Annotated in this window: 55 protein-coding genes and 1 riboswitch (1 of these 56 only partly in view); of the genes, 23 read left to right on the plus strand and 32 right to left on the minus strand. The window is 71.0% G+C overall.

Annotated elements, in window-relative coordinates:
• Positions 1-92: 92 nt before the first annotated feature.
• Both ftsL and rsmH read right to left on the minus strand, forming a co-directional pair.
• Entirely contained in the window at positions 93-614 is a 522-nt protein-coding gene (gene ftsL / locus ABD355_RS35810) for a cell division protein FtsL (RefSeq protein ID WP_344405147.1), read from the minus strand.
• A gap of 55 nt (positions 615-669) precedes the next feature.
• Entirely contained in the window at positions 670-1,671 is a 1,002-nt protein-coding gene (gene rsmH / locus ABD355_RS35815) for a 16S rRNA (cytosine(1402)-N(4))-methyltransferase RsmH (RefSeq protein ID WP_344405149.1), read from the minus strand.
• A gap of 364 nt (positions 1,672-2,035) precedes the next feature.
• On the opposite strand from rsmH, the gene ABD355_RS35820 reads away from it, so the two are divergent.
• The 4 genes from ABD355_RS35820 to ABD355_RS35835 all read left to right on the plus strand — a co-directional run bounded on the left by ABD355_RS35820 (position 2,036) and on the right by ABD355_RS35835 (position 7,792).
• Entirely contained in the window at positions 2,036-2,644 is a 609-nt protein-coding gene (locus ABD355_RS35820) for a beta-class carbonic anhydrase (protein ID WP_425585823.1), read from the plus strand.
• 236 nt (positions 2,645-2,880) lie between these two features.
• Entirely contained in the window at positions 2,881-3,918 is a 1,038-nt protein-coding gene (locus ABD355_RS35825; protein ID WP_344405152.1) for an AAA family ATPase, read from the plus strand.
• Positions 3,918-5,291, plus strand: a complete 1,374-nt coding sequence (locus ABD355_RS35830) for a DUF58 domain-containing protein (protein ID WP_344405153.1) — start codon at positions 3,918-3,920, stop codon at positions 5,289-5,291. Before ABD355_RS35825 ends, ABD355_RS35830 begins: the two co-directional genes overlap by 1 nt.
• Positions 5,288-7,792 (plus strand): transglutaminase TgpA family protein, encoded by a 2,505-nt coding sequence (locus ABD355_RS35835; protein ID WP_344405154.1) that lies wholly within the window; start codon positions 5,288-5,290, stop codon positions 7,790-7,792. The genes ABD355_RS35830 and ABD355_RS35835 overlap by 4 nt, the downstream gene beginning before the upstream one ends.
• 288 nt (positions 7,793-8,080) lie before the next feature.
• On the opposite strand, the gene ABD355_RS35840 is transcribed toward ABD355_RS35835, so the two are convergent.
• The 3 genes from ABD355_RS35840 to ABD355_RS35850 form a co-directional block, all read right to left on the minus strand.
• Positions 8,081-8,473, minus strand: coding sequence for a DUF3040 domain-containing protein (locus tag ABD355_RS35840; protein ID WP_344405155.1), 393 nt, complete (start codon positions 8,471-8,473; stop codon positions 8,081-8,083).
• Between the two features lie 277 nt (positions 8,474-8,750).
• Entirely contained in the window at positions 8,751-9,521 is a 771-nt protein-coding gene (locus tag ABD355_RS35845) for a class I SAM-dependent methyltransferase (RefSeq protein WP_344405156.1), read from the minus strand.
• Positions 9,522-9,701: 180 nt separating this feature from the next.
• Positions 9,702-10,268 (minus strand): SAV_6107 family HEPN domain-containing protein, encoded by a 567-nt coding sequence (locus ABD355_RS35850; RefSeq protein ID WP_344405157.1) that lies wholly within the window; start codon positions 10,266-10,268, stop codon positions 9,702-9,704.
• Between the two features lie 161 nt (positions 10,269-10,429).
• Between ABD355_RS35850 and ABD355_RS35855 the strand changes: the two genes are divergently transcribed.
• From ABD355_RS35855 to ABD355_RS35870, 4 genes are all read left to right on the plus strand, one after another.
• Positions 10,430-11,182 carry an ATP-binding cassette domain-containing protein gene (locus ABD355_RS35855; protein ID WP_344405158.1) on the plus strand — a complete coding sequence of 251 codons (753 nt, stop codon included), beginning with the start codon at positions 10,430-10,432 and terminating at the stop codon, positions 11,180-11,182.
• Positions 11,154-13,238, plus strand: a complete 2,085-nt coding sequence (locus ABD355_RS35860; protein ID WP_344405159.1) for a YhgE/Pip family protein — start codon at positions 11,154-11,156, stop codon at positions 13,236-13,238. The genes ABD355_RS35855 and ABD355_RS35860 overlap by 29 nt, the downstream gene beginning before the upstream one ends.
• Before the next feature lie 47 nt (positions 13,239-13,285).
• Entirely contained in the window at positions 13,286-13,921 is a 636-nt protein-coding gene (locus tag ABD355_RS35865; protein ID WP_344405160.1) for a TetR/AcrR family transcriptional regulator, read from the plus strand.
• Positions 13,922-14,389: 468 nt separating this feature from the next.
• A complete protein-coding gene (locus ABD355_RS35870) occupies positions 14,390-15,898 on the plus strand; it encodes a phytoene desaturase family protein (protein WP_344405161.1) in 1,509 nt (502 codons plus the stop codon).
• Positions 15,899-15,959: 61 nt separating this feature from the next.
• Here the strand turns inward: ABD355_RS35870 and ABD355_RS35875 are convergent, their stop codons facing one another.
• The 6 genes from ABD355_RS35875 to ABD355_RS35900 form a co-directional block, all read right to left on the minus strand.
• On the minus strand, positions 15,960-16,928 hold the full coding sequence (locus ABD355_RS35875) for an SCO2102 family sporulation regulator (RefSeq protein ID WP_344405162.1): 969 nt from the start codon (positions 16,926-16,928) through the stop codon (positions 15,960-15,962).
• 56 nt (positions 16,929-16,984) lie between these two features.
• Positions 16,985-17,908, minus strand: coding sequence for a methylenetetrahydrofolate reductase [NAD(P)H] (gene metF, locus ABD355_RS35880; protein WP_344405163.1), 924 nt, complete (start codon positions 17,906-17,908; stop codon positions 16,985-16,987).
• Positions 17,909-18,148: 240 nt separating this feature from the next.
• On the minus strand, positions 18,149-18,805 hold the full coding sequence (thiE, locus tag ABD355_RS35885) for a thiamine phosphate synthase (RefSeq protein WP_344405164.1): 657 nt from the start codon (positions 18,803-18,805) through the stop codon (positions 18,149-18,151).
• 176 nt (positions 18,806-18,981) lie between these two features.
• Positions 18,982-19,353 carry an Rv2175c family DNA-binding protein gene (locus ABD355_RS35890; protein ID WP_115908649.1) on the minus strand — a complete coding sequence of 124 codons (372 nt, stop codon included), beginning with the start codon at positions 19,351-19,353 and terminating at the stop codon, positions 18,982-18,984.
• 91 nt (positions 19,354-19,444) lie between these two features.
• On the minus strand, positions 19,445-20,686 hold the full coding sequence (locus ABD355_RS35895; protein ID WP_344405166.1) for an NAD(P)/FAD-dependent oxidoreductase: 1,242 nt from the start codon (positions 20,684-20,686) through the stop codon (positions 19,445-19,447).
• A gap of 32 nt (positions 20,687-20,718) precedes the next feature.
• The gene (locus ABD355_RS35900) at positions 20,719-21,069 is read right to left on the minus strand and encodes an avidin-fold protein (protein WP_344405168.1); all 351 of its coding nucleotides are present in this window, start codon (positions 21,067-21,069) and stop codon (positions 20,719-20,721) included.
• 53 nt (positions 21,070-21,122) lie between these two features.
• A riboswitch (TPP riboswitch) is annotated at positions 21,123-21,234 on the plus strand.
• Here ABD355_RS35900 and thiO point away from each other — a divergent pair.
• The 6 genes from thiO to ABD355_RS35930 all read left to right on the plus strand — a co-directional run bounded on the left by thiO (position 21,232) and on the right by ABD355_RS35930 (position 26,885).
• Complete coding sequence (gene thiO / locus ABD355_RS35905; protein WP_344405169.1) at positions 21,232-22,386, plus strand: glycine oxidase ThiO; 1,155 nt, start codon at positions 21,232-21,234, stop codon at positions 22,384-22,386. (Overlaps the previous riboswitch by 3 nt.)
• Positions 22,383-22,583, plus strand: a complete 201-nt coding sequence (gene thiS, locus ABD355_RS35910; RefSeq protein ID WP_344405171.1) for a sulfur carrier protein ThiS — start codon at positions 22,383-22,385, stop codon at positions 22,581-22,583. Before thiO ends, thiS begins: the two co-directional genes overlap by 4 nt.
• 3 nt (positions 22,584-22,586) lie before the next feature.
• Positions 22,587-23,381 carry a thiazole synthase gene (locus ABD355_RS35915; RefSeq protein WP_344405173.1) on the plus strand — a complete coding sequence of 265 codons (795 nt, stop codon included), beginning with the start codon at positions 22,587-22,589 and terminating at the stop codon, positions 23,379-23,381.
• A gap of 118 nt (positions 23,382-23,499) precedes the next feature.
• Positions 23,500-25,425 carry a Stk1 family PASTA domain-containing Ser/Thr kinase gene (pknB, locus tag ABD355_RS35920; RefSeq protein WP_344405174.1) on the plus strand — a complete coding sequence of 642 codons (1,926 nt, stop codon included), beginning with the start codon at positions 23,500-23,502 and terminating at the stop codon, positions 25,423-25,425.
• Positions 25,426-25,459: 34 nt separating this feature from the next.
• Positions 25,460-26,329, plus strand: coding sequence for a deoxyribonuclease IV (locus ABD355_RS35925; RefSeq protein ID WP_344405175.1), 870 nt, complete (start codon positions 25,460-25,462; stop codon positions 26,327-26,329).
• 76 nt (positions 26,330-26,405) lie between these two features.
• Entirely contained in the window at positions 26,406-26,885 is a 480-nt protein-coding gene (locus ABD355_RS35930) for a DUF4396 domain-containing protein (protein WP_344405176.1), read from the plus strand.
• A 16-nt stretch (positions 26,886-26,901) separates the two neighbouring features.
• Here ABD355_RS35930 and ABD355_RS35935 read toward each other — a convergent pair whose 3' ends face one another.
• A complete protein-coding gene (locus ABD355_RS35935; protein WP_344405177.1) occupies positions 26,902-27,549 on the minus strand; it encodes a sulfite oxidase-like oxidoreductase in 648 nt (215 codons plus the stop codon).
• A gap of 174 nt (positions 27,550-27,723) precedes the next feature.
• On the opposite strand from ABD355_RS35935, the gene bfr reads away from it, so the two are divergent.
• A complete protein-coding gene (gene bfr, locus ABD355_RS35940; protein ID WP_115908641.1) occupies positions 27,724-28,203 on the plus strand; it encodes a bacterioferritin in 480 nt (159 codons plus the stop codon).
• Here the strand turns inward: bfr and ABD355_RS35945 are convergent.
• Positions 28,200-28,433 (minus strand): (2Fe-2S)-binding protein, encoded by a 234-nt coding sequence (locus tag ABD355_RS35945; RefSeq protein WP_344405178.1) that lies wholly within the window; start codon positions 28,431-28,433, stop codon positions 28,200-28,202. The genes bfr and ABD355_RS35945 overlap by 4 nt on opposite strands.
• 136 nt (positions 28,434-28,569) lie before the next feature.
• Entirely contained in the window at positions 28,570-29,922 is a 1,353-nt protein-coding gene (locus tag ABD355_RS35950; RefSeq protein ID WP_099928210.1) for a class II 3-deoxy-7-phosphoheptulonate synthase, read from the minus strand.
• 105 nt (positions 29,923-30,027) lie between these two features.
• On the opposite strand from ABD355_RS35950, the gene ABD355_RS44770 reads away from it, so the two are divergent.
• Positions 30,028-30,084 carry a trp operon leader peptide gene (locus ABD355_RS44770; RefSeq protein ID WP_115913573.1) on the plus strand — a complete coding sequence of 19 codons (57 nt, stop codon included), beginning with the start codon at positions 30,028-30,030 and terminating at the stop codon, positions 30,082-30,084.
• Between the two features lie 129 nt (positions 30,085-30,213).
• Positions 30,214-32,079 carry an anthranilate synthase family protein gene (locus ABD355_RS35955; RefSeq protein ID WP_344405180.1) on the plus strand — a complete coding sequence of 622 codons (1,866 nt, stop codon included), beginning with the start codon at positions 30,214-30,216 and terminating at the stop codon, positions 32,077-32,079.
• A gap of 17 nt (positions 32,080-32,096) precedes the next feature.
• On the opposite strand, the gene ABD355_RS35960 is transcribed toward ABD355_RS35955, so the two are convergent.
• From ABD355_RS35960 to ABD355_RS35975, 4 genes are all read right to left on the minus strand, one after another.
• Positions 32,097-33,125 (minus strand): 6-phosphofructokinase, encoded by a 1,029-nt coding sequence (locus ABD355_RS35960; RefSeq protein WP_344405181.1) that lies wholly within the window; start codon positions 33,123-33,125, stop codon positions 32,097-32,099.
• 138 nt (positions 33,126-33,263) lie between these two features.
• The gene (locus tag ABD355_RS35965; protein WP_344405182.1) at positions 33,264-33,953 is read right to left on the minus strand and encodes a response regulator; all 690 of its coding nucleotides are present in this window, start codon (positions 33,951-33,953) and stop codon (positions 33,264-33,266) included.
• Positions 33,950-35,179, minus strand: a complete 1,230-nt coding sequence (macS, locus tag ABD355_RS35970) for a MacS family sensor histidine kinase (protein ID WP_344405183.1) — start codon at positions 35,177-35,179, stop codon at positions 33,950-33,952. Before macS ends, ABD355_RS35965 begins: the two co-directional genes overlap by 4 nt.
• 26 nt (positions 35,180-35,205) lie before the next feature.
• Positions 35,206-35,934, minus strand: coding sequence for a lysophospholipid acyltransferase family protein (locus tag ABD355_RS35975; protein ID WP_344405253.1), 729 nt, complete (start codon positions 35,932-35,934; stop codon positions 35,206-35,208).
• A 155-nt stretch (positions 35,935-36,089) separates the two neighbouring features.
• Between ABD355_RS35975 and ABD355_RS35980 the strand changes: the two genes are divergently transcribed.
• Positions 36,090-36,869, plus strand: coding sequence for an alpha/beta hydrolase (locus ABD355_RS35980; RefSeq protein ID WP_344405254.1), 780 nt, complete (start codon positions 36,090-36,092; stop codon positions 36,867-36,869).
• Positions 36,862-37,428, plus strand: coding sequence for a hypothetical protein (locus tag ABD355_RS35985; RefSeq protein ID WP_344405185.1), 567 nt, complete (start codon positions 36,862-36,864; stop codon positions 37,426-37,428). The genes ABD355_RS35980 and ABD355_RS35985 overlap by 8 nt, the downstream gene beginning before the upstream one ends.
• On the opposite strand, the gene ABD355_RS35990 is transcribed toward ABD355_RS35985, so the two are convergent.
• The 6 genes from ABD355_RS35990 to ABD355_RS36015 form a co-directional block, all read right to left on the minus strand.
• Complete coding sequence (locus ABD355_RS35990; RefSeq protein WP_344405186.1) at positions 37,425-38,171, minus strand: endonuclease/exonuclease/phosphatase family protein; 747 nt, start codon at positions 38,169-38,171, stop codon at positions 37,425-37,427. The genes ABD355_RS35985 and ABD355_RS35990 overlap by 4 nt on opposite strands.
• A gap of 128 nt (positions 38,172-38,299) precedes the next feature.
• Positions 38,300-39,253 (minus strand): ROK family glucokinase, encoded by a 954-nt coding sequence (locus tag ABD355_RS35995; RefSeq protein WP_344405187.1) that lies wholly within the window; start codon positions 39,251-39,253, stop codon positions 38,300-38,302.
• 132 nt (positions 39,254-39,385) lie between these two features.
• Positions 39,386-39,886: a DUF5304 domain-containing protein gene (locus tag ABD355_RS36000; RefSeq protein WP_344405189.1), complete on the minus strand. Its 501-nt coding sequence runs from the start codon at positions 39,884-39,886 to the stop codon at positions 39,386-39,388.
• 57 nt (positions 39,887-39,943) lie between these two features.
• Positions 39,944-41,116, minus strand: a complete 1,173-nt coding sequence (locus ABD355_RS36005; protein ID WP_344405190.1) for an ArsA family ATPase — start codon at positions 41,114-41,116, stop codon at positions 39,944-39,946.
• 128 nt (positions 41,117-41,244) lie between these two features.
• Positions 41,245-41,688 (minus strand): SRPBCC family protein, encoded by a 444-nt coding sequence (locus ABD355_RS36010; RefSeq protein ID WP_344405191.1) that lies wholly within the window; start codon positions 41,686-41,688, stop codon positions 41,245-41,247.
• 125 nt (positions 41,689-41,813) lie between these two features.
• Complete coding sequence (locus tag ABD355_RS36015; RefSeq protein WP_180292491.1) at positions 41,814-42,569, minus strand: metallophosphoesterase; 756 nt, start codon at positions 42,567-42,569, stop codon at positions 41,814-41,816.
• 337 nt (positions 42,570-42,906) lie between these two features.
• Between ABD355_RS36015 and ABD355_RS36020 the strand changes: the two genes are divergently transcribed.
• Positions 42,907-44,703 carry an AMP-dependent synthetase/ligase gene (locus ABD355_RS36020; protein WP_344405192.1) on the plus strand — a complete coding sequence of 599 codons (1,797 nt, stop codon included), beginning with the start codon at positions 42,907-42,909 and terminating at the stop codon, positions 44,701-44,703.
• 22 nt (positions 44,704-44,725) lie between these two features.
• On the opposite strand, the gene ABD355_RS36025 is transcribed toward ABD355_RS36020, so the two are convergent.
• Together ABD355_RS36025 and ABD355_RS36030 are read right to left on the minus strand one after the other, a co-directional pair.
• Entirely contained in the window at positions 44,726-46,363 is a 1,638-nt protein-coding gene (locus ABD355_RS36025; RefSeq protein ID WP_486388681.1) for a GMC oxidoreductase, read from the minus strand.
• Between the two features lie 145 nt (positions 46,364-46,508).
• On the minus strand, positions 46,509-47,651 hold the full coding sequence (locus tag ABD355_RS36030) for a glycosyltransferase family 4 protein (RefSeq protein WP_344405195.1): 1,143 nt from the start codon (positions 47,649-47,651) through the stop codon (positions 46,509-46,511).
• A 128-nt stretch (positions 47,652-47,779) separates the two neighbouring features.
• Here ABD355_RS36030 and ABD355_RS36035 point away from each other — a divergent pair, with 128 nt between their 5' ends.
• A complete protein-coding gene (locus ABD355_RS36035) occupies positions 47,780-49,015 on the plus strand; it encodes a glycosyltransferase 87 family protein (RefSeq protein ID WP_344405196.1) in 1,236 nt (411 codons plus the stop codon).
• A 24-nt stretch (positions 49,016-49,039) separates the two neighbouring features.
• Here ABD355_RS36035 and ABD355_RS36040 read toward each other — a convergent pair whose 3' ends face one another.
• From ABD355_RS36040 to ABD355_RS36060, 5 genes are all read right to left on the minus strand, one after another.
• Complete coding sequence (locus ABD355_RS36040; RefSeq protein ID WP_344405197.1) at positions 49,040-50,230, minus strand: hypothetical protein; 1,191 nt, start codon at positions 50,228-50,230, stop codon at positions 49,040-49,042.
• A gap of 32 nt (positions 50,231-50,262) precedes the next feature.
• Positions 50,263-51,282 (minus strand): C40 family peptidase, encoded by a 1,020-nt coding sequence (locus ABD355_RS36045; protein ID WP_344405199.1) that lies wholly within the window; start codon positions 51,280-51,282, stop codon positions 50,263-50,265.
• Positions 51,283-51,520: 238 nt separating this feature from the next.
• A complete protein-coding gene (locus tag ABD355_RS36050; RefSeq protein WP_344405200.1) occupies positions 51,521-52,555 on the minus strand; it encodes a C40 family peptidase in 1,035 nt (344 codons plus the stop codon).
• Positions 52,556-52,791: 236 nt separating this feature from the next.
• Complete coding sequence (locus ABD355_RS36055; protein WP_344405201.1) at positions 52,792-54,135, minus strand: NYN domain-containing protein; 1,344 nt, start codon at positions 54,133-54,135, stop codon at positions 52,792-52,794.
• 34 nt (positions 54,136-54,169) lie between these two features.
• Positions 54,170-54,409, minus strand: a complete 240-nt coding sequence (locus ABD355_RS36060) for a hypothetical protein (RefSeq protein WP_009309707.1) — start codon at positions 54,407-54,409, stop codon at positions 54,170-54,172.
• A gap of 165 nt (positions 54,410-54,574) precedes the next feature.
• Between ABD355_RS36060 and ABD355_RS36065 the strand changes: the two genes are divergently transcribed.
• Both ABD355_RS36065 and ABD355_RS36070 read left to right on the plus strand, forming a co-directional pair.
• On the plus strand, positions 54,575-55,309 hold the full coding sequence (locus tag ABD355_RS36065; RefSeq protein ID WP_344405203.1) for a rhomboid family intramembrane serine protease: 735 nt from the start codon (positions 54,575-54,577) through the stop codon (positions 55,307-55,309).
• Positions 55,306-55,587 (plus strand): Lrp/AsnC family transcriptional regulator, encoded by a 282-nt coding sequence (locus ABD355_RS36070; protein ID WP_099928230.1) that lies wholly within the window; start codon positions 55,306-55,308, stop codon positions 55,585-55,587. The genes ABD355_RS36065 and ABD355_RS36070 overlap by 4 nt, the downstream gene beginning before the upstream one ends.
• Positions 55,588-55,626: 39 nt before the next feature.
• On the opposite strand, the gene ABD355_RS36075 is transcribed toward ABD355_RS36070, so the two are convergent.
• Positions 55,627-56,454, minus strand: partial view of an aminotransferase class V-fold PLP-dependent enzyme gene (locus tag ABD355_RS36075; protein ID WP_344405204.1) — the 3' portion only. The gene runs 549 nt beyond the window's last position; the window shows 828 of its 1,377 coding nt (coding positions 550-1,377); its start codon lies off the right edge, out of view — the gene reads right to left on this strand; its stop codon occupies positions 55,627-55,629.

Raw genomic sequence — 56,454 nt, forward strand, 5'->3', positions numbered from 1 at the left:
CCGGGCGCCGGCGGCGGGGCGGTCGGGGCGCGCGGGGCCGGGCACGCGGCGGCGCGGCGGTTGCCTTTCTCCAGAAGTGTCTGACACTTCCGTCACCTGCCGGGGGTCGTGGTCGTCTGGGCGGGATCGGCTTGTGGGGTGGGGGGCGTACCGGCGGCCGGCGGGGCCGCGGCGGGCTGCGGCGGGAGCAAAACGAGCGGCATTTGCACCGCGGACTGCTCGGCGGCCCGGCTGACGGCCTGCTGGCCGGCGACCGAGGGGACGCCCTTGACGGTGCCGTCGGGGTTCAGGAACACGGGGTCCCCGCCGGGGATCATGCCGAGCTCGCGGGCCCGCTGCTGGAGGGCTTCGGGGGCGGAGTAGGAGTCGATGTCCCGCTGGAGCCCCTGTTCCTCGTCGGTGAGGCTCTTGGTGTCCCTCTGGAGGTCGTCGAGCTTGAACGAGCCTTCGCTGAGCGCGGAGTTCAGCACCAGGAGCGCGATCAGGCCGCCGCCCAGGAGGAGCACGACGAGCAGGACGAAGGGGGTGCGGGCCGCCTGTGCACGGCTTCCCGCTCCGGGGATGAGCCGTGCGAGACGAGCGGCCCGCCCCCTCAGTTCGGGTTTCCTGCTCACTCGGCCTCCAGTGAGTCCGGTCGCCAGGCCCACTCGCTCGCCAACTCGTTCACCCTCATTCGATGGACTCCCTGATGCGCTGGGCTCCGCGCAGTCGCGCCGGAGCCGCCCGCCGGTTCTCGGCGACCTCTTCCTCGGTGGGAAGTTCGGCACCGCGGGTGAGCAGCTTGAGCCGGGGCTGGTACTGCTCGGGCACGACCGGCAGCCCGGGGGGCGCGGTGGTGGCGGCTCCGGCCGCGAACACCTGCTTGACCAGGCGGTCCTCCAGCGAGTGGTACGACAGCACGGCGATCCGTCCGCCCACGTCGAGCGCCTGCACGGCGGCCGGGATCGCCCGCTCCAGGACGGAGAGCTCGCCGTTGACCTCGATGCGCAGGGCCTGGAAGGTGCGCTTGGCCGGGTTGCCGCCGGTGCGCTTGGCGGCCTGCGGCAGCGCGTCCCGGATCAGCTCGACGAGCCGTGCGCTGTTGCTGAACGGCTCCTTCTCGCGCTCGCGCACGATGGCGGCCACGATCCGCTTGGCCTGCTTCTCCTCGCCGTAGGCCCGCAGGATCCGGACGAGTTCACCCGCCGGGTAGGTGTTGAGGACCTCGGCGGCGCTCATGCCGGTCGTCTGGTCCATGCGCATGTCGAGGGGGGCGTCCTGGGCGTAGGCGAAGCCGCGGTCGGCCTCGTCGAGCTGCATGGAGGAGACGCCGAGGTCGAACAGGACGCCCTGCACGCGCGCGATGCCGAGCCGCTGAAGTACGTCCGGGAGCTCGTCGTAGACCGCGTGCACCAGGGTGGCCCGCTCGCCGAAGGGCGCGAGCCGCTCGCCGGACAGGCGCAGCGCCTCCTTGTCGCGGTCCAGGGCGACCAGCCGGGCGTCGGGGAACCGGGTCAGCAGGGCCTCGCTGTGGCCGCCGAGACCGAGGGTGCAGTCGACGACCACCGCTCCCGGCCGCTGCAGGGCGGGGGCCAACAGGTCCAGGCACCGCTGGAGCATCACCGGGACATGTCGACTCTGTCCCTCCCGTCGCCCACCACCGCCCTCATTCGAATGCGCTTCGCGCCCCATTTGATCCTGGGCCCTCTCAGATCCGGCGCGGGTGGTACGCACCGCCGGGTCCCCGCCCGCTCGTGAAGGGGCGGTCTGCCGGCGCCAGGAGCGTCAGCCGACCGGGAGCGGGAGGAGGCCGAGCCGTACGTACGCGCCGCGCACGTGGGGAGACGTCCGTGCGAGCCGGGGTCTCCGGGGATTTCAGTCCAGCAGGGAGAGCCTCGCCTCCCGCTTCGCGTCACTTTAGTCCACGGTGTCTCGCGGTCAATCAACTGGCCTGCGCGTCGCGCCCCGGCGTGAGTGCGAAGCCGCAAATCCGGGAAATTCACCCGTACGGCTTCACCTCCGCCACCCATGTGGGTTACCTCACAAGAGGACTGTGATGACGCTCTTCTCCCGCTCTCACACCGCGACCGAATCGCCTGTGACCAGTACCGTCATAGGTATGACGACTTCTGCATCTGTTCCCACCGAGTCCGAAGGCGCCATACGCGGCGGCACCGTCACCGACCGTCTGGTCGAGGCGAACGGACGCTACGCCGAGGCATTCACCGACCCCGGGATGGACGCCCGTCCGGTGCTGCGCGTGGCGGTCGTGGCCTGCATGGATGCCCGTATCGACCTGCACGCCGCACTCGGCCTTCAGCTCGGCGACTGCCACACCATTCGCAACGCGGGCGGCGTCGTCACCGACGACGTGATCCGCTCGCTCACGATCAGCCAGCGCAAGCTCGGCACCCGCAGCATCGTCCTCATCCACCACACCGGCTGCGGCATGGAGTCGATCACCGAGGACTTCCGTACCGAGCTGGAGCAGGAGGTCGGCCAGCGCCCCGCCTGGGCGGCGGAGGCCTTCGCGGACGTCGACCAGGACGTACGGCAGTCCATGCAGCGGGTGCGCACCTCGCCGTTCCTGCAGCACACCGACGACGTACGCGGCTTCGTCTTCGACGTGAAGACGGGTCTGCTGCGCGAGATCGACCCCGCGTAAGGCGCTCGGCCCTTCTCGTTTTTCGCAAATCCCGCGCATGCTGGAGCCCAAGCGTCGTAAAACCCGACATACCGCAGCCAGTTGTCCACAGTCGAGTGACACGAAACGGTAACGGCAGCAAGAATGCGGGGTGTGGCGTCACGCGGAACTATTCACGCGTGGTGTCCGTGTTTCGGGGTGGGCCGGTCCGCACAGCAAGCGTCGGCCCGGAGAAAGAACGGGCCGAGGAGGGCCGGGTGACGACCTATGACGATCGAGCGAGCCTTACAGATCTGACTGCCACTGTGGAGCGCGTCCGCAGTTCGGTGGAAGGAGTGATCGAGGGCAAGCCCGAGGTCGTACGGCTTTCGCTGACCGTACTGCTCGCCGAGGGACATCTTCTGATCGAGGATGTCCCCGGCGTGGGCAAGACCATGCTGGCCAAGGCGCTGGCCAAGTCCATCGACTGTTCGGTGCGGCGCATCCAGTTCACCCCGGACCTGCTGCCCTCGGACATCACGGGTGTGTCCATCTGGGACCAGCAACGCCGGGACTTCGAGTTCAAGCCGGGCGCGATCTTCGCTCAGATCGTGATCGGCGACGAGATCAACCGCGCCTCGCCCAAGACGCAGTCCGCGCTCCTGGAGTCGATGGAGGAGCGCCAGGTCACCATCGACGGGCAGACCTACGAGCTGCCCAGCCCCTTCATGGTGGTGGCGACGCAGAACCCGGTCGAGATGGAGGGCACCTACCCGCTGCCCGAGGCCCAGCGCGACCGCTTCATGGCCCGGGTCTCGGTGGGCTACCCCAGCGTCGAGGCCGAGCTGCAGATGCTCGACGTGCACGGCGGCGTGTCCCCGCTGGAGGACCTGCAGCCGGTGGCGCACGCGCACGACATCGTGAAGCTGATCGAGGCCGTGCGCGGCGTGCACGTCGCCGAAACGGTCCGCCGGTACGCGGTGGACCTGGTCGCCGCCACCCGCAACCACCCGGACCTCAGACTCGGCGCCTCCCCGCGCGCGACGCTGCACCTGCTGCGCGCGGCGAAGGCCTCCGCCGCCCTGAGCGGCCGGGAGTACGCACTGCCGGACGACGTGCAGGCACTCGCCGTCGCCGTCCTGGCCCACCGGCTGCTGCCCACCGCCCAGGCCCAGCTCAACCGCCGTACCTCGGAGCAGGTCGTCCAGGAGATCCTGCAGCGCACCGCGGTGCCCGCGGCGCCCCAGCAGCCCGGCTTCGGCGGCCTCGGCCGCGGTGCGCCCGCGTACCCCCAGCAGCCGCCGCGGAGGCTGTGATGACCTCCGGGGGGACGGGCCACCCGGACAGCGGCCACAGCGAGAAGGGCGGCATCCGAACCGCCCTGGCGGGCCTGACCACCCGCGGACGCTCCTTCCTGGCCGCCGGGATCGCGGCCGCCATCTGCTCCTACGTCCTGGGACAGAGCGATCTGCTGCGGGTCGGTCTGCTGCTCGCCGCACTGCCCCTGATCTGTACGTTCTTCCTCTACCGCACGCGCTACCGGGTGGCCGGCAGCCGCCGTCTGACCCCCGCGCGCGTGCCCGCCGGCAGCGAGGCCCGCGTCCATCTGCGGATGGACAACGTCTCAAGGCTGCCCACGGGCCTGCTGATGCTCCAGGACCGGGTGCCCTACGTGCTCGGCCCGCGCCCCCGCTTCGTCCTGGACCGGGTGGAGCCGGGCGGCCGCCGCGAGGTGTCCTACCGGGTCCGCTCCGACCTGCGCGGCCGCTATCCGCTGGGCCCGCTGCAGCTGCGTCTGACCGACCCGTTCGGGATGTGCGAGCTGACCCGGTCCTTCTCCACGTACGACACCCTGACGGTGATCCCGCGCGTGGAGGCGCTGCCGCCGGTGCGCCTGAGCGGCGAGTCCAAGGGGTACGGCGACGGGCGGCAGCGCTCGCTCGCGCTGGCCGGCGAGGACGACGTGATCCCGCGCGGCTACCGCTACGGCGACGATCTGCGCCGCGTCCACTGGCGCTCCACCGCCCGCTACGGCGAGCTGATGGTGCGCCGTGAGGAGCAGCCCCAGCGCGCCCGCTGCACGGTGCTTTTGGACACCCGGGGTCTCGCCTTCCAGGGCGCGGGCCCCGACTCGGCCTTCGAGTGGGCGGTCTCGGGCGCGGCCTCCGTCCTGGTGCACATGCTGGAACGGGGCTTCTCCGTCCGGCTGTTGACCGACACCGGCAACTCGGTGCCCGGCGAGGGCGCCGACGGGTTCGCGGGCGCCAGCCAGGAGACGGCGGACGCGGCCGGCCTGATGATGGACACCCTCGCGGTGGTCGACCACTCCGACGGGGCGGGCCTGTCGAGGGCGTACGACGTGCTGCGCGGCGGGAACGAGGGGCTGCTGGTGGCCTTCTTCGGCGACCTCGACGAGGAGCAGGCCGCGATCGTCGCCAAGATGCGCCAGCGCAGCGGAGGCGCGCTCGCCTTCCTGCTGGACAGCACCCCCTGGGTGCGGGAACCGACCGATGTGCCCGGCCCGTTGGACAGGAGCGAGGAACGGCTGCGGATGCTGCGGGAGGCGGGCTGGACGGCCCTGAAGGTGCCGCGGGCCGCATCGCTCGCGGAGTTGTGGCGTCTGGCGGACCGCGAGCGCGCGGGCCTCGCCGCGACGAGCGGGACGAACGGCGGGGGGACGGGCTCATGAGCGGGCGGGCACGACTGGCGCTGTGCGCTTGGGCGGCCACGCTGATGGCGTCCTGCTCCCTGCTGCCGCTGGTCTCGCCGGCCACCTGGATCCTGCAGGTGGCGGCCATGCTCGCGGTGCAGAGCGGGGTGGGCGCGGCGACCCGGCGGGTGCCGCTTGCCCGGCCGCTGACGGTGGCGGCGCAGGCCCTGGTCACGCTGCTGATGCTGACCCTGGTCTTCGCCCGGCAGCAGGCCCTCATCGGCATCGTCCCCGGCCCCGAGGCGTTCCGTCACTTCGCGGACCTGCTGCAGCAGGGCAGCGACGACATCGCGCGGTATGCGATCCCGGCGCCCCTTGAGTCCGACGGCATCCGGCTGATGGTCCTCGGCGGGGTCCTGGTGATCGGTCTCGCGGTGGACACCCTCGCGGTGACCTTCCGCAGCGCGGCCCCGGCCGGACTGCCGCTGCTGGCGCTGTACTCCGTCGCCGCGGGGCTGTCCCACGGCGGCGCCGACTGGCTGTGGTTCCTGGTCGCTGCGGGCGGCTATCTGATGCTGCTCCTGGCCGAGGGGCGCGAGCGGCTCTCGCAGTGGGGGCGGGTCTTCGGCGGGGCGGCGCGCGGTCCGGGCGGGGAGCCCGGCGCGCTGGCGCCGGTGCGCACCGGGCGCCGTATCGGAGTGGTCGCGCTAGGTGTCGCCCTGATGGTCCCGATCGCCCTGCCCGCGATGAACGGCGGCCTGCTGGACGCGGCCGGCACCGGCGTGGGCGGCGGCAACGGCAGCGGCGGCACGATCTCCGCGGTGAACCCGCTGGTGTCCCTGCGCGACAGTCTGAACGTGGACCAGGACCGCGAGGTCATGTCCCTGAAGACGAACAGCAACGACCTCTCGAACATGTACTTGCGGATCGTGTCCCTGGACGACTTCGACGGCAGCACCTGGAAACCGGCCAAGCGGCACGTCACCGGCGTACCGGACAGCTTCCCCACCCCGGCCGGCCTCGGTGGGGACATCAAGCGGGCGGAGATACAGACCCGGATCTCGGCCGCCGACTGGTACGCCCAGGACTGGCTGCCGATGCCGTACCCGCCGAGCGGCGTGGACGTCAGCGGGAAATGGCGTTACGAACCGGTGGGCATGACGCTGGTCGGCGACCACGGCGAGACCACCCGCGGGAAGACGTATCTGGTCAAGAGCCTCGATGTGCAGCCGACGGCGGAGCAGCTCGCCGACGCTCCGGAGCCGCCCGCGTCCCTGAAGCGCGACTACACCAAACTGCCGGACTCGGTGCCCGCGGTGGTGGCCAGGACCGCCCGCCAGGTCACCGACGGCGCGACCAGCCACTACGAGCAGGCGGTCAAGCTCCAGGACTACTTCGCCTTCAGCGGCGGCTTCCAGTACAGCACCCAGGTGCAGGTGGGCACCGGTCCCGACGCGATCGCCAAGTTCCTGAAGGACAAGACGGGCTTCTGCGTCCACTTCTCCTTCGCGATGGCGGCGATGGCCCGCAGCCTGGGCATACCCGCCCGGGTCGCGGTGGGCTTCGCCCCGGGCACGCCCCAGGCGGACGGCTCGGTGTCGGTGGGGCTGAAGGACGCACACGCCTGGCCCGAGCTGTACTTCGAGGGGGTGGGCTGGACCCGCTTCGAGCCGACCCCGAGCCGGGGCGTGACCCCCTCGTACACGGTGTCGGACACGCCGGACAACAATCTCCCGCCGGTGCCGCGGCCCTCGCAGTCGGCGGGTTCGTCCGCGTCGGCGGCGCCCTCGGCGAGCACGAGCTGCTCGGCGCAGCAGAAGAAGCTCGAGGCCTGCGCCGCCGCGCTCCCGCTGGAGACGGCCAAGCCGGGCGACGAAGGTCTGCCCTGGTACAAGATCGCCGGCTGGTCCCTGCTGGGGCTCCTGGCGGTCGCTCTGCCGCTGCTGCCCATGCTGTGGCGGCTGCGGCGGCGCTCGGTGCGGCTGGCCTCGGCCCAGCACACCGTCTCCGCCTCGGCGTCGGCTCGGGAGAGCCGCAAGGCACGGGGCGCGGACGGGGGCAGCTCGGGCGCTGTCGACGTGACGGCGCTGTCGGTGGAGGCGGATGCCCGGTACGCCGCGGAGGTGGCCGCGGGCCACGTCCTGGCCGTCTGGCGCGAACTCACCGACACGGCCTGGGACTACGGCATCGTGCCCGACGACGCGCTGACCCCTCGCAAGGCGGCCGCACGCATCGTGAGACTGGGGCAGCTGGACGCCGCGACCGCCGAGTCGGTGCACCGGGTGGCGAGCGCGGTGGAGCAGGTGCTGTTCGCACCCGAGCCGCGGGATGTGCCGGGGCTGGCCGACCATGTGCGCAGCCTGCGGGCGGCGCTGCGGTCCCAGGCCGGCTGGACCGCCAGGGTGCGGGCGGTCGTGGCGCCCCGGTCGGCGATCCGCGCGGTGTGGGATCTCACGGACCGCTGGACGGCCTTCAAGGCCCGCTGTGCCGAGCGCTGGTCGGTGCTGGTGCGGCGCCCCTCCGGTCAGCAGAGCGGCTGACGGCGTGGTGCGGGCGGCCGCACCACGCCGGTCTTCCGGGCGTACGTGAGGGGGTGACCACCCGCCGGGGTGGTCACCCCCTCACCTGTGTCTGCGAGGAACCGTCCGGAACGGACGACGGAAGAGGAGCTAGTGGCCCTGCACGTCGCGGGCGGCTGACGGTCTGGTGTGGGCGGCCGCACCACGCCGGTCTTCCGGGCATACGTGAGGGGGTGACCACCCGCCGGGGTGGTCACCCCCTCACCTGTGTCTGCGAGGAACCGTCCGGAACGGACGGCGAAAGAGGAGCTAGTGGCCCTGCTCGTCGCGGCGGCGCTGCCAGCGCTGCTCGATGCGGTCCATCACGGAGCGCTTCTGCCGTCCCTGACGGCGCACGTGCGGGGCACCGGCAGCGGGCTGTTCGCCCGGCTTGGGGGCCTTGCGCCAGCCGGTCACGGCGAGCACGGCACACCCCAGCATGACCAGGAAGCCCACCACGCTGAGCCAGACCTGCTTGGCCACCATTCCAGCCATGAGGAGCGCGATACCCACGAGGAAGCCCGCGACCGCCTGGTAGACCCGCCGCCGGGTGTACGTACGCAGCCCGCTTCCCTCAAGCGCCGACGCGAACTTGGGATCTTCGGCGTACAGCGCTCGCTCCATCTGCTCGAGCATGCGCTGCTCGTGCTCCGAGAGCGGCACGGAGTCCTCCTCATCGTGCAGTCGCCGGGGCGACCCGGGGGGTCCCTTCAGGATAGGCAGGGAATCGCCCCCTTGAAACCCGCCCCTCTGCGCCAATTGGCCAACCGGAACCCGCCATGGACGTACCGGCTCGCTGAATCTTGCATTCCCCAGCGGCCGACCCGTCATGCCGGGCGGTCTCCCTCGATCATACGGCGCTGAACGCCCGATCGGGGGGCCTGTGGCGTACTCCATGTGCGGCCAAGTCCCTGATCAGCGGCGCACCACAGGAGCCGGCTCAGGCCTCGGTGGCCCCCTGCGTCTCGCCGAGCACATGGAGTTGCGTGGCCACGGAGTGGAACGCGGGGAGTTCGGCCGCCGCCTCCTCCAGCTTGAGCAGCGCCTCCAGGGCGCCGGGCTCGGTGTCCACGAGGACGCCCGGGACCAGGTCGGCGAAGACCCGTACGCCGTGCACCGCGCCGACCCTGAGGCCGGCGCCCTCGACCAGCTCGGTGAGCTGCCCGGCGGTGAAGCGGCGCGGCACGGGGTCGCCCGCGCCCCAGCGGCCGTTCGGATCGGCGAGGGCCTGCCTCGCCTCCTTGAAGTGGCCGGCCAGGGCGCGGGCGAGCACGGCGCCGCCGAGGCCCGCGGCGAGCAGGCTGAGCACGCCCTCGGAGCGCAGGGCGGCCACGGCGTTGCGCACACCCTCGGCCGGGTCGTCGACGTACTCCAGGACGCCGTGGCACAGCACCACGTCGTAGCCGCCGCGCTCGACCACGTCGAAGAGGCCGTGGGCATCGCCCTGGACGCCCTTCACACGGTCGGCGACGCCGGCCTCGGCGGTGCGGCGCTCCAGCGCGAACAGTGCGTTGGGGCTGGGGTCGACGACGGTGACCCGGTGGCCGAGGCGGGCGACGGGCACCGCGAACTTGCCGCTGCCGCCCCCGGTGTCGAGGACGTCGAGGGTCTCCCGCCCGGTGGCCTTCACCCGGCGTTCGAGGGCGTCCTGGAGGACCTCCCAGACCACGGCGGTACGGAGGGAGGCGCGGGGGCGGCTCGGGTCCGACACGGCAGTTGACTCCTCGGCGCGGCACCGCCCATGGCACGGCGGAGCGAACGGGGTGCCTCCCCGGCCGGGGTACGGGAGGGAAGGCTTCAGGCGCTCTCCACCCTATTGCCTCCACCGCCCCGCCTGGTCACCGCGCGGGCCTGCCCCGCCGATCGTCTCGTACGGCGGACCAGCACCCGCTCAGCCCGTGTCCGGGAAGCCCCGGTCACCGTCCGCGTCGACCTGCGGGTGATCGGCGTCCTGGCGTGGCTGCGGCAGGACCGGCTGAAGGACGAGCATCCGCTCGACGAGGCGCAGGAACATCGCCACGTCGCGTATCAGGTCGTCGGCGTCCCGGCGGCTGGCCGCGCCCTGGATGCCGGCCTCGGCCCGGGCGCGGCGCCGGGCCCCGGAGGCGAACAGGGCGCTCCACTCGGTCAGTTCGGGCGCGATCTCGGGGAGCACTTCCCAGGCGCTCCTGATGCGGGCGCGGCGTCGGGAGGTGGGCTCGGGGCGGCCTCGCGCGGCGAGCACGGCGGCGGCCGTGCGCAGGGCGGCGAGGTGTGCGGTGGCATAGCGCTCGTTGGGCGTTTCGAGGACGGCTGCCTCGTCCAGTCCGGCGCGGGCCTGGGCGAGCAGGTCCAGGGCGGCGGGCGGGGCCGTGGTCCGGCGGAGCACCGGGTGGACGTCGCTCGCCGGTCCGGTCAGTGAGGGGGCAGGGCCGGTGGCGCGGCGCCGGCGGGCGGCTGCTGCGTGATAGCTGGCCATGACGAACCTCCTGTCGTCTGCGTGACGGCATGCCCTGATACGGGATGCCGTATGTGCCCATCGTGCGGTATGCCACTGACAATCCGTTCTGACCTGCGCTTTTGCTTCGATCGAAGGTTCGGAGTAGTTTTTGCACTGACCAGTCAGTTCAAATACAGGGGATGGGGGGAACCGTGCCCGGAATCGGTGTCACGGCCCGCGGCCTCGGAGTCAGGGGCCCTCGCGGCTGGGCGTTCCGCGACGTCACGTTCGACGCGGAGCCCGGCTCGCTGATCGCGATCGAGGGACCGTCCGGGTCCGGCCGTACCTGCCTGCTGCTCGCGCTCACGGGACGGATGAAGCCCACCGCCGGAGCTGCCGAGGTGGGCGAGTGGAAGCTGCCCAAGCAGATGGCGGCCGTGCGCCGGGTCAGCGGGCTCGCGCATGTCGCCGGGGTCACCGACCTCGAACCGGCTCTGACCGTGGGTGAGCATCTGCTCGAACGGGCGCTGCTGCAGCGGCGGTTCGGCGACTCGCTGCGCGCGCTGCTGCGGCCGCGCAAGGAGCGCACGGCCGAGGCCAGGCTGCGCATCGACACCGCGCTGGCCGCCGCCGGGCTGGACCGGGAGGCCCTGCCCAAGGGCTCCCGGACGGCCGTACGCGATCTGGAGCGGCTGGAGGCGCTGCGGCTGTCGATCGCGCTCGCGCTGCTCGGACGCCCGCGGCTGCTCGGCGTCGACGACACGGACCTGAAGCTCTCGGACGCCGAACGGGCCGAGGTCTGGGCGCTGTTGAGGTCCATCGCCGCGGCCGGGACGACCGTCGTGGCGGTGTGCAGCGAGGCCCCGCAGGACACCGTCGTCGTAGCGACCACGGAGAAGGCCACCACGGACAAGGAGAAGGCCGATGCGCTCGCCGAAACTGGCCGCTCTTGAGCTCAGGCGGTTCCGCCGGGGCAGGCTGCCGCGTGCCGCCCTGGTGGCGCTGCTGGTGCTGCCGCTGCTGTACGGCGCCCTGTACCTGTGGTCGTTCTGGGATCCGTACGGCCGTCTTGACCGTATCCCCGTGGCGCTCGTCAACGACGACAAGGGGGCGACGGCCGACGGGAAGAAGATCGCTGCGGGTGACGCCATCACCGAGGGGCTGCGCGACAGCGACACCTTCGACTGGCACGAGGTGAGTGCCGCCGACGCACGCGCGGGCGTGGAGGACGGCACGTACTACCTGTCGCTGACCATGCCGGCCGACTTCAGCAAGCGGATCGCGTCCAGCGCGGGCGCCTCCCCGGAGACGGGCGCGCTCCAGGTGCGTACCAACGACGCGAACAACTACATCGTCGGGCAGATCTCCCGGACGGTGTTCAGCGAGGTGCGCCAGGCCGCGTCCATGAAGGCCTCGCGGTCCTTCCTGGACAAGATCTTCATCTCGTTCTCCGACATCCACGGCGCGACGGTGAAGGCCGCGAACGGCGCGGACCAGCTCAACGGCGGGATCGGGAAGGCGGAGAAGGGCTCCAAGGATCTCGCCGACGGTCTGAAGGACGCCAAGGACGGCAGCGGCAGGCTGTCCGGGGGGCTGACGAAGCTCGACTCGGGCGCGGGCGACCTGGCGGACGGCTCGAAGCAGGTCGCGGCCGGCACGCAGACGCTCGCCGACAAGGTCAACGGGGTCGACAAGAAGGTGGGCCCGTTCCTCAAGGACAACGAGAAGACCATCGGGGACACCGCCCGGCTCGTCGCCGACTCCTCGAAGGCGATCCGCGAGAACCTCGACACCCTGGTGAGGACGGCCCCGGCCGCCGCCAAGGGCGCCCACGCGGCCTCCGACGCGCTGAACGAGGTCTACCGGGCGCGCTGCGAGAACGCCGTGCTGCCGGATCCGGCCTGCTCCGACCTGAAGAAGGCGAAGGACGCGGCCGCCGACGTGGCGACGATCGCCGACGACCTGAACACGCTGATCGCCGACCAGCACGGCGACCTGAACAAGCTCGACGGCAACCTGGCCACTCTCCAGACGCAGGCCCAGGCGCTCGCCGAGCGGGCACCGCACCTGTCCGAGGACCTCTCCGACGCCGTCGCAAAGATCAACAAGCTGAACGAGGGCGCCGCGAAGGTCGCCGCCGGCGCGCAGAAGCTGCACGAGGGGCTCGGCACGGCGAAGAGCGGCGCGGGCGACCTGGACGAGGGCGTCGGGCAGCTGAAGACCGGCGCCGAGGACCTCAACGGCGGCATGTTCAAGCTGGTCGACGGCTCCGGGAAGCTCGCGGGCGGACTGCACGACGGCGCCGGGAAGATCCCCGACTACGACAAGAAGGATCGCAACCAGCGCACCGAGGTGATGTCCGACCCCGTCAAGCTCGTCTCCAAGGACCTGCACAAGGCACCGAACTACGGCACCGGGTTCGCCCCGTACTTCATCCCGCTGTCCTTGTGGGTGGGCGCGATGGTGGCGTACATGCTGATCCCGCCGATGAACCGGCGCGCGCTCGCCACGGGCGCCCCCGCGTGGCGGATCGCGCTGGCCGGCTGGCTGCCGGTGGTGGCGATCGGCGTCCTGCAGACGGTGTCCCTGATGGCGGTCCTGCACTGGGCGATCGGCCTGCAGATGGCCCGGGCGGCCGGAACGGTCGGCTTCCTGTTCCTGGTGACGGCCTGCTTCGGGGCGATCGTGCAGTGGCTGAACGCACGCTTCGGAGCGGCGGGCCGGATCCTCGTCCTCGCCCTGCTGATGCTGCAGTTGACCTCCGCGGGCGGCACCTATCCGGTGCAGACCAGCCCCGGCTTCTTCAACGCGATCCATCCCTTCCTGCCGATGAGCTACATCGTGGAGGCCCTCAGGAGGCTCATCACGGGCGGCGGACTGGGGCCGGTGTGGCACGCGTGCGTGGTGCTCGTCGCGTTCACCGTGGGCGCCCTCGCACTGACCGCCGTGTCGGCCCGCCGCCGCCAGGTGTGGACCCTGGACCGGCTGCACCCGGAGCTGAGCCTGTGAGCGCGGAGGTGACATCCCGGGGCACGGCTCCTGTGACAATCAGGCCCATGGAAAGCAGCAGCGCCACGTCGGGCGGCAGCACCCGCCGCGAGGCCACCCGGCAGAAGCTCTACGAGGCCGCCGTCACGCTCATCGCCGAGCAGGGTTTCTCCGCCACCACGGTGGACGAGATCGCCGAGCGGGCCGGGGTCGCGAAGGGCACGGTCTACTACAACTTCGCGAGCAAGTCGGTCCTCTTCGAGGAGCTGCTGCGGCACGGGGTCGGCCTGCTCACCGCCTCCCTCCGGGAGGCGGCCGAACGCACGGCCAGGGACGGCGGCACCAAGGTGGACGCCCTGGACGCGATGATCCGGGCCGGGCTCGTCTTCATCGAACGCTATCCGGCCTTCACGCAGCTGTACGTGGCCGAGCTGTGGCGCACCAACCGGGCCTGGCAGTCGACCCTGATGGTGGTCAGGCAGCAGGCGGTCGCGGTCGTCGAGGACGTCCTGCGCGCGGGCGTGGCGGGCGGCGAGTTCAGCGACGAGATCGATGTGCCGCTGACCGCGTCGGCGCTGGTCGGCATGGTCCTGGTGGCCGCCCTCGACTGGCAGTCGTTCCAGCCGGAGCGCTCCTTGGACGACGTCCATGCGGCGCTGTCCCGGTTGCTGCAGGGGCGCGTCAGCGGTCGCAGCGCCGGCTGATCGCATACGAAAGCGCCGGTCCGTTGTGGCCGCGTCCCCCGCGGGCCACCTCGAACCGGCGCCTTCTCGTGCTCCCCCGTTGTGCTCCCCCCCGGTTTCCCGGGTCGGGCCCCCGTTTCGGTCGTTCCCCCGGGTTCCCCCGTGCCTCGCTCCCGCCGACCTCGGCCGGCGGAAGGAGCGGATCCGGGGCGGCTCCGTTCCGGCGCCCCGTGTCGCCGGTGCCGGAGCCGTGCCCCTCTCCGTGTCTCCACTCTCTCGTTCGCGCAGGTCGGGCCCCATCCGCGCGCGTACTCATCTCACTCACTAGGTACGGATACTCAGACCTGCGCACTCATGCGCAGAACGCCCGGTTGCCGACTGGTCAGGTTCGCCGCCGCTCTCGTACTCCCTCGGGCCGGGGGGGCTGGGGCCTTGCCGGGCGGGCCGCCCGTGCCGTGACTGTCAGTGGTGGTCGATAAAGTCGCAGGCATGGGACGGATTGCGGTGATCGGCGCCGGGATGGGTGCGATGGCGGCCGCCGCCCGGCTGGCCGTCGCGGGTCAGCGGGTGGTGGTGTACGAGCGTGCGGAGACGTACGGCGGAGCGGTGCGACGCTTCGAGCGGGACGGGTTCGGCTTCGACACCGGTCCCGGGCTGCTGACCCTGCCCGCGGTCTGGCGCGATCTGTTCATCAAGACCGGCAGGGAGCCGTTGGAGGAGTGCGTCGAGCTGGTTCAGGTCGACCCGTCCTCCCGGCACGTCTTCGCGGACGGCACCGAGGTCGCGCTGCCGAACGCCTCGCGCGCGGGAGTGGTCGCCGCCCTGGACGAGGCGCTCGGGGCGGGCGCGGGTGGCCGCTGGGGCGACTTCCTGGTGCGGGCCCGAGAGGCCTGGGACCGCACCCGCCGACCGCTGCTGGAGGAGCCCCTGTGGCCCAACTGGCCGGTGCTGGCGGCCCGCGAGCCGTACCCGGCGGTCCCGCACAAGCGGTTGCTGCGCACCCGCCGCGCCACCACCCTGGCCGAGGTCGGCGCCTGGGAGCTGCGCGATTCGCGCCTCGCGGCCCTCCTGGAGAGTTATGCCCTCGCTTACGGCCTCGACCCGCGCGTCACCCCGGCGAGCGCGGCCGTGTTGCCGTACATGGAGCACGCCTTCGGCACTTGGTATGTGCGGGGCGGCATCCGGGAGTTGGCGCGGGCGGTGTACGAGCGGTGCCTGGCGCGGAAGGTCGAGTTCGTCTTCGGCGCGGAGGTCACCGGGGTCCTGGAGAAGGACGGCCGCGCGGCGGGCGTGGAGCTGTCTGGGGGCACTGTGGCAGAGGCGGACGCCGTCGTCGGTACGGGCCCCTGGCGGCTGGGCGGCCTCATGCCGGGCCGGAAGCTCTACGGGGCTCAGGACGTCGAGCCCGGCGCCGAAGGCCTGCACCCGGGCAGGGTGGTGGTGTGCCTCGGGCTGCGCGGCGCGCGGGAGCCGGATGCCGTGCACCGTACGGTCGTGCACTCACCGGATGCGGCGGAGGAGCTGTCCTTGTTCGGGCCCGGGACAATGCCCGAGCGGCCCACGGTACGGATCGACCGCCCGGACGACCCGGCCCTGCGTCCCACCGAGGAGCACGAGGCGGTGGTGCTGACGGCCACGGTGCCGTCCGGGACGGTGTACGACTGGACCGCGCCGGGGGCCGCCGACACCTTTGCGGACCGGATGGTCGCCGCCGCCGAGCGTGCGATCCCGGAGCTGCGTGAGCGGACGATGTGGCGCGAGGTCCGCACACCTGTGCACACCGAGCGGGAGACGGGTGCCGAGGGCGGCGCCGTCCCGCCGCCGTCGCTGGCGTCCCCATCGGGCACCCTCCACCCGTCCAACAGCACGGCGATACCGGGCCTGTTCACCGCCGGAGGCTGGTCGCACCCCGGCGGGGGGCTGCCGCACGCCGGTATGTCAGGGGCCCTGGTGGCCGGTCTGATCGTGGAGGGGCCGGAGTTCCGGGGCTCTCAGTGAGCGCCCCGGCCTGAAGGGTCCTCAGCGGCGGTACCGGGCCACCAGAAACGGTACTGCGCGTTCAGAAGCGGTACTGCTCGTCGTATCCGTTCCCCTGAGCATGGCCGTGCCCCTGCCCCTGGCCGTTGTCCTGGTAGGGGTAGGCCTGCTCCTGCGGGAGCTCGCCGCCGTAGGCCTCGTCGGTGCGCTGCTGCGGGACCCACACCCCGCCGGACGGGGTCTGGCCGTCGTAGCTGCCGGTGGCGTACTGGTCCTGGCCGTAGCCCTGCTGGCCGTACTGACCATAGGCGTCGTAGCCGCCGCCGTAGGTCTGGGTGCCGATGTACGGGTCGGAGTAGGCGGCGTACTGCTGCTGGCCGGTGGTGTCGTAGCCGTACTGCTGCTGGTTGTAGCCGGAGTAGTCGTACCCGTAGGACTGGTCGGCGCCCTGGGCGGCCGTCGCGTACTGGTCCTGGGGCTGTCCCGCGTTCGCGTAGGACGCGTCGGCGGCGGCGTACGCGGAGTCGCCGTATATGCCGTAGGAGCCGGTGTCCTCGGGCAGGGGCTGCGGCTCGTAGACCGCGGTGGTCTCGGCGGAGGCGGGCTGGGAGGAGCGGGCGGGCGTGAAGACGTCGTCGCGGTCGTAGTCGTCCTCGTTGCCGTAGGACACGCTGTCGCGCTGGTAGACGTCCTGGTCGTCGTGGCCGTCGTCGCCCGGCTCGAGGTCGGAGACCTCCAGGGTCGGGTCCTGGTGGTCGGGTTCGCCGCGGTCGCGCTTGCCGACGCCCGGGATGCCCGTCCGGCTGACCGCCCAGCCCGATGCGAAGCCGCGGCGGAACGACAGCGTGACGTAGGTCTGGCCGACCGCGAACGCGGCGGCGCCGAGACCGATGACGATCACCGAGGGGATCAGCACCCCGAGCACGACGCCGAGGAACCCGGCGAAGGCGAGCAGTCGCCAGCGCAGCCGCGCCTTGTACTGCAGCAGCACCTCGCCCAGCAGCCACAGCGCGACGATGCCGAACGCGATGTAGAGGACCGTCCAGCCCATGTACGCCCCTCTCCGAGTCGCCGCTACGCAGTGTGTCGTATACCCGTGCGGCCGGTCTAGGCCTGCGGGGGGTGGTGCAGGCCCAGGTTTTCGTAGATTTCCAGCGTCGCCGTGGAGTTGTTGAGCGTGATGAAGTGCAGTCCGGGCACTCCCTCGGCCAGCAGCCGCGCGCAGAACTCCGTGGCGAATTCGATGCCAATGGAGCGTACAGCGGTCGGATCGTCTTTTGCTGTGAGGATCCGCTCTTTCAGGGCGGCGGGGATGTGGGCGTTGCTCAGTTGTGGCAAGCGCTCCAGCATCTTCACGCTGGTCACCGGCATGACCTCGGGGATGACGGGGGTGTCGCAGCCGGCCGCGGCGACCCGGTCGCGCAGCCGCAGATAGGACTCCGGTTGGAAGAACATCTGTGTGATGGCGTAGTCGGCGCCGGCCCGGCACTTGTCGACGAAGTGGTCGACGTCCGTGTCCCAGTCCTCGGAGCGCGGGTGCATCTCCGGGAAGGCCGCGACGCCGACGCAGAAGTCGCCCGACTCCTTGATGAGCTGGACGAGCTCGGCGGCATAGGTCAGCCCCGTCGGGTGCGGCACCCACTCGCCCATGGGGTCGCCGGGCGGGTCGCCGCGCACCGCGAGCATGTTGCGGATCCCGGCGTCGGCGTACTGACCGATGATGTTGCGCAGCTCGGCGATGGAGTGGTTGACCGCGGTGAGGTGGGCGACCGGGGTGAGCGTGGTGTCGGCGGCGATCTGCTCGGTCGCCCTCACCGTGCCCGCGCGGGTGGAGCCGCCCGCCCCGTACGTCACGGAGACGAAGCTGGGGGCCACTGCCTCGACCCTGCGCAGCGCGTTCCAGAGGTTGCGTTCGCCCTTCTCCGTCTTCGGAGCCCAGAACTCGAACGAGAACGTCGTCTTGCCGGTCGCGAGCATGTCACGCACCGTGCGCGCGTGGTCAGTCCTGGTGGATGCGGTTCCGAGGGCCATACCCGCAGGTTAGTCAGGGGGCGGCGACTCCCCCAACCGGATGCGGGATATTTGCCGGATTTGTCTATTTGTTGTCCACCTATCGGACAACCCGGCGGACACTTTTCGGACAAGCCGTCAGACATTCCGTCCGACAAGCTGCCACACATTCCGTATGACAACCTGCCGGATTTCCATCGGACAATCCGTCTGACGCCCGTCGGACAATCTGCTGGACGCCGGACTCCGATCGGGCCTGCGTCACGCGCTCCGCAGCCGCTTCGCGAACTCCTGCGCCGCCGCGCCCGGATCGTCGGCCTCCGTGATCGCACGGACGACCACGACACGGCGGGCGCCGGCCTCGAGCACCTGGTCGAGGTTGCCGAGGTCGATGCCGCCGATGGCGAACCAGGGTCGCCCGGTGCCAAGGGAGGCGGTGTAGCGGACCAGGTCGAGGCCGGGAGCGTGGCGGCCGGGCTTGGTGGGGGTCGGCCAGCAGGGGCCGGTGCAGAAGTAGTCGACGCCCTCCTGGACGGCGGCAGCGGCGGCCTCGGACTCGGCATGGGTGGAGCGGCCGATGAGGACGTCCTCGCCGAGGATCGCGCGGGCCGCGGGGACCGGGAGGTCGCCCTGGCCGAGGTGGAGCACGTCGGCGCCGGCGGCGTGCGCCACGTCCGCGCGGTCGTTGACGGCGAGCAGCTTGCCGTGGCGGGCGCAGGCGTCGGCGAAGACCTTCAGGTGCTCCAGCTCCTCGGCGGCCTCCATGCCCTTGTCGCGCAACTGCACGATGTCGACCCCGCTCGCGAGGACGGCGTCCAGGAACTCCGGCAGGTCGCCCTGGCGCCTGCGGGCGTCCGTGCAGAGGTAGACGCGGGCGTCGGCGAGCTCGGCGCGTGCGGCGGTGGCGGTGTCGGGCATACGAGGGTCCCCCGTGGGTGTCGTTCCTGGTCGGCGGCGTACGGGCGGGGCCGGCCGTGGCCGTCGGTCACTGCGGGCCGCATCGGTTCTGCGGGCCGCAGTGAACCACGGCCGCGGCCCTGCCTGGGCGGACCTCGGCCCGTACGCCGGACGGTGTTCGGTTCAGCCTGTTCGGATCAGACGGCGAGCGCCTGGGCCCGGCGCTTCACCTCCGTACCGCGATTCTCGCTCAGCGCCTGCGCGGGGGTGCCGGGCAGGCTGTCGTCGGGGGTGAAGAGCCACTCGATCATCTCTTCGTCGGTGAAGCCGTCGTCCCTCAGGAGCGTCAGGGTGCCGGTCAGGCCCTTGACGACCTTCTGCTCGGCCGCGTCGATGAATGCGGCGGGCACGTGCAGCGCGCGGTTCTCACCTCGGCGTACGGCGATGAGCTGGCCCTCCTTGACCAGCTGCCGCACACGCGTCACCTCGACATCGAGCATCTCTGCGATGTCGGGGAGGGTGAGCCAGGCGGGGACGAGAGCATCGATCTTTGCGTCAATCTCGGTCACGGACTCAAGCCTGCCATCCCGCACTGACAGTCGGAAGCCAGAAGCGTCCGACCTGGGGCTTCACCGCCTGTCGTGGCCGCCGTTCCGCGTCCTACGCCGTGGCCGTCTTCATGGGCCGCGCCGGGTCCGCCAGCAGCTCGGGGTCCATCGGGGTGCCCGCCTCGATCAGCCGCCTGCCCTGCGCGAGATCCCTCGGTCTGCCGACCGCCAGCAGGGCGACCAGGCGGCTCTCGCGCAGCCAGCAGACGGCCCAGGCGGGGCCCGAGGGGTCGCCGCGCCACAGGGTCGTGTCGGCGGCGCTGTGATGGCCGGCGTACTGGACGAAGCGGCCGAACTGCTCCGACCAGAAGTACGGGACCGGGTCGTAGACCGCGGGGGGCTCTCCGGTGGCCTCGCCGATGATGTTCGCGGCCACCGTGCGCGGGCCCTGGAGGGCGTTGTCCCAGTGGTGGACCAGCAGGCGCTCGCCATACCGTCCCGAGGGGAAGGAGGCGCAGTCGCCGACGGCGTAGACGTCCGGTGCCGAGGTGCGCAGACGGGCGTCCGCGACGACCTCGCGGTGCGCGCCGAGCTCGATGCCGGAGCCGGTCAGCCAGGCCGTGGCGGGGCGCGCGCCGATGCCGACCACGACGGCGCCGGCGGGCAGCCGTGAGCCGTCGTCGAGGACGACCGCGCCGGGCTCGATGTGCGCCACGCGCGCGTGCGTGCGCAGTTCGGCGCCCGCATCGGTGTACCAGGCGGCCATCGGTGCGGCCACCTCGGCGGGCAGCGCCCCGGCGAGCGGCCGGTCGGCGGCCTCGACGACGGTCACCGCGCAGCCCGCCTCGCGCGCGGCGGTGGCGAACTCCGCGCCGATCCAGCCCGCGCCGACGACCACGATGTCGTGCTGCCGGGCCAGCACGGGCCGCAGCCGCTCGGCGTCGTCCAGGGTGCGCAGCAGATGCACCCCTGGCACGCCCTCGGTGCCCGGCAGCGTGATCGGTTCGGCGCCGGTCGCAAGGACCAGGACGTCGTAGGGCACGGGCCCGGTCTCGGTGTCCAGCTCGTGCTCGCCGGGGCGCACGCCGAGCACCTCGCACCCCAGCCGCAGTTCGATGCCGAGCGCCTCGAAGTCGACGTCGAAGGCGGAGCCCTCGGACTTGCCGAGCAGGACGGCCTTGGACAGCGGTGGCCGGTCGTAGGGCTGATGGGGCTCGGCGCCGATCACCGTCACGGTGCCGGTGAAGCCCTGTTCGCGCAGGGCGACGGCCGTCTGCACACCGGCCATGCCCGCGCCGACGACAACCACGCGCCGCGCCGCTGACGTGCTCTCTTCCCGCGTCTGCTCGCTCACCTGATCACCATAGACAACTGACTATTCGTCAGTCAGGAGTCGTGCTCCGTGACCTGCTCCACAACGCTGGTCCCGCTGCCCGACTGCGACTCCCACTGCCAGCTCTCCTCCAGCCGCACCCGCCCGTCCGGCAGCTCCACCACGGCCGAGACGCAGTGCCCCGAGGACGTCGTCCCGTCGTTCTTCAGCTGGACGTAGCGGAAGTCCAGCCGGTCACCTGACCGAGTACCCACCAGATGCCCGCGCACGACGTCGCCGCCCGCGTACTCGGCCCAGATCTCGCCGCCCTGCTCGTGGTACGTGAACCGGGTCCGGGTACCCACCTGACCTGGGGCCTGGTCGGCGACGGGGGCGAGGACGAGGCCGTCCAGCGAGCGGGGCATGACGGAAGGCTCCCTTACAGAGGCGCGGCGGGTCGGGCTAGGGTGGCCAACGTACAAGCACTCGCGGGAGCCCGGACGCACCGGGCTGAGAGGGAGGCTGGCGGCCTCCGACCGTACGAACCTGATCCGGGTCATGCCGGCGAAGGGAGGGGCTGGACGCCCATGTCGTCACGTACGTCAGACGTCCTCGTCATCGGGGGCGGAATCATCGGCCTGGTCACGGCCTGGCGGGCCGCGCAGCGCGGCTTCGCCACGGCCGTCGTGGACCCCGAGCCGGGCGGCGGGGCCGCCCAGGTGGCCGCCGGGATGCTGGCCGCGGTCACGGAGCTGCACTACGGCGAACAGACCCTGCTCGGCCTCAACCTGGCCTCCGCCCGCCGCTACCCGGACTTCGCGGCCGAGCTCACCGAGCTCACGGGCCAGGACCTCGGCTACCGCCAGTGCGGCACGCTCGCCGTCGCCCTGGACGCCGACGACCGCGCCCATCTGCGTGAACTGCACGCCCTGCAGCGGGAGTCAGGCCTGGGCTCGGAGTGGCTGTCGGGGCGCGAGTGCCGACGCCTGGAGCCGATGCTCGCACCGGGCGTGCGCGGCGGCCTGCGGGTGGACGGCGACCACCAGATCGACCCGCGGCGACTGGCACGCGCGCTGGTGGCCGCGTGCGAGCACGCGGGCGTGGTCTTCCACCGCACCTGGGCCGAGCGCTTCCATGTCGTACGGGACCGGGCCTGCGGTGTCACCACGACCGACGGCGCCGAGCTGGGCGCGGGCCAGGTGGTCCTGGCCGCCGGCAGCCTCAGCGGACGGCTGCCGGGGGTCCCGGACGAGGTGCTGCCGCCCGTACGCCCCGTGAAGGGGCAGGTGCTGCGGCTGACCGTGCCGAAGCGGTACGCGCCGTTCCTGAGCCGCACGGTGCGTGCCGTGGTCCGCGGCAGCCATGTCTACCTGGTGCCGCGCGAGAGCGGCGAGCTGGTCGTCGGTGCGACCAGCGAGGAGCTGGGCTGGGACACGACGGTCACCGCGGGCGGGGTGTACGAGCTGCTGCGGGACGCGCACGAGCTGGTCCCCGGCATCACCGAGCTGCCGCTGACGGAGACGCGGGCCGGACTGCGCCCCGGCTCCCCGGACAACGCGCCCCTGCTCGGCCCGACCGAACTGCCCGGTCTGCTGCTGGCCACCGGTCACTACCGCAACGGCGTGCTGCTCACCCCGGTCACCGGCGACGCCATGGCGCACGCCCTGGCCACCGGTGAACTCCCCGATGAGGCACGCCCGTTCACCCCCAAGCGATTCGCGCTCCTGGAGCAGCCCGCATGAACATCTCCGTCAACGGAGAGCCCAGGGAGTTCGCTTCCGGCACGGCTCTCGACACCGTCGTACGCGCGCTGACCCCGGCTCCCTCCGGAGTGGCCGCCGCCCTGAACGAAACCGTCGTCCCGCGCGCGCAGTGGCCGTCGACGTCCCTGCGTGAGGGCGACCGCGTCGAGGTCCTCACCGCCGTCCAAGGAGGCTGACCCATGGCCGACGACCCCTTTGTCATCGGCGGTACGTCCTTCACGTCCCGCCTGATCATGGGCACCGGCGGTGCCCCCAGCCTCGACGTCCTCGAGCGGGCGCTGGTCGCGTCCGGCACGGAGCTCACGACGGTCGCGATGCGGCGCGTGGACCCCTCGGTGCACGGCTCGGTGCTGTCCGTCCTGGAGAAGCTCGGCATCCGGGTGCTGCCGAACACGGCGGGCTGCTTCACCGCCGGGGAGGCCGTGCTGACCGCCCGCCTCGCGCGCGAGGCGCTCGGCACCGAACTGATCAAGCTTGAGGTGATCGCCGACGAGCGCACCCTGCTGCCCGACCCCATCGAGCTGCTGGACGCGGCCGAGATCCTGGTCGACGACGGCTTCACCGTGCTGCCGTACACCAACGACGACCCGGTCCTCGCCCGCAAGCTGGAGGATGTCGGCTGCGCGGCGATCATGCCGCTCGGCTCCCCCATCGGCTCCGGGCTCGGCATCCGCAACCCGCACAACTTCCAGCTGATCACCGAGCACGCGCGCGTGCCGGTGATCCTGGACGCGGGCGCCGGTACCGCCTCGGACGCGGCGCTCGCGATGGAGCTGGGGTGTGCGGGTGTGATGCTTGCCTCAGCGGTGACGCGGGCGCAGGAGCCGCAGCTCATGGCCGAGGCCATGAAGCACGCCGTGGAGGCGGGCAGGCTCGCGTACCGGGCGGGCCGCATCCCGCGCCGCCATTTCGCGGAGGCGTCCTCGCCGCACGAGGGGCGCGCGCACCTGGATCCCGAACGCCCCGCGTTCTGAACTCGCGTTCGACAAGATCCGGAAGTCGGTGCGACGTCCGTCACAGGTCGGCTGCAGTCCCGCTCCGATCTCACCCGAACCGGCAGCCCTGTCAGTCACGGCTCGTACACTCACCTGCGTGGATACGACCCTTCAGGACCCTCTGGTCGGGCAGGTGCTCGACGGGCGCTATCGCGTGGACGCGCGGATCGCGGTCGGCGGGATGGCCACGGTCTACCGGGCCCTGGACACCCGCCTCGACCGCGTGCTCGCGCTCAAGGTGATGCACCCGACGCTCGCGGCCGACGGCACCTTCGTCGACCGGTTCATCCGCGAGGCGAAGTCGGTCGCAAGGCTCGCGCATCCGAACGTGGTGCAGGTCTTCGACCAGGGCACCGACGGGTCGTACGTCTACCTCGCCATGGAGTACGTCGCCGGCTGCACCCTGCGTGACGTGCTGCGCGAGCGCGGGGCGCTGCAGCCGCGCGCCGCCCTGGACATCCTGGAGCCGGTGCTCGCCGCGCTGGGCGCCGCGCACCGCGCCGGGTTCGTGCACCGCGACATGAAGCCGGAGAACGTGCTGATAGGGGACGACGGCCGGGTCAAGGTCGCCGACTTCGGCCTGGTGCGCTCCGTGGACACGGTCACCAACACCACCGGCACCGTCCTCGGCACCGTCTCCTACCTGGCTCCCGAGCAGATAGAGCACGGCACGGCCGACCCCCGGGTCGACGTGTACGCGTGCGGTGTCGTCCTGTACGAGATGCTGACCGGCGACCGGCCGCACGGCGGGGACTCCCCGGCGACGGTCCTCTACAAGCACATCCACGAGGACGTCCCGCCGCCGTCGGCCGCCGTGCCGGGGCTGGCGTACCGGCTGGACGAGCTGGTCGCGTCGGCGACCGCCCGCACCCCGGACCTGCGCCCGCAGGACGCCGTGGCGCTGCTCGCTCAGGCCCGCGAGGTGCGGGCCGCGCTCAGCGCGGACCAGCTGGACGCGCTGCCGCCGCAGGCCTTCGCCGGGGACCACCGGAGCATCTCCGAGGACCGCACGAGCGTGATCCCGCGCGCACTCACGGTGCCGCGCCCGCTGCCGGTGAACGAGGACGAGGACCGGCTCCACCGCACCAGCCGCCTGGAGACACCCCCGCCGCTGCCGCCGCGGCGCCGTGGCGCGCCCTCCCGGCGCGGTCCGCTCGCGGTCGTCGTCGCCGTCCTGCTGATGCTCGGTGTCGGCACGGGCGTGTGGTACATCAACTCCGGCCAGTTCACCAAGGTCCCGCCGGTGCTGGCGAAGACCCAGACGCAGGCCACCCGGCAGCTGCAGAAGGCGGGCCTCGACCTCGGCGCGGTCAGGCACGCGTACAGCGACACGGTGCAGCGGGGCAGGGTCATCAGCTCGGACCCCGCGCCCGGCACCCGCATCCGCGACAACAGGTCGGTGGCGCTCACCATCTCCGACGGTCCGCAGACCGTGCAGGTGCCCGACGTGTCGGCGCGGACGCTGGCCGAGGCGACGGCGCGGCTGAGGAAGAGCGGGCTCGAGCCGGGCATGGTCACCCGGCAGTTCAGCGGCGACGTCCCCAAGGGCTCGGTGATCTCCACGACCCCCGGGGCGGGCACCGAGCGGCACGCGGGTTCGGCGATCGCCCTGGTCGTCAGCAAGGGCAGTCCGGTGGACGTCCCGGACGTCACGGGTGAGGACCTGCAGAGTGCGAAGGCCGACCTGGAGGGCGCCGGCCTGACGGTGAAGGTGGCCTCCGCGCAGATCAACTCCGAGTACGACAAGGGTCAGGTCGCGGCGCAGACACCGGCGGGCGACAGCCAGGCCGCCGACGGCGACACGGTGACGCTGACGCTGTCCAAGGGCCCGGAGATGGTCGAGGTCCCGGACGTCACCGGCGACAGCGTGGACGACGCGCACAAGGCCCTGGAGGGCGCCGGCTTCAAGGTCGAGGAGGACCGGGGTCTGCTCGGCCTGTTCGGCGACACCGTCAAGAACCAGTCCGTCAAGGGCGGGGACACGGCGCCCAAGGGGTCGACGATCACCATCAAGATCCGGTGACGGAGCAGGTCGCAGCGCATGACACCCTGAACGGGTGAAGAGTCAGCAGTCCCGCAACCCCGTCGGCGGTCATGTCCCCGTCGCCGGTGGTCTCCACTCCGTCGGTCTGTCCTACGCCCACGATCTGAAGGCCGAGACCGTGCAGGTCTTCGTCGCCAACCCGCGCGGCTGGGCCACGCCCGCCGGCAATCCGCGGCAGGACAAGGAGTTCCGCGAGGTGTGCGCGGCCGAGTCGATCCCGGCGTACGTCCACGCCCCGTACCTGATCAACTTCGGCTCGCACACCGAGGCGACCGTGGAGAAGTCGGTGGAGTCGCTGCGGCACTCGCTGCGGCGCGGGCGGGAGATCGGGGCGCTCGGCGTGGTCGTGCACACGGGCAGCGCGACGGGCGGGCGGGACCGGTCCGTGGCCCTGAAGCAGGTACGGCAGTACATGCTGCCGCTGCTGGACGAGCTCACCCACGACGACGATCCGTTCCTGCTGCTGGAGTCGACGGCCGGGCAGGGCGCCTCGCTCTGCTCGCGGACCTGGGACTTCGGACCGTACTTCGAGGCGCTGGACGCCCATCCGAAGCTCGGGGTCTGCCTGGACACCTGCCACATCTTCGCGGCCGGGCACGACCTGACCGGCCCGAGCGGCATGCACCAGACCCTCGATCTGCTGGTGGACACGGTCGGCGAGGGCCGGCTGAAGCTGATCCACGCCAATGACTCCAAGGACGTGGCGGGCGCGCACAAGGACAGGCACGAGAACATCGGCGCAGGTCACATCGGCGAGGACCCCTTCCGGGCGCTGATGACCCACCCCGCCACCGAGGGCGTACCGCTGATCATCGAGACGCCCGGCGGCAAGGAGGGACATGCGGCCGATGTGGAGCGGCTGAAAAAACTGCGCGACTCCTGACCCGTTCCGGAATACCCCTAGGGGGTATACGGTTCCTGCTCGGTGCGGGAACCGTTACCTGACATTGGGGGCAGTCATGCAGCACGAGGCACACGCGCACGCACACCATCACCCGGCGGCCGCCACCTGGAGCACCGCCGCACAGGCCACCCTCCACTGCCTCACCGGCTGCGCCATCGGCGAGGTGCTGGGCATGGTGATCGGCACGGCCTTCGGCTGGGGCAACCTCCCGACGACGGTGCTGGCGATCGTGCTCGCGTTCTTCTTCGGCTACTCGCTCACGCTGCGCGGGGTGCTGCGGGCCGGTGTCGACTTCCGTACCGCCTTCCGGGTGGCGCTGGCCGCGGACACCCTGTCCATCGCGGTGATGGAGCTGATCGACAACGGCGTGATCGTGCTGTGGCCGGACGCGATGAACGCGCAACTGGCCGATCTGCTGTTCTGGGGTTCGCTCGCGATCTCGCTGGCGCTCGCCTTCTTCGTGACGACGCCCGTCAACAAGTGGATGATCGGTCGCGGAAAGGGGCATGCGGTGGTGCACGGGTACCACCACTGACCTGCGAGGACCGGGATCAGAGCTCGGGGCCCTCCCCGGGCTCCTCCTGGTAGGAGTAGCGCTGCTCCTTCCACGGGTCGCCGACGTTGTGGTACCCGCGCTCCTCCCAGAAGCCACGGCGGTCGGCGGTCATGTACTCCACGCCGCGCACCCACTTGGGGCCCTTCCAGGCATACAGATGGGGCACGACGAGGCGAAGCGGGAAGCCGTGTTCCGCGGTCAGCAGTTCGCCGTCCTTGTGGGTGGCGAAGATGGTCCGCTCGGAGGCGAAATCCGCCAGGCGGAGGTTCGAACTGAATCCGTATTCGGCCCACACCATCACATGGGTGACCGTGGGCGCGGGCGGCGCGATCTCAAGAATCGTACGAGCCGGAATGCCGCCCCATTCGGCGCCGAGCATGCTGAACTTGGTGACGCAGTGCAGATCACCCAGAACGGTGGTGTACGGCAGAGCCGTGAACTCCTCATGGGTCCAGCAGTGCTTCTCGCCGTCCGCGGTGGCACCGAAGACCCTGAACTCCCAGCGCTCCGGGCGGAACTTGGGAACGGGCCCGTAATGGGTGACCGGCCAGCCGCGCTGCAGACGCTGCCCCGGGGGAAGCTCGGACTGCGCTGCTCCTCCTGAATCGCGTTCTCCCGATTCACGCTCCACCGGCTGACCCATGACTCCATCCTGACAGACCTCGGACGGTGCACTTGACCGCCCCCGCCAAAACGGGGCAATTAGCGCTGAGCATGGACTTACCTACTAAGCGCAGACTTACTGGACGATCTTCGTCGCCGGTGCAATCATGCGGCGCAGCCTGCCAGTTCCCCCCGCTTGGAAGGAGCCTTAGCGATGCAGGGCGACCCCGAGGTCATCGAATTCCTCAATGAGCAGCTCACCGGCGAGCTGACCGCGATCAACCAGTACTTTCTGCACGCGAAGATGCAGGAGAACTTCGGCTGGACGAAGCTCGCCAAGTACACGCGGCACGAGTCGTTCGACGAGATGAAGCACGCGGAGGTGCTCACCGACCGGATCCTCTTCCTGGAGGGGCTGCCGAACTACCAGCGCCTCTTCCATGTACGGGTGGGACAGACCGTCAGGGAGATGTTCGAGGCGGACCGGCAGATCGAGGTCGAGGCGATCGACCGCCTCAAGCGGGGCGTCGAGGTGATGCGGAACAAGGGCGACATCACGTCCGCGAACATCTTCGAGTCGATCCTCGAGGACGAGGAGCATCACATCGACTACCTCGACACCCAGCTGGAACTGGTGGAGAAGCTCGGCGAGGCGCTCTACATCGCGCAGCTGATCGAGCAGCCGGAGAGCTAGGCCGCCTCGTCCAGCGCGGCCAGGACCGGCTTGCCCTGATCTGCGAGCTCACGGCGGGGGCACTCGCCCCGGCCGAGCAGCGCCTGGATACGGCGTACGCACGAACCGCAGTCCGTGCCCGCCTTGCAGGCCGAGGCTATCTGGCGAGGGGTGCAGGCACCGTCCTCCGCGTGCTTCTTGACCTGCTGTTCCGTGATGCCGAAGCAACTGCAGACGAACACGCGGTTCACCTCCCGCCGGGATCGAAGTGGTGCCGTCCCGATTGATCGGTGAGGCTAACCTAACCTTACCCGGCGCTTGGATCCCGCAAAAGTGCAGAGGGGCGCGGATCGTATGTGATCCGCGCCCCATCGCTCTGATCAGCGGTTACTGGTCCCGGTACATCTCCGCGACGAGGAACGCCAGGTCGAGGGACTGGCTGCGGTTCAGGCGCGGGTCGCAGGCCGTCTCGTAGCGCTGGTGCAGATCGTCGACGAAGATCTCGTCGCCGCCGCCCACGCACTCGGTGACGTCGTCACCGGTGAGCTCGACGTGGATGCCGCCCGGATGGGTGCCGAGGCCCTTGTGGACCTCGAAGAAGCCCTTGACCTCGTCGAGCACGTCGTCGAAGCGGCGGGTCTTGTGGCCGGAGGCCGCCTCGAAGGTGTTGCCGTGCATCGGGTCGGTCACCCAGGCCACGGTCGCGCCGGAGGCGGTGACCTTCTCGACCAGCTCGGGGAGCTTGTCGCGGATCTTGTCCGCGCCCATGCGGACGATGAAGGTCAGCCGGCCCGGCTCACGGTCCGGGTCGAGGCGGTCGATGTACTGCAGCGCCTCCTCGGCCGTGGTGGTCGGGCCGAGCTTGATGCCGATCGGGTTGCGGATCTTCGAGGCGAACTCGATGTGCGCGCCGTCCAGCTGCCGGGTGCGCTCACCGATCCACACCATGTGCCCGGAGACGTCGTACAGCTGGCCCGTGCGGGAGTCCACCCTGGTCAGCGCCGACTCGTAGTCAAGGAGCAGCGCCTCGTGCGAGGAGTAGAACTCGACGGTCTTGAACTCCTCCGGGTCGGTGCCGCAGGCCCGCATGAAGTTCAGCGCGTTGTCGATCTCCCGCGCGAGCTGCTCGTAGCGCTGGCCCGACGGGGACGACTTCACGAAGTCCTGGTTCCAGGCGTGCACCTGGCGCAGGTCGGCGTAGCCGCCGGTGGTGAAGGCACGCACCAGGTTCAGCGTGGACGCGGACGCGTGGTACATCCGCTTCAGCCGCTCCGGGTCCGGGATCCGGGCGGCCTCGGTGAAGTCGAAGCCGTTGACGGAGTCACCGCGGTAGGTCGGCAGGGTCACGCCGTCGCGGGTCTCGGTCGGCTTGGAGCGCGGCTTGGAGTACTGGCCGGCGATACGGCCGACCTTCACGACCGGCACCGAGGCGGCGTACGTCAGCACCGCGCCCATCTGCAGCAGCGTCTTGAGCTTGTTGCGGATGTGGTCGGCGGACACCGCGTCGAAGGCCTCGGCGCAGTCGCCGCCCTGGAGGAGGAACGCCTCTCCCTTGGCGACGGCCGCCATCCGGGCGCGCAGCTGGTCGCACTCGCCCGCGAAGACGAGCGGCGGATACGACTCGAGGTCCGCAACGACTGCGCGCAGAGCCTCGGTGTCGGGGTACTCGGGCTGCTGCGCCGCGGGCAGATCTCGCCAGGTGTTGCCAGCGCTCGCGCTGGTCTTAGCGTTCACGGTCACCCCGTAAACATTACGGGGTCGTGTCGACTGCTTTTCCTTCCGCTCGACTGGTGAGACGGACGGATCACGCTCCGGACGGCGGGGTGGTGCGGTAGGGTGCACCGCATGTTCGCGCTTTCGATCCAGAACTGGTGGTGGACCGCTCATCCGGCGGCCCACTGACTGCGCGTACGCAAGACTTCGCGAAGGCCGCCCGAGGGGCGGCCTTCGGCGTTTCCGGGGCCGTTCCTCACCGACATCGCATCGACTCGACATCGCTCGACATCGTTCGACATCGACGGAAGAGGAACCATGGATCTCGTACGGCTCCCGCACGACCCCCGACCCTTCGCCCTGCTCCGCCGCCGCACCCCCGGCCACGACGAGCAGACGGTCGAGCTGTTCCTCGGCCCCGTCACCACGTACGACCGCCTGGCCGACCTCCCCGACGAGGGCCTCGCGCTCGTCCCCTTCCGTCAGATCCGCGAACGCGGCTTCGACGTCCGCGACGACGGGACACCGCTGGCCTTCCTCACCCCCGAGGAGTCGTACGAGATCCCGCTCGCCGACGCCCTCGCGCAACTCCCGGCGCACGAGGTGCGAGTGGCGGGCGGCGGCTTCGACGTCGAGGACGAGGAGTACGGCGAGATCGTCGGCCGGGTGCTGCACGAGGAGATCGGGCGGGGCGAGGGCGCCAACTTCGTGATCCGGCGGACGTACGAGGGTGAGATCCCGGGGTTCTCCCGCACGGACGCGCTGGCGCTGTTCCGGCGGCTGCTGGAGGGCGAGCGGGGCGCGTACTGGACGTTCGTCGTGCACACCGGGGAGCGCACGCTGGTCGGGGCCAGTCCCGAGGTGCATGTGCGGATGTCCGGCGGCACGGTCGTGATGAACCCGATCAGCGGGACGTACCGATATCCCGCCGAGGGCCCGACGCCCGAGCACCTGCTGGGCTTCCTCGCCGACGGCAAGGAGATCGAGGAGCTGTCGATGGTCGTCGACGAGGAGCTCAAGATGATGTGCACCGTCGGCGACATGGGCGGAGTGGTGGTCGGCCCACGGCTGAAGGAGATGGCCCATCTCGCGCACACCGAGTACGAGTTGCGCGGGAAGTCCTCGCTGGACGTGCGCGAGGTCCTGAAGGAGACCATGTTCGCGGCGACCGTGACCGGTTCGCCGGTGCAGAACGCCTGCCGGGTCATCGAGCGCCACGAGGTCGGCGGGCGCGGCTACTACGCGGGGGCACTCGCGCTGCTCGGCCGGGACTCCGGCGGCGCGCAGACGCTCGACTCCCCCATCCTGATCCGTACGGCGGACATCTCCTCCGAAGGACATCTGCGGGTGCCGGTCGGCGCCACCCTGGTCCGCGGCTCGGACCCGGCGGGCGAGGTCGCCGAGACGCATGCGAAGGCGGCGGGCGTGCTGGCGGCCCTCGGTGTACGTCCGGCGCGGCCGCGCGAGGGGCACGCGCGCGTGCGTCTCGCCGACGACCCACGCGTGCGTGCCGCGCTCGACGGGCGCCGGGCCTCGCTGGCGCCGTTCTGGCTGCGGATGCAGGAAGCCCCCAACAAGGGTGCCGAGCTCGCCGGACATGCCCTGGTCGTCGACGGGGAGGACACCTTCACCGCGATGCTGGCGCACGTCCTGCGGTCGAGCGGCCTGGAGGTGACCGTCCGGCGCTACGACGAACCCGGGCTGCGGGAGGCGGTGCTCGCGCACGAGGGGCCGCTCGTCCTCGGGCCCGGTCCCGGTGACCCCTCCGACCTCGACGACCCCAAGATGCGGTTTCTGCGGGACCTCACCGCCGAGGTGATCCGGGGGCACCGGCACGGCGTGCTGGGCGTCTGTCTCGGGCACGAGCTGATCGCGGCCGAGCTGGGGCTGGAGATCGTACGGAAGGAAGTGCCGTACCAGGGGGCGCAGACGGCGATCGAGCTGTTCGGGCGGACCGAGACCGTCGGCTTCTACAACAGCTTCGTGGCGCGCTGCGACGAGGAGGCGGCGCGCGAGCTGGCCGCCCACGCGGTGGAGGTGAGCCGGGCGGCGAACGGGGAGGTGCACGCACTGCGCGGTCCGCGGTTCGCGGGCGTCCAGTTCCACCCGGAGTCGGTGCTGACACTGAACGGAACGGCGATCGTGCGGGAGCTGATCGGCCAGCTGCACCGCACGACCGTGTAGCCGTCCGGGGACTGCCGTCAGCCGAAGAAGACCCCGACCTCCTCGTAGAGCTTCGGGTCCACCGTCTTCAGCTTCGCCGTCGCCTCCGCGATCGGGACGCGGACGATGTCGGTGCCGCGCAGGGCGACCATCTTGCCGAAGTCGCCCTCGTGGACGGCTTGGACGGCGTGCAGGCCGAAGCGGGTGGCGAGCCAGCGGTCGAAGGCGCTCGGGGTGCCGCCGCGCTGGATGTGACCGAGGACGGTCGTGCGGGCCTCCTTGCCGGTGCGCTTCTCGATCTCCTTGGCGAGCCATTCGCCGACCCCGGAGAGGCGGACATGCCCGAAGGAGTCGAGGGACTCGTCCTTGAGGACCACGTCGCCGTCCTTCGGCATGGCACCCTCGGCGACGACCACGATGGGGGCGTACGAGGCCTTGAAGCGGCTGGTGATCCAGGCGCAGACCTGTTCGAGGTCGAAGCGCTGCTCGGGGATGAGGATGACGTTGGCGCCGCCGGCGAGGCCCGAGTGCAGGGCGATCCAGCCGGCGTGCCGGCCCATCACCTCGCAGACCAGGACGCGCATGTGGGACTCGGCGGTGGTGTGCAGCCGGTCGATGGCCTCGGTGGCGATGCCGACCGCGGTGTCGAAGCCGAAGGTGTAGTCGGTGGCGGACAGGTCGTTGTCGATCGTCTTCGGTACGCCGACGACGGGCACTCCGTACTCGTCGGTCAGGCGCGCCGCCACGCCCAGGGTGTCCTCGCCGCCGATCGCGATGAGCGCCTCGACCTCCTGCTTGGCGAGGTTCTCCTTGATCCGCCGGATGCCGTTCTCCTGCTTCAGCGGATTGGTGCGCGAGGAGCCGAGGATGGTGCCACCGCGGGGCAGGATGCCGCGCACCGCGGGGATGTCGAGGCGGACGGTGTCGCCTTCGAGGGGTCCGCGCCAGCCGTCCCGGTAGCCGACGAAGTCATAGCCGTACTCCTGCACGCCCTTGCGGACGATGCCCCGGATGACGGCGTTGAGTCCGGGGCAGTCGCCGCCTCCGGTCAGTACTCCGACCCGCATGGAAATGTCCCTTCGCCGCAGTTGCCTGGTGACAGCCACGCTAATGGTGATCCAGGTCACAGAGGGATGGGCGGGAAGGGCAATTCCGGTGAATCAGCGGGCGGTTGGTTTACCCGCCGTCAAGCTCCCGTGGCGCTCTCACTCGTCGTCGAGTCCGCGCTCTATGGCGTACCGGACGAGTTCCACCCTGTTGTGCAGCTGGAGCTTGCCGAGGGTGTTCTGTACGTGGTTCTGGACCGTGCGGTGGGAGATGACCAGGCGCTCGGCGATCTGCTTGTAGCTCAGGCCCTTGGCGACCAGGCGCAGCACCTCCGTCTCGCGCTCGGTGAGCTGCGGGGCGCCCGGCTGGTCGGTGTCCGCGGCGGGGGCGGGCTCGGAGGCGAGACGGCGGTACTCGCCGAGGACCAGTCCGGCCAGGCCCGGAGTGAACACCGGGTCGCCGACGGCCGTGCGGCGGACCGCGTCCAGCAGTTCGTCGGTGGACGCCGACTTCAGCAGATAGCCGGTGGCGCCGGACTTCACCGCCTCCAGGACGTCGGCGTGCTCACCGCTGGCCGACAGCACGAGGACGCGCAGCGCGGGGTTGTGGCCGACGAGTTCCTTGCAGACCTGGACGCCGGGCTTGGCGGGCAGGTTCAGGTCGAGCACGAGCACGTCGGGGCCGGCGGCCTTGGCGCGGCGCACGGCCTGGTCGCCGTCGCCCGCGGTGGCGACCACGTCGAAGCCGGACTCGGCCAGGTCGCGGGCGACGGCGTCGCGCCACATGGGGTGGTCGTCGACCACCATGACCTTGATCGCGCCCTGCCGCTCCTCGGTCGAGTCCGTCATCGCCGCTCTGCCTTCCCCCGTGGGTCCTTCGCGTCCTTCGGTACTTTCAGTTCGACCTCCGTGCCCTGCCCGGGCACCGAGATCAGTTCGGCGCTGCCGCCGAGGTCGCGCAGCCGGCCGCGGATCGACAGGGCGACACCGAGCCGCCCCTCCCCCTCGGCCTGAGCGAGCCGCCCCTCGGGGATGCCGGGTCCGTCGTCCCGCACGGTCACCGCGACCTCACCGGGCTCGTCCTCGACGAGGATCCACGCGCGCGCGTCCTCACCGGCGTGCTTGCGCACGTTGTCCAGGGCGGCACCGACGGCCGCGGCCAGCTCCTTCGCGGCGGCCCTGGGCAGCAGCACGGCGGCGCCCGGCTCGGCGAAGCTGACCTTCGCGGCGGCGTACGGGGCGAGCAGCGCCCGCAGGTCGACGGGACCGTCCTCGTCGTACGAGGGCTCCTCCACGGCCCGTACGACGGCGCCCTCGGCGGCGTCCTCCGACACCCGGGAGACGGGGATCAGCCCGCCGGAGACCAGGGTGCGCAGCGCGACCTCCTGTTCTCCGGCCATCCGGCCCAGCTCGGCCGCCTCGCCGCCGAGGACCGCGCCCCGGCGCTGCACCATGGCCAGCACCTGCAGCACGCCGTCGTGGATGTCCCGGGCGAGCCGCTCCCGCTCCCGGGTCGCGGCCTCGATCTCCAGGGCGCGGGCGAGGGTGCGCTCGGAGGCGCGGGCGACCTCGACGACGTAGCCGATGGCGATGGAGGCGACCCAGACCAGGATCACGTTGTGGACGGTGTCGCGGGCGGGGGCGCCGCGCTCGATCAGATTCGCGGCGGCGACCGGGGTGGAGGCGAACGCGGCCCAGCGCCAACCGCCCTTGATGGCGTACGCGAGGACGGAGCCGGCGGTCCATATCGACGGCAGGGTGGGCCCGCCGCTCTGGATGTGCTGCTCGTTGACCGCGAGCGGGGTGAGCAGGATGCCGGTGAGCGCGATGGCGAGGTCGACCGCGAGGAAGCGCTTGGTGCAGGCGGCCGCGCTCTGGACGCGGGGCAGGGTGGCGAGCGTCCACACGAACAGGACGACGTAGTACGCGATGGCGACGCCCGCGTGGTCGTACTCGTCGTAAGCGGTGGCGAACAGGCCGACCGCGTACAGCATCGTGAGCACCCGGTACGCGGTGAGCGCGCGCCACAGCGGCTGCTCGACCGACATGCGCATGACGCGCTCGCGCTTGGGCATGTCCCCCACCCCCCTCGACCGAGAGCCTAGGCCTCGGACTTCTCCTTCTTGGCCTGTTCCTTGGCCTGTTCCTTCTCGGCCTTCGCCGCCTCCGCGATCTGGCGCTTCGCCGCGGTCGCGTACATGTCGACGTACTCCTGGCCGGAGAGCTTCATGATCTCGTACATGACCTCGTCGGTGACCGCGCGCAGCACGAAGCGGTCGTGCTCCATGCCCTGGTAGCGGCTGAAGTCGAGGGGCTTGCCGATGCGGATGCCGGGGCGCATCAGCTTGGGCATGACCTTGCCCGGCGGCTGGATCTTCTCCGTGTCGATCATGGCGACCGGGATGACCGGCGCACCGGAGGCGAGCGCCACGCGCGCGAGACCACCGGGCTTGCCGCGGTAGAGGCGTCCGTCGGGCGAGCGCGTGCCCTCGGGGTAGATGCCGAACAGCTCGCCGCGCTCCAGGACCTCCAGGCCGCTCTTGATGGCCGCCTCGCCCGCCCCGCGCGCCCCGGAGCGGTCCACCGGGAGCTGGCCGACGCCCTTGAAGAAGGCGGCCGTCAGCCGGCCCTTCACGCCGGGCGTGGTGAAGTACTCGGCCTTCGCGATGAAGGTGACCTTGCGGTCGAGGACCGCAGGCAGGAAGAACGAGTCGGAGAAGGAGAGATGATTGCTCGCCAGGATGGCGGCGCCCTCCGCCGGAATGTTCTCCAGGCCTTCCACCCATGGCCTGAAGGCGACCTTCAGCGGTCCCCCGATGGCAACCTTCATCGTGCCGTACAACACCCGTGTGCCTCCTGTTTCCGTCGGTCAGACCTTAACCCGGAGCACTGTCAAAGGATCCGACGACCCTGGTCGGTGTCAGTGCGGTCGCGTACGGTGAAGCACCTGGACTTCACGTCACTCTCATGAACAGGAGACCGAAGGTGCCGGTCCTTCCTGGAGCCGAGCCGTACCGCCACGAGGGCGGGGAGGTCGGCGTCCTGCTCTGCCACGGCTTCACCGGTTCCCCCCAGTCGCTGCGCCCCTGGGCCGAGTATCTCGCCGAGCACGGCCTCACGGTCTCGCTGCCGCTGCTGCCCGGGCACGGCACCCGCTGGGAGGACATGCAGCTCACCGGCTGGCAGGACTGGTACGCCGAGGTGGACCGCGAGCTGCGGTCCCTGCGCGAGCGCTGCAGCGAGGTGTTCCTGGCCGGCCTGTCCATGGGCGCCACCCTGGCGCTGCGCCTGGCGGCGAAGCACGGGGAGGCGGTCGGCGGAGTGGTGGTCGTCAACCCGGCGAACCGCATGCACGGCTTTTCCCCGTACGCCCTTCCCGTGGCCCGCCATCTGGTGCGCACCTCGAAGGGGATCGCCAGCGACATCGCGAAGGAGGGCAGCGCCGAGCTGGGCTACGACCGGGTTCCGCTGCACGCGGCGCACTCCCTGCGCAACTTCTTCCGGCTGGTCGACGGCGAGCTGCCGCAGGTCACGCAGCCGCTGCTGGTGCTGCGCAGCCCCCAGGACCATGTCGTGCCGCCGGCCGACTCGGCGCGGATCCTCGGCCGGGTCTCATCGAGGGACGTGACGGAGATACTGCTGGAACAGAGCTACCACGTGGCGACGTTGGACCACGATGCGGACCGGATTTTCGAAGAGAGCCTCGCGTTCATCGGCCGGCTCGCACCCAGTGTCGGCAAGGAAGGGACGGCCGCAGGTGGCTGAGCACGACTCGGACCGCGAGGACCGCGAGCCGGAGGAGCAGGGCGTCCCCTTCGACGAGGATGCCGCGTGGGCCGCGATCGTCGCCGGCTACGGCGAGGAGCCGAAGGACCCGCCGGGCACCAAGCCGTTCAAGTCGATCGAGGACCTGGCGCTGCTGGAGCCGGAGACCAACGACGACACCCAGGGTGAGGCACCGAAGCAGGAGAAGCCGAAGAAGCCCCTGGGCGGCTCCGTCTCCTTCGCGCCCGGCGTCGGCCCGCGCGACTACACGGCCGCCGAGCCGTCCGAGGACGACTTCGACGAGGACGACGAGGGCCACTTCGTACCACCGGAGCCGCCGCCGCTGCCCACCGCCGACACGACCGCCAAGTTCGCCTGGCTGGGCGTGATCGGCGGCCCGGTCCTGCTTCTGCTGGCGGTGCTGCTCGGCTGGGACATGACCTGGTGGCTGGCCACGCTCGGCATCGGCGGCTTCCTGGGCGGTTTCGCCACGCTGGTGATGCGGATGAAGACGGACGACGAGGACGGCGACGATCCGGGGCGCGGAGCCGTCGTCTAGCCCGCCGGGATCCTGAGGGCGGCCAGGACCGGAAGGTGGTCCGTGGCCGCCCTCAGGTCTGTTTCCGTCACTCCGGGGTGGCCGACGGGGACACCGCAGCCGAGCACCTCGATGCCCTTGGTGGCGAAGATCGCGTCGATGCGCTGGAACGGGGTCACGGGCGTCGAGGTGTACTCACTGCCCCATGGGCTGGTGGCCCAGCAGTCCTGCAGGCCGTCGGCGAGGCGGCGGAAGGTGCGGCCGGTGGGGCGGTCGTTGAGGTCGCCGCCCGCGATCGCATGCTCCACGCCGAGACCGGCCAGCCGGTCCAGGAGCATGCCGCCCTGCTCGTACCGCTCGTCCGCCTGCAGGGAGAGGTGGTAGCTGACCACGCCGAGGCGGGCCCCGCCGAAGCGGACCACTGCGGTGGCGAAGCCGCGGCGGTGCAGGCCGGGGGTGAGCGGGAGGAGAACGTCCTCCGTGCGCTCGACGGTCGCCCGGAGCGTGCACAGGATCGCCGGGCCGGAGGCGGTGGCACCTCCGGTGAGGATGACTTGGCCTGCGGCCGATGCCAGACGGGACAGTTTCTTGCGCCAGCGGAAGAAGCGGGGGGCTTCCTGGATGAGGACCAGGTCCGGGGCGCAGGCGGTGATCACCCTGGCCAGGGCGTCCGTGTCATCGCGCATCGAGCGGATGTTGTAGGACAGGACCCTGATGACGGCTGAACCGTCCGGTTCCGTGTGGGAGTTGGGCAGCAGCTCCATGTGGATCAATCTACGCCCAACAGCTCGGGGCGCGAGGTTTGTGTGCGACTACCGCTTGCATGTGGCTGGTCGCGCCGTTCCCCGCGCCCCTTACGGAAGCGCAGCGGCCGTCTCGTGGGAAGTCGGCGCTACATGATGGGGTCGGGCTCCCGGGCCAGGTCCGCTGCTCCGACCAGGCCCGCCTTGTTGCCCAGTTGGGCGGCGATGACCTCGGCCACCGGGCGCCAGTTGCCGCCCACCAGCCAGCGCTTGTAGGACTTGCGGATCGGGTCGAGGACCAGTTCGCCCTCGTCCGAGAGGCCGCCGCCGACGATGAAGGCGGAGGGGTCGAAGAGGGAGGCCAGGTCGGCGAGGCCCGCGCCGGCCCAGCGGGCCAGCTCGCGGTAGGAGTCGACGGCGACCGGGTCGCCCTGGCGGGCGGCCATGGAGATGTGCTTGCCCTCGATGCCGTCGGGGGTGCCGTCACCGAGGCCGAGCAGGATCTCCGCGTTCTCGGGGGTGGCGTTGGCGCGCTGCTTGGCGTATCTGACGAGGGCGCGCCCGGAGGCGTACTGCTCCCAGCAGCCCTGCGAGCCGCAGCCGCACAGCAGGCCGTCCGGCACCATGCGGATGTGGCCGAACTCGGCGGCCACGCCATAGTGGCCGCGACGCAGCTTGTTGCCGATGATGATGCCGCCGCCGAGGCCGGTGCCGAGGGTGATGCAGATGACGTTGCGGTGGCCCTTGCCCGCGCCGAACTTGTACTCGCCCCATGCGGCCGCGTTGGCGTCGTTCTCCACGACGACCGGCAGGCCCACGCGGGCCTCGACCTTGGCCTTCAGCGGCTCGTTGCGCCAGTCGATGTTGGGCGCGAAGTACACCTCCGAGCGCTGGCGGTTGACGTAACCGGCCGCACCGATGCCCACGCCCACGATCTCGTGCCCGGCGCGTGCGCCCTCCACGGCGGAGGCGATGGCGTCCACGATCGCCTCGGGCGTGCCCGGGGTCGGCACCTTGTGCGTCGAGAGGATGTTGCCTTCCTCATCGACCACGCCGGCCGCGATCTTGGTGCCGCCGATGTCGACGCCGATGGTGAGTCCCATGAATCCCTCAGTTTCGGTCGAGCCCCGCTACGGCCAACCGTACCCGAGGCCCTGCCGCCAAGGCCTCGACGTCCAATCGCTGGGCAGCCCGGAACCGGGCGGCGAGGCCTGAGGGAGGGGTCCGAGGGAGGGTCAGTCCAGGTCGATGCGCTGCCCGGGACCGGTGCCGCCCTCGTCGCCGTCCCGGCGCTCGTCCAGATCCTTGTGCAGGTCCGTCGTACGGCTCGTCCAGCGCTGTTCCTGGGCCTGGACCGCGGAGCGGTAGGCGGCGAGCAGTTCGTTGCCCGCGGCGGCGAGGTGGTCGAAGACGTCCGGGTTGCGTTCGATGACGGGTTCGACCGCGGCCTTCGCCTGCTGGACGACCTGCTTCACCACCTGCTGGGCGGCCGGTCCGGCGACGGAGCCGAGCAGCGGCGACTGGATCGACGACAGCTTCTCCGAGACGGCGTCGACGAGCTTGCGCAGTTCCTCACCGGCCGAGATCGGGGGCTGGCCGTACTCGGCGCGGCGGCGGGCCTTCTCGGCCGCGAGGTCCTCGGCGCACGCCTTCGCCCAGGCGTCGGCGTCGGTCGCCCGCTCCTCGTCGATCACCTCGTTATTGCCGGCGTCGGACGGGGGGAGCTCTTCGCTCATGACGACCTCCTGACTACGGTTCGTCTCTACGACGTTACCCGAATGGGCGTACGTGGTTCACGGCCTGTCCGGCCACAGATCCGGGTCGGGCACGAACCGGATGCGCAGTTCGCCCTCGCGCAGCGCGGCCCCGTCGACGGTGCAGCGGCGCAGGACGGACGGCAGCGGGACGATACGCCGGAACCGGCCTGCCGCGACGACGAGTTCGTCGCCGCGCCGGATGAGGTCCAGGTCGTCGCGTATGGCGCCGGGCAGCGGGAGGTGCCAGACGAGCACGCCGTCGTCGGCGAGCCGGTCGGTGACGGGCCACTCGACGGTGGACGTCGTGCCGTTGACGTCCAGGGTGCCGGGGACGGCGAGCGCGGCGAGGTCGTCCGTGCCGCGCGGGTCGCGGCCGAGATGGGCGACCGTCCGGACGTCGTACTGCTCCTGCCACTCGTCCAGGACCTTGCGCTGCTGGGCGACGAGCCCGGCGAGCCAGCCGTTCGCCTCGGGCAGCACCCGGTTGGCGACCAGGGCGTCGGTGCGCAGGCCGCGCAGGGCGAGGGCGAGGCCGGCGGAGTGCACGGCGTCGGCACCGGCCGGCCCGGGTTCGGCGACCAGCCGTACAACGGTGTTCCGGTCGGCGAGGACCGCCTCGACGGCGCCGAGTTCCGTGTCCCAGCGGGCGGCCGTCTCGTACAGCCACTCCGAGGGCATGGGGACCCCGGCGAGCCGCCCGAGAACGGGCCGCAGGGCCCTGGCCGCCTGCCGCTCGGGCGGCAGCAGCCGGCGCAGATACCGGCGCAGCTCTTCGGGCAGGGCCAGCAGGGCGAGCGCCTGCGGGGTCGGCGGCAGATCGACGACCAGCAGGTCATGGGCCTCCGCGAGAGCCGCGTCGCGCAGGGCCCGCAGCAGGTTCAGCTCCTCGGCGCCCGGAAGCGGGGTGACCTCCTCGGCATCCAGCCGGGAGGCCCCGAGCAGATCGAGAACGTTGGCCGCACGTTCCTGAAAAGCGCTGAGATCATCCCGAAAACCGGCAGCGGCATCGGGCCGCCAGGCGGTGAGGTCGGGGGCGACGGTGACCGGAGCGGGTCCCGTCGCCGCCCCGAGTACGGCACCCAGGGTGTCAGTGCGGTCGGCACTGAGAACGAGGGTGCGGGTGCCCTCGCGGGCGGCGGCCAAGGCGGTGGCGGCCGCAACGGTGGTACGGCCACTACCGCCAGGCCCGGTGATCAGGATGGTGCGCATGAGGCTGAACGCTAACCCAGACGCCCTTGGGGGCGCGGGGCTGTGTCAATGTGCGGCTCCGCCGCGTGGGCGCGACCAGCCCGAACGCACCCGCACCCGGCGACGAACCCTCACCCCTACGGTGCGACCTACTTCTCCCCCGACTCCACCCGCTTCTTGAGCCCGGCCAGGGCCCGGTCAATGATGACCTTCTCAGCCTTGCGCTTGATCATCCCGAGCATCGGAATCTTGACGTCCACCGTCAGCTGATACGTGACCTCGGTCGCCCCGGCCCCCACCGCCTTCAGGATGTACGACCCGTCGAGCGCCCGCAGCATCTGCGACTTGACCAGGGTCCAGGAGACCGAGTTCTCACCGGTCCAGGTGTACGCCAGCACCTGGTCGTCCTTGATCGCGCCGGCGTCCATGACGAGGCGGACCTGCTCGGCGCGGCCCCGGGCGTCGGTCTCGAGGACCTCCGCCTCCTTCACCTCGCCGGTCCAGTCCGGGTAGCGGGCGAAGTCTGCGATCACCGCCATGACATCGGCCGGTGCCGCCTCGATCGTGATGCTCGAGCTGGTGTGTTCCGCCATCGCCGTGGCTCCTCCAGATGCGGGCCGGTAAAGAGGTCGTCGTGCGCACGGTGCGCGCAGCGTGAAGGCTACCGCGCACGTCGGCGCCCGCCTTCACCCCCACCTGCGTTGGGGCCTGCGCTGATTCACCATTCAAGCGCCCACGGCTTCCCGGTCCCCGCGAAGTGCCCCACGTTCACGCACTCCGTGGCCCCGATCCGCATCCGCCGCACCAGGGGCTGGTGGACGTGGCCGAACAGTGCGTACCGGGGGCGGGTGCGGCGGATCGCGTCCAGGAGGGCGCGGCTGCCCCGCTCGAAGCGGCGCGCCACCGTGTCGTAGACGAGTTCGGGCACCTCCGGCGGGATGTGGGTGCACAGCACGTCCACCTCGCCGACCGCCTCGATCTTCGCCGCGTACTCCTCGTCGCTGATCTCGTACGGGGTGCGCATCGGGGACTTGAGGCCGCCGCCGACGAAGCCGAAGGTGCGGCCGCCGATCTCCACGCGCTCGCCGTCGAGGACGGTCGTGCCGGGGCCGGCGTACTCCGGCCACAGGGGCGGCATGTCGACATTGCCGTAGGTGGCGTACGTCGGTGTCGGGAAGGCCGCGAACATCTCGGCGTACTGCTTGCGCACCGCCTGTTCGATCGCGGCGGCCCGGTCCGTGCCGATGCCGCCCCACAGGCGGGCCCCGAACTCCCGTGCCTCCTGGAAGCGGCGGGCGGTGCGCAGCTCGACGATGCGGTCGGCGTTCTCCTCGCCGAACAGGTCGGGGAAGATCCCGCGCGAGTGGTCGGCGTAGTCGAGGAAGAGGACCAGGTCGCCCAGACAGATCAGGGCATCGGCGCCCTCGCCGGCTCGGGCCAGGTCACGGGCGTTGCCGTGCACGTCGCTGACCACATGGACGCGTGTCCTGCGGTTGCCGGGTGGTGTGGATGCCATGGCGATCAAGGGTAAGCGTGTGGGGTGAACGTGAACAGTGGCGGCCGGTCCTGCCGTTACTGGCCAGTCAGTTAGCGGGTGGACTACCGTACGTAAAGCAACACCAACCCGTGTGACGCAGCGAACATCTCGCCGGGACCCCCTGTCGAAGAAGCCATACCGGCGGGTAACGTCCGGGCAGTCCAGTCGTGCTCAGGATTTCAACCACTGAATGCCCGAGCACCTGCCCGAGCCTTGGACCCACCGTCGCATCACACAACGTCGTGGCGCCGGCGCCTTATTAGGAGCAGCAGTCTTGCGCGAGTTCAGCCTTCCGGCTTTGTACGAGGTCCCTGCGGACGGCAATCTGACCGACATCGTCCGCAGAAACGCCGCGCAGCATCCGGACGTCGCCGTGATCGCCCGCAAGGTGGGCGGCGCCTGGCAGGACGTGACGGCGACCACCTTCCTGGCCGAGGTGCACGCGGCCGCCAAGGGGCTGATCGCCTCCGGCGTCCAGCCCGGCGACCGGGTCGGCCTGATGTCCCGCACCCGCTACGAGTGGACGCTGCTGGACTTCGCGATCTGGAGCGCGGGCGCGGTCACCGTGCCGGTGTACGAGACCAGCTCGCCGGAGCAGGTGCAGTGGATCCTGTCCGACTCGGGCGCCACCGCCATGATCGTCGAGCTGGACGGCCACGCGGCCGCCGTCGAGTCGGTGCGCGAGTCGCTGCCCGCCCTCAAGCACGTCTGGCAGATCGAGGCCGGCGCGCTCGAGGAGCTCGGCAGACTCGGCGGGGACGTCACCGACGCCATGGTCGAGGACCGCAGCTCGCTGGCCAAGGCCGACGACCCGGCGACGATCGTCTACACCTCCGGCACCACCGGCCGCCCCAAGGGCTGTGTGCTCACCCACCGCAGCTTCTTCGCCGAGTGCGGCAACATCGTGGAGCGGCTGCGCCCGCTGTTCCGCACGGGAGACTGCTCCGTGCTGCTGTTCCTGCCGCTCGCGCACGTCTTCGGCCGGCTGGTGCAGATCGCGCCGATGATGGCGCCGATCAAGCTGGGCCTGGTCCCGGACATCAAGAACCTCACCGACGAACTGGCCTCGTTCCGGCCGACGTTGATCCTCGGTGTGCCGCGCGTCTTCGAGAAGGTCTACAACTCGGCGCGCGCCAAGGCGCAGGCGGACGGCAAGGGCAAGATCTTCGACAAGGCGGCGGACACCGCGATCGCGTACAGCCGTGCGCTGGACACGCCGTCCGGCCCGTCGCTGGGCCTGAAGCTCAAGTACAAGACGTTCGACAAGCTCGTCTACAGCAAGCTGCGTGCGGTGCTCGGCGGCCGCGGCGAGTACGCGATCTCCGGCGGCGCCCCGCTGGGCGAGCGCCTGGGTCACTTCTTCCGCGGCATCGGCTTCTCGGTCCTGGAGGGCTACGGCCTCACCGAGTCCTGTGCCGCCACCGCCTTCAACCCCTGGGACCGCCAGAAGATCGGCACGGTCGGCCAGCCGCTGCCCGGCTCGGTGATCCGGATCGCGGACGACGGCGAGGTGCTGCTGCACGGCGAGCACCTGTTCAAGGGGTACTGGAACAACGAGGCGGCGACCGCGGAGGCGCTGGCCGACGGCTGGTTCCACACCGGTGACATCGGCACCCTCGACGAGGACGGCTACCTCAGGATCACCGGCCGCAAGAAGGAGATCATCGTCACCGCGGGCGGCAAGAACGTCGCCCCGGCCGTGATCGAGGACCGCATCCGGGCGCACGCCCTGGTGGCGGAGTGCATGGTGGTGGGCGACGGGCGGCCGTTCGTGGGCGCGCTGGTCACGATCGACGACGAGTTCCTGGGCCGCTGGGCCGCCGAGCACGGCAAGCCGGCGGGTTCCACCGCGGCGTCGCTGCGCGAGGACGCGGACCTGCAGGCCGCGATCCAGTCGGCAATCGACGACGGCAACGCCGCGGTGTCGAAGGCGGAATCGGTGCGGAAGTTCCGCATTCTGTCCTCCCAGTTCACCGAGGAGTCCGGCCACCTGACGCCGTCGCTGAAGCTCAAGCGCAATGTGGTGGCGAAGGACTACGCGGACGAGATCGAGGCGATCTACGCGAAGTAGTACGCCCCGGTCCTACGACGGCTCATGGCGCGGTGTCCTCCACGAGGACCCGCGCCATCGTCCGTTCGGCGAGCGCGGTGATCGTCACGAACGGGTTCACCCCGATCGAGCCCGGCACCAGCGAGCCGTCGGTGACGTACAGCTTCGAATACCCCTTCACCCGGCCGTAGTTGTCGGTCGCCTTGCCGAGCACGCAGCCGCCCAGCGGGTGGTAGCAGAAGTCGTCGGCGAAGACCTTGTTCGAGGACCCGAACAGGTCGTAGCGGTAGATCGTGGCGTTGGCCGAGTTGATCCGGTCGAACAGCTTCTTGGCCATGGCGACCGAGACGGCGCTCTGCGCGGCACTCCAGCCGAGCTTGACCGCGCCGGTCGAGGAGTCGTACGTGAAGCTCGCCCGCTCGGGGTTCTTGGTGATCGCCAGATAGAGGCTGACCCAGGTCTCGAACCCGATGGGCAGCGGGGCGATCTCCGCGAAGACCGGGTTGTCGGTGTTGGCCCAGTCGTCGATGCCCATGACCGGCATGGTCGACTGGTTGGCGCCGGTGGTGTCCCAGATGTGGTTGGCGCGGCCCAGCATGGTGTTGCCGTTGGTGCCCCAGCCGGCGCCGACGCTGGAGTTGAGGGCGGGCAGGGCGCCCGTGTCCCGGGCCCGGACGAGGAGTTCGGTGGTGCCGAGGCTGCCGCCGCCCAGGAAGAGGTACGTACAGCTGTACTGCTTGGTCTCGACGACCGCGCCGGTGTTGTCGATCCGGTCCGCGGTCAGGGTCCAGCTCCCGTCGCTCGCCCGGCCGATGGCCTTCACCTTCTCCAGGGTGTTGATGGTGACGTTCCCGGTGCCGAGCGCCGAGGCCAGATACGTCTTGTCGAGGCTCCGCTTGCCGTAGTTGTTGCCGTAGATGACCTCCTGTCCGAGCGCCGACTTGGTCGCCGTTCCGGCCGCCTCGCGCTGCATGTAGCCGAAGTCGTAGACGTTCGGCACGAAGGTGGTCTTCAGGCCGGTGTTGGCCGCGGCCTTACGGGAGGTCCGGGTGAACTGGTACCACTCGGTGGACTCGAACCACGTGGGGTCGACGGTGTTGACGCCGAGCATGGAGCGGGCCCGCGGGAAGTACGTGCCGTACATCTCGCTCGCGTCCACGGTGGGGAACTGCTCGGTGAAGTACGACTGGAGCGGCGTCACCGCCATGCCGCCGTTGACCAGGGAACCGCCGCCGACGCCGCGGCCGACGTACACGGACATGTTGGCGTAGTGCACGCGGTCCAGGGCGCCGGGATACGCGGTGATGTCCTTGTTGACGACGTCCAGCCACAGGAAGGTGGCCAGCGGGGCCTCGGTGCGGGTGCGGAACCACATGGAGCGCTGGTCCGGGGCGGCGGTGGAGCAGAAGATCTTGCCGTCGGGACCGGGGGTGTTCCAGAGGCGGCCCATCTCGAGGACGAGGGTGCGGATGCCGGCCTGGCCGAGGCGGAGGGCGGCGACTGCGCCGCCGTAGCCGGAGCCGATCACGATGGCGGGGGCGGAGTCGACTGCGGCGGGCTCGGCGGCGTGGGCGGACTGCAGTCCGATGCGGGTGAGGCCGGCTGTGGCCGCCGTCTGCAGGGCGATCATGCCCAGGATTTGACGTCTTGTCAGCTGACGTTGTATCAGTTTTGCTGTCATGTGCGCAGCATGGGCGGATTTTTCGGTTCCGCCTAGTGGGGTGCCACATATTCCTTGGTGGCGGCTGCGGGTCGTATGTGGCTTGTCGCGCCCACGCGGCGGAGCCGCAATCGACACAGCCCCGCGCCCCTGAAGGGGCGCTGCACTACAGCAAGGCCTTGAGCTGCTCCGCCAGAAGGTCCCAGCGCCACCTTTCCTCCACCCACTGCCGACCTCGCTCTCCCATCCGCCGCCGCAGCTCCGCATCTCCCAGGAGCACCACGATCCGGTCGGCTGTCTCCTCTGCGGAGCCGCCTCTCACCACCCAACCGGTCTCGCCGTCGAGTACCGCATCCGGGGCGCCGCCCGAGTCGCCCGCGACGACCGGGAGGCCGGTGGCCGAGGCCTCCAGGTAGACGATTCCCAGGCCCTCGACGTCGAGACCGCCCCTGCGCGTCCGGCAGGGCATGGCGAAGACGTCGCCGGCGCCGTAGTGGGCCGGGAGGTCGGGCCAGGGGACCGGGCCCGTGAAGCGGACCGCGTCGGCCACGCCGGTGTCGTGGGCCAGTCGCTGCAGGTCCTTCCCGTACGGGCCGCCGCCGACGATCAGCAGCACGGCGTCCGGCTGGGCGGCCAGGATGCGGGGCATGGCGAGGATCAGGGTGTCCTGGCCCTTGCGCGGCACCAGCCGGGACACGCACACGACCACCGGACGGTCGGTGAGGCCGAGGCGGGCCCTGATCGCCGCGCCGCCCGACTCCGGGTGGAAGGTCTTCTCGTCGACGCCCGGCGCCAGCTGCACCATCCGCCCGGCCGCCTCAGCGGTCAGGGCGGTGGCGATCCGCGAGCGCGTGTACTCGCCGAGGTAGGTGATCGTGTCCGTGGACTCGCCGATACGGCGCAGCAGCTGCCGCGCGGCCGGCAGCTGCGCCCATCCCGCCTCGTGACCGTGGGTGGTGGCCACCAGCCGCTCGGCGCCCGCCTTGCGCAGGGCCGGCGCCATCAGGCCGAGCGGCGCCGCCGCCCCGAACCACACCGACGTACAGCCGTGCTCCCGCAGCAGCCCGACCGCCCTCCGGGTCGCACCCGGCGTGGGCAGCAGCATCGTCGTGGCGTCGCGTACGACGGTGAAGGGCTGCTCGGCGTCGAAGGCGGCCGTGGCCTCGATCCCCTCCCGCGTGCGCTTCCAGGTGGATGCGTAGACGATGAGACGGTCGGGGTCGAGCCGTAGCGCCATGTTGTGCAGAAACGCCTGGATACCGCCCGGGCGGGGCGGGAAGTCGTTCGTCACGATCAGGGTCTTGTGCATCGCCGCCGACCTTATCCAACGGGTCGCGCACAGCTCGGCACGGCCACGTTTATGGCACGCACACAGCTGCACAGGACATCATGTTCCCCTCAAGACCGGAACGGGAAGCGGACGGAAACGGGGCTCCGGTGGACATTGCGGGTGGAAGGCGGCCCCTTGCGGGACTGCTGGTGACCTGGGGCCTGACCAGGCTGGTGCTGCTGCTGTTCGTCCTCAAGGTGTTCGTCTTCCCGGGGCCGGACGTCACCACCGACGTGTCCGTGATCTACCAGGGCTGGTACGAGACCCTGCGCCACGGCACCTTCCCGCTGGACGACGTCACCTGGCAGTACCCGCCCGCCGCCGCCCTCCCGATCCTCTCCCCCGCGCTGCTGGGCTTCCTCGACTACGCGACGGCCTTCTTCGTCCTCGCCTTCCTGGCGGACCTGGTCGTGCTGTCGCTGCTCCTGTACGCGGGGCTGCGTCCGGGCAAGACCCTGCGCGGCGCCTGGGTGTGGGTGCTGGGCGTACCGCTGCTCGGGCCGACCGTGTACGCACGCTACGACGTGATGGTCACCGCGGTGGCCGTGGCCGGGCTGCTGGCGGGTGCCCGGCATCCGCGTGTGATGGGCATCCTGGTGGGCTTCGGGGCGATGCTGAAGGTGTGGCCGGCGCTGCTGCTGGTCGGCGCCCGCAAGCGCGGCACCTGGGCCTGGGCGGCGGCGACCGTGGCCGCGCTGGCGGCGGTGTTCGCGGTGACCATGCCCGGCGCGTTCGCCTTCCTGACCTTCCAGCGCAACCGCGGCACCGAGGTGGAGTCGCTGGGCTCCCTCGTCTTCCACGTCGCCCGGCAGTTCGGCTGGAACGGCCAGGTGCTGCTGAACTACGGCTCGATCGAATTCCTCGGCCCGTACGTCGGCCTGGTCAGCACCGCGGCCCTGTTCCTGACCGGCGTCGTCTTCGGCTGGCTGCTGCTGTGGCGGCTGATGGCCACGCGTTTCCTGCCGAACACGCTCGCGGACGCGGCCTTCGTGGCGGTGCTGATGTTCACGGTCACCAGCCGGGTGATCAGCCCGCAGTACATGGTGTGGCTGGTGGGTCTCGGGGCCGTCTGCCTGTGCTTCCGGAGCAGCCGGATGCGGGTGCCGGTGGCGCTGGTGCTCGTGGCCGCCTTCGTGACGGTGCTGGAGTTCCCGGTCTGGTTCCTGCACGTCGTCATGAGCGACACCCTCGGCGTCGCCCTGCTCGTCATGCGCAACGGCCTGCTGGTCGTCGCCACCGTGCTCGGGGCCGTGGAACTGTGGCAGTCGACGGTCTCCCGCGAGCCCGTGCCGCCCCTGCCCACACAGGCCACCCGCACCAGGGAGAACTCGAACTCCTCCTGAGGGGACCCCGTCGCCCGGCCCGGGTCAGCCGAGTTGCGCCCGGAGGTAGTCCCGCCACTGCCGGGTGAACGTCTGCGGTGTCGTCCCCAGCACCTTCTGCAGCGCACTTTCCACCGAGCCCGCCCGCTGCCGGTGGTCGCCGACCGCGCGGTAGAACTGCCGGAGCCGCTCAAGACTCCACTGCTGCGCGATCAGCCGGCAGGCCATCCAGCCGCCCTCGTAGGCCTGCGCCAGCTTCGTCGCGTCGCCGCTGAAACCGAAGTCCTTGTCGGTGGGCAGTTGGTCCGGCACCCGCCCCTCGCTCACCGCGCGCGCCAGCTCGGGCGCGGCCTCGGGCGGGGTGCGGCCGGTGCCGAGGTAGCCGATCCAGTCGGCGTACCCCTCGGACAGCCACAGCGGGGTGGCGGCGTTGGTGTGGGCACGGGTGGCGACATGGGTGGTCTCGTGGGTGAGCACGACCTGCTTGCCCAGCGGGCCGAGCAGGGCGTACGCGTCCGGGTTGACGATGATGCGGTCCGCGGGCGCGGTCGGCGGACCGCCCACCTCGCCGGTGGTGACCGCCGCGATCCCGCGGTACTGGGAGGCGGGCGAACCGAGCAGCCCTGCCATGCCCTGCACCGACCCGGGCACGAGCACCACCACGTGTCCCGCCCAGTCGCTGCCCCAGGCCGCGGACACGGCGGGCACCGCACGGTCCGCGAGATCCGCGTAGGAGTGCAGCGCCTCGCTGGACTGCCCGGTGCCGAGAACGATGCTGTGGCTGCCGCGTACGACGGTCACCGGGCCCTGGTCCCACAGCTGCTGGGAGGACTTCTTGGCGGGCCTGTCCGTGTCCACGTACCACTGCCCGTCGCTCAGCCGGGAGAGGGTCAGGGTGCGGCCGGTGGTGACGGGTGCGTTGTCGTATCCCTCGATGCGGTAGCGCAGTTCGGCGTCGGCGGTGGCCTCGTCGCCGGTGCGGTGCAGGACGGTCACGCGGTACGACCAGGACGCCAGCGGCACCCCGCGCAGGTTCTCGAACCAGCCCGGCGCACCCGTCTTCAGGAAGGCCGCCCGGTCGCGGTCGAGGACGGCGGTGGACCGCCGGTCCAGGACCCGTTGCAGATCGGCCCCGGCGCTGCCGCCGGCGGGCCGCCCGCCGCATGCCACCAAAGAGACGAGCAGCACCACGAGCGCCACCACTGAGAACTTCGACGCCCGCCCACGACCAGCCACTTTCCGATCGTAAGGCCGACAGGGGCGGTTGGTCAGACCCGGGTGACCGAGGACACCGGCAGCATGTCCACCGGGTCGTACCGCACGGGCGCGCCGGGGTAGGGCGCGTGGATCACCTGGCCGTTGCCCATGTACATCCCGACATGGCTGGCGTCGGAACGGTAGATGACCAGGTCGCCGGGGCGCGCCTCGGAGAGCGGGATCTGCCGGCCGGCGTACGCCTGCTCCTGCGAGGTGCGCGGCAGCTGGACCCCGGCCTGCGCGTACGACCACTGCATCAACCCCGAACAGTCGAAGCCGTAGGGGCCGGTGGCGCCCCACACATACGGCATGCCGAGCGCGGAGCGGGCGGCGGCCATCGCGGCGGCCGCCCGGGCCGAGGCCGGCATGGCGCTGCCGAGGTCGGGGAAGAGCTCGCCGCGGTCGCCCCGGGAGGCGCGGCCGTAGGCGGCACGCTCCCCGTACGGCAGGGAGTTGAGCAGCCGGCGGGCCTCGGCGAGCTTCTTCTCCACGATCCTCTTGTGGGCGGCGACGGCCTTGCGGCTCTTCTCCAGCTCGGCGAGCTTGCCGACCGCTTCGGCGCGCTCCTGGGCGACGTCGCGCATCGAGGACTGGAGGTCTCTGAGCTCGCCCGCCTGATGGGCGTTGATCCGGTCCAGGGCGGAGGCCTTGTCGAGGTAGTCGGACGGGTTGTCGGAGAAGAGCAGGGCGAGGGTCGGGTCGATTCCGCCGGAGCGGTACTGGGCGACGGCCAGCGAACCGAGCGACTCCCGCACGGAGTTGATGCGCTCCTGCTGCCGGGCGATCAGGTCCTGCGCGTCGTGCACCTGCTTCTGCAGCCTGCCGGCGGTTTCGTCGGCCTTGTTGTAGGCCTCGGTCGCCTTCTCGGCCTCCGCGTACAGACGGTCCACCTCGGCCCGGGTGTGGTCGTACGGAGCGGCGTCGGCCGGGACGGCGCCGAGGGCGGAAGCCGCGGCGGACAGCACACACAAGGCGGTGCCGGCGCCCCGGTTGAACCCGGACGTCGGTGCAAGGCGACGATGAGACCCCACGGGAAGCCGCGCTCCTTCCGCTGGCGACAAGGACTGCCTCCCTGCCTCAGCAGGGAAACGCGGCAGACAGTAACCCCGCGGCGGGGCGGCGGCCAAAGACCTCCGTGGTCACACAACGCGACGCCCCGCCTCTGACGCAGGTCATGGGCGGGGCGTGGGGTCAGTGCGGGTTCAGGTAATTCGCCCGTTCGGGCGGACCGGTGTCCTGATCTTGAAACGGATCCTCGGGGGACGCGTGTCAGATCCGGACACCGAACTGGAACGGCATGTCGCTGATCGACTCGTAGCGCACGACGGTGCCGGTGCGCGGGGCGTGCAGCACCATGCCGTTGCCCGCGTAGAGGCCGACGTGGTGCAGGTCGCCGTAGAAGAGCACGAGGTCGCCGACCTGGAGCTGGCTCTCCGAGTAGATCCGGGTACCCGCGTTGGCCTGGTCCTGCGAGGTGCGCGGTATCGAGACGCCGGCCTGGCCGTAGGCCCAGGAGGTCAGGCCCGAGCAGTCGTAGGAGGCGGTGCCGGTGGCGCCGTAGACGTACGGCTTGCCGAGCTGGGTCTTGGCGGCGTCGAAGGCGGCCTGTGCCCGGGCGGAGGCGGCGGTCGCGTTGCCGAGGTCCACCCGCTCGCTGGCCGAGCGGCTGGCGCGGGCGTCGGCGGCGGCGAGCGAGGCCCGCTCCGCGGCCGTCAGCGAGTTGAGCAGCTTCTGCGCCTCGGCGAGCTTGCCCTGGATGTCCTTCTTCTTGTTGCCCAGCTCCGTGCGGGTGGAGGCGAGGTCCTTGAGCTTGTCGGAGGCCTCGGCGCGCTCCTGGGCGAGTTCGCGCTGCTTCTCCTGGATCTTCTTCAGCGCCTCGACCTGCTGGGCGCTGAGCTGGTCGGCGGTGGACGCCTTGTCCAGGTAGTCGTTCGGGTTCGACGACAGGAAGAGCTGCAGGGACGAGTCGATGGTGCCGGTGCGGTACTGCGCGGCCGCCGCCAGGCCGATGGAGTCACGCAGCTGGTTGAGCTCCTCCTGGCCCCGGGCGACGTTGTCCTGGATGGTGGAGATCTCCTTCTGCAGCTTCTGCTGCTTCTCCTTGGCGCCGTTGAACTTCTCGGTGGCCTGCTCGGCCTGCTCGTACAGCTTGTCGACCTTGGCCTTGACCTCGTCCTTGGAGGGCTTCTCGCTCGGCGCTGCGTTCGCGGCCTGGGCGCTGAGGGCAACAGCGGCAGCAGCTGCGGTGGTGAGCACGGTCACACGAGCCCGGCTCGGCTGCTTCGGTCGACGATGGGACGCCACGGAAGAGGGCTCCTTCTTGTGAGTGATCACCCGCTCGGAGGTTCGAGGCCAGACCTTAGTGACCTTCCTGTGATCACTTCAAATCCTCGCGTGGAAAATCTTAGTGACGCAATGCATTCTTTGCACATAACCCACGTGCGGTGACGCGAGGTTGACGCTACGTTGCGTGACGATTGCGCCAATTCGGGCATTAAACCTAGAAGTTCGACCTTCGGGACAGCGGCCCGGGAGACGGCTCAGGAGAGCCGCTTCAGGAGCATCGCCGAGGCGATGGGCCGCGCCCCCGCGCGGGCCACTCCGTCGGCCACCTCGCGGTCCGTGGAAGCGACGATGACAGGCCGCCCGGGCGGCTCCGCACGTACCAGCTGGCGGATCAACTCGTCCGCGGTGACACCCGCTTTGGAGAACAGCACCCGCACTCCGCGCGGCGGCGCGAGCAGCACCGGGGCGGCCAGCTCGGCACCGTCGAAGACACAGGTGACCTCGGCGCCGGTCTGTGCAGCGAGTTGCGAAAGCTGCCCGAGGAGCCGCAACCGCTGCTTCTCCAGAGGCATTTGGGGATAACCCGTTTTAGTGACGTTGTAACCGTCGACGACCAGATGCGCCTGCGGCAGCTCCAGCAGCTGATCCAGGATCGCGGGGTCATTTTCGGACAAAGCGCGCGCAGCGATGTCTTTCGGGGTCATCCGTCCCGGTTCGACCGCATCGACGGTCTCCGCCGGCCGTACGGACACCGGCGGCAGCGCCAGCTCGCGGCGCAGCCCCTGGGCCGCGTCCAGGACGGTGTCCAGAAGCAGGCGCACGCGCATGTCCTCGACACTGCGCCCCTCGCGCGCTGCTCTGCGCGTGGCCTCCAGGGCGGCCTCCGCCTCCCCGAGCCGCGACTTCAGCCGCCGGGACTCGCTCTCGGCGGCGGACACCTGCGCCTGCCCCTCGGCGCGTACGGTCTCGATCTCACCCTGGATCTTGCGCAGGGCGGCCTCGCCCCGCTTGACGTCGCTGAGGGCCGCTCGCAGCTTGCGGTGCAGCGAGTCGGCCTCCTTCTTGGCGGCGTCCAGCTCGGCACGGAGCCGCTCGGTGTCGGCCCTGGTCTGCTCCCGGGCCCGGTCGAGCTCCGCCCGCAGCCGTTCCAGCTCGGCCCGGCTCTCCTCGTCGGCGCGCTCGGCATCGGCCCGCTGGGCCTCCTCACCGGCCGCGGTCACGAGCTTCACCCAGCCGGTGGGCCGCAGCACATAGGCCGCGGCCGCCACGTCGAGCGGATCCGCGGCCGGGGGCGGCGAGCCGGAGTCGAGAGCGCCGGTGAGTTCCGGCTGGGTCTCTCTCAGCTTCTCCCCGATGCGCTGCCGGAACAGCGGATCGGTCTCCAGGGCGGCCGCCATCGCGTTGCCGGCGAACTTGGCCCGCCGGTTCGGTGCGAAGCGGGCGTACTGCCTGAGCTGGGCGGGCAGTTCACCGACGGTCAGCCCGCCGAAGCCGTCCGAGACGATCTGGACGACCCTGCGGCGCACTCCGTCGGGCAGCGGACGGTCAAGCACCTCGGCGGTGCCGTCGCCCGGCCCCCCGCCTGTGGTCTCCACCATCCGTCACACCCCATTACCTGTGGGGCCGCTCCGCTCAGGAGTCGGCGCCCGGCCTGTCCACGAGTTCCACCTGATCCACCGCGTTGCACCAGCGACAGCGCACCGACTCGATGGTCTCACTGACCACCTCGCGCTCCTCGACCTTGGGCTCACCGGCCAGATCGAGGTGGACGTACTCGACGACCTTCGACGAGCGGGTCACGTCGAAACGCGTGAGGTTGCCGCAGAGGGTGCAGCGCCACCGCGTCGTGGCGGTCGGCAGGGGAACCGTCATCGTGCCTGTGCTCTTTCCTTCTAGGCCTTCTATTGTCAGTGACGCCCGAGCTTCCCCGGGCGTGTGGCTCGTAACCCTACGGCCTGGCACGGACTCGCCGCCCGTCCGTCCACGGCGGCGAGGCGGTCTGTGCGACTGCGTCCTGTTACGTCATGCTCTGTGTTCATGATCGGCAAGTGGAGCGCGACCGTCGGCAGAGCGATCCGGCGCCCCTCGGCGCCCATGACGCACACGCTGATCGCCCTGTGCTGTCTGCTCTTCGTCACCGGCCCCGCAGCCGGCCTCAATCCGGTCCACGGTTCCGGCGAGGCGCTGCTCGCCGCCCAGCGCGCCTACTTCCATCGCTGGGGAGTCGTCCCGGCCGAGCTGTTCCAGGGCTCCCCCAGGGCCGCCCTGACCCCCGCCACGGCCCTGTTCGTGCACGGCAGCTGGGTGCACCTGCTCGGCAACATGCTCTTCCTCTACGTCTTCGGGGCGATGACCGAGGAACGGATGGGCCGCGTCCAGTTCACGCTCTTCTACGTCGGCTGCGGCTACCTCGCCCTGCTGGGGTACGCGGCGGCCAATGCCACGTCCCAGCAGTCCCTGGTCGGCGCGTCCGGGGCGATCTCGGCGGTCCTCGGCGCGTTTCTGTACCTGTTCCCCGGGGCGCGGGTGACCAGTCTCCTGCCGTTCCTCTTCTTCCTGCCCCTGCGCTTCCCCGCCTGGATCGTGCTGCCCTTCTGGGCGGCCCTGCAGTGGCTGGCGGCCGGGCACGCGGCGACGGGACCGGGGGTGGCCTATCTGGCCCACCTGGTGGGCTTCGGCCTGGGCTTCGTCTACGCCTGGGTCCGATTCGGCCGTACGACTAGAGTGAAGTCCGCCCCAGCAACGGCCCCCGAGGGAGAGAACCAGCCGTGATCACCGCGATCGTCCTCATCAAGACCAGCGTGGACCGGATCCCCGAGATCGCGGAGCGGATCGCTTCGCTGGAGAGCGTGAGTGAAGTCTTTTCCGTGACCGGAACGTATGACCTGATCGCGATGGTGCGGGTGAAGCAGCACGAGGATCTTGCTGATGTGATTCCTGGCAGCATCAGCAAGATCCCCGGTGTCGAGGCGACGGATACACACGTCGCGTTTCGTACGTACTCGCAGCACGATCTGGAGGCGGCTTTCGCCATCGGGCTGGATTCCTGAGGGCCGCCCAGGCGTCTGCGGGGAGGCGAGAGCCGCTGCTCACACCGCCGGGACGCAGCGGCCGTCCTCCGTGCGGTACTGCCACTTGGCGCCGTCCGCCACCAGTTCCTGCACGGCGGTGACGAAGCGCTCGACGTGTTCGTCGGGGGTGCCGGCGCCGAAGCTGACGCGGATGGCGTTGAGGGACTTCTCGCCGGGGGCGGCCTCGGGGGCGCCGCACTCGCCCTGGGTCTGCGGGTCACTGCCCAGGAGGGTGCGGACCAGCGGGTGGGCGCAGAAGAGACCGTCGCGGACGCCGATGCCGTACTCGGCGGAGAGCGCGGCGGCGAAGTGCGAGCTGTTCCAGCCCTCGACGACGAAGGAGATCACGCCGACCCGGGGGGCGTCGTCGCCGAAGAGGGAGAGCACCTTCACCTGCGGGACCTCCGCCAGGCCCGCCCTGACCTTCTCGATCAGGTGCTGCTCACGGGCGACCAGGGCGTCGAAGCCGGCCTCGGTGAGCGCCTTGCAGGCCGACGCGATGGAGTAGGCGCCGATCACGTTCGGGGAGCCGGCCTCGTGGCGGGCGGCGCTGTCGTGCCACTCCACGTCCACGCCGCCGTCCTCGCGCCGGGTGACCTTGCGGCTGGCGCCGCCACCCGCGAGGTAGGGGTCGGCGGCCTGCAGCCAGTCGGCGCGGCCGGCCAGCACGCCGGAGCCGAAGGGCGCGTACAGCTTGTGGCCGGAGAAGGCGACCCAGTCGACGTCGAGGTCCTGCACGGAGACCGGGTGGTGCGGGGCGAGCTGGGCGGCGTCCAGGACGATACGGGCGCCGTGCGCATGGGCCGCCGCCGCGAGCTCGCGTACGGGCCACAGCTCACCGGTGAC

Origin of the sequence: Streptomyces longisporus (genome assembly GCF_039532765.1) — a bacterium.
GTDB lineage: Bacteria > Actinomycetota > Actinomycetes > Streptomycetales > Streptomycetaceae > Streptomyces > Streptomyces longisporus.

Bases quoted from the DNA above. Each gene is read 5' to 3' on its own strand.
- ABD355_RS36055 (WP_344405201.1), bottom strand. From the start codon at position 54,135: ATGGTGGAGACCACAGGCGGGGGGCCGGGCGACGGCACCGCCGAGGTG.
- ABD355_RS36000 (WP_344405189.1), bottom strand. From the start codon at position 39,886: ATGAGCGAAGAGCTCCCCCCGTCCGACGCCGGCAATAACGAGGTGATC.
- ABD355_RS36010 (WP_344405191.1), bottom strand. From the start codon at position 41,688: ATGGCGGAACACACCAGCTCGAGCATCACGATCGAGGCGGCACCGGCC.
- bfr (WP_115908641.1), top strand. From the start codon at position 27,724: ATGCAGGGCGACCCCGAGGTCATCGAATTCCTCAATGAGCAGCTCACC.
- ABD355_RS35850 (WP_344405157.1), bottom strand. From the start codon at position 10,268: ATGGCCAGCTATCACGCAGCAGCCGCCCGCCGGCGCCGCGCCACCGGC.
- ABD355_RS36005 (WP_344405190.1), bottom strand. From the start codon at position 41,116: ATGCGCACCATCCTGATCACCGGGCCTGGCGGTAGTGGCCGTACCACC.
- thiE (WP_344405164.1), bottom strand. From the start codon at position 18,805: ATGCCCGACACCGCCACCGCCGCACGCGCCGAGCTCGCCGACGCCCGC.
- ABD355_RS35990 (WP_344405186.1), bottom strand. From the start codon at position 38,171: ATGGAGCTGCTGCCCAACTCCCACACGGAACCGGACGGTTCAGCCGTC.
- thiO (WP_344405169.1), top strand. From the start codon at position 21,232: ATGTCGTCACGTACGTCAGACGTCCTCGTCATCGGGGGCGGAATCATC.
- ABD355_RS35975 (WP_344405253.1), bottom strand. From the start codon at position 35,934: ATGAAGGTTGCCATCGGGGGACCGCTGAAGGTCGCCTTCAGGCCATGG.
- ABD355_RS36065 (WP_344405203.1), top strand. From the start codon at position 54,575: ATGATCGGCAAGTGGAGCGCGACCGTCGGCAGAGCGATCCGGCGCCCC.
- ABD355_RS35820 (WP_425585823.1), top strand. From the start codon at position 2,036: ATGACGCTCTTCTCCCGCTCTCACACCGCGACCGAATCGCCTGTGACC.
- ABD355_RS35900 (WP_344405168.1), bottom strand. From the start codon at position 21,069: ATGCCCCGCTCGCTGGACGGCCTCGTCCTCGCCCCCGTCGCCGACCAG.
- ABD355_RS35835 (WP_344405154.1), top strand. From the start codon at position 5,288: ATGAGCGGGCGGGCACGACTGGCGCTGTGCGCTTGGGCGGCCACGCTG.
- ABD355_RS35830 (WP_344405153.1), top strand. From the start codon at position 3,918: ATGACCTCCGGGGGGACGGGCCACCCGGACAGCGGCCACAGCGAGAAG.
- thiS (WP_344405171.1), top strand. From the start codon at position 22,383: ATGAACATCTCCGTCAACGGAGAGCCCAGGGAGTTCGCTTCCGGCACG.
- ABD355_RS35865 (WP_344405160.1), top strand. From the start codon at position 13,286: ATGGAAAGCAGCAGCGCCACGTCGGGCGGCAGCACCCGCCGCGAGGCC.
- macS (WP_344405183.1), bottom strand. From the start codon at position 35,179: ATGCCCAAGCGCGAGCGCGTCATGCGCATGTCGGTCGAGCAGCCGCTG.
- ABD355_RS35915 (WP_344405173.1), top strand. From the start codon at position 22,587: ATGGCCGACGACCCCTTTGTCATCGGCGGTACGTCCTTCACGTCCCGC.
- ABD355_RS35995 (WP_344405187.1), bottom strand. From the start codon at position 39,253: ATGGGACTCACCATCGGCGTCGACATCGGCGGCACCAAGATCGCGGCC.
- ABD355_RS35855 (WP_344405158.1), top strand. From the start codon at position 10,430: ATGGGGGGAACCGTGCCCGGAATCGGTGTCACGGCCCGCGGCCTCGGA.
- ABD355_RS35870 (WP_344405161.1), top strand. From the start codon at position 14,390: ATGGGACGGATTGCGGTGATCGGCGCCGGGATGGGTGCGATGGCGGCC.
- ABD355_RS35860 (WP_344405159.1), top strand. From the start codon at position 11,154: ATGCGCTCGCCGAAACTGGCCGCTCTTGAGCTCAGGCGGTTCCGCCGG.
- ABD355_RS36025 (WP_486388681.1), bottom strand. From the start codon at position 46,363: ATGACAGCAAAACTGATACAACGTCAGCTGACAAGACGTCAAATCCTG.
- ABD355_RS35960 (WP_344405181.1), bottom strand. From the start codon at position 33,125: ATGCGGGTCGGAGTACTGACCGGAGGCGGCGACTGCCCCGGACTCAAC.
- ABD355_RS36060 (WP_009309707.1), bottom strand. From the start codon at position 54,409: ATGACGGTTCCCCTGCCGACCGCCACGACGCGGTGGCGCTGCACCCTC.
- metF (WP_344405163.1), bottom strand. From the start codon at position 17,908: ATGGCCCTCGGAACCGCATCCACCAGGACTGACCACGCGCGCACGGTG.
- ABD355_RS35935 (WP_344405177.1), bottom strand. From the start codon at position 27,549: ATGGGTCAGCCGGTGGAGCGTGAATCGGGAGAACGCGATTCAGGAGGA.
- ABD355_RS35965 (WP_344405182.1), bottom strand. From the start codon at position 33,953: ATGACGGACTCGACCGAGGAGCGGCAGGGCGCGATCAAGGTCATGGTG.
- ABD355_RS35875 (WP_344405162.1), bottom strand. From the start codon at position 16,928: ATGGGCTGGACGGTCCTCTACATCGCGTTCGGCATCGTCGCGCTGTGG.
- rsmH (WP_344405149.1), bottom strand. From the start codon at position 1,671: ATGGGGCGCGAAGCGCATTCGAATGAGGGCGGTGGTGGGCGACGGGAG.
- ABD355_RS36030 (WP_344405195.1), bottom strand. From the start codon at position 47,651: ATGCACAAGACCCTGATCGTGACGAACGACTTCCCGCCCCGCCCGGGC.
- ABD355_RS35930 (WP_344405176.1), top strand. From the start codon at position 26,406: ATGCAGCACGAGGCACACGCGCACGCACACCATCACCCGGCGGCCGCC.
- ABD355_RS35955 (WP_344405180.1), top strand. From the start codon at position 30,214: ATGGATCTCGTACGGCTCCCGCACGACCCCCGACCCTTCGCCCTGCTC.